Below are 57,671 nucleotides of genomic sequence, written 5' to 3' on the forward strand. Positions count from 1 at the left end.
GACACTCTGTTTCAATTTGCCTTAATGGGCTCAGCTATGACGCGCGTTGTTGAAGGCATTTCGCGCCCTCGCGTCGCTTTGCTTAATATTGGTGAAGAAGAGATCAAAGGCAACGATCAAATTAAACAGACTGCGCAGCTACTTCATAATAGCGGTGATATTAATTACACCGGCTATATCGAGGGAAATGCTTTGTTTACAGGGCAAGCGGATGTTGTTGTTTGTGATGGTTTTGTTGGAAATATTTGTCTTAAAACCTGTGAAGGACTGACAAGCTTATTACTGTCGCGGTTATTTTCAGCGCAACGCACACCAGCATGGAAAAAGTGGTTGATTCGCAAGGTTTTTCCTGAAGTGATTAAACTGAAAGATGCGATGAACCCCGACCAGTACAATGGGGCAAGTTTGTTAGGATTGCGTGGAATTGTGGTCAAGAGCCATGGTAATGCTGACGAAAACGCAATGGCTACAGCGATTGGCGAAGCTGTCATCGAGATCGAACGGCAAGTCCCTGAGCGGATTGCCGACACTCTGGAATCCGCCCTTATGGGCAAATAAAACCGAGTTTTCATGTACGCAAGAATAATTGGAACAGGCAGCTACGCTCCGTCTACGGTTCGTACCAATGCCGACTTAGAAGCAATGGTTGAAACTAGCAATGAATGGATCCTTGAACGGACCGGCATTGCAGAACGACGTATTATTGGTAACGATGAGAGCATTACTGATTTAGCCCGTCACGCATCTGTAAATGCACTTGAAGCGGCTGGTATTGATGCCGATGGTCTAGACATGATCATCGTTGCTACAGCAAGTAATGCACTTGCTTTTCCTAGTGTTGCCTGTCAGTTGCAATCTGCACTAGGCGTAAATTCTATTCCTGCATTTGATGTGGCCGCAGCCTGTTCGGGCTTTGTGTACGCACTGAGTGTTGCGGATCAATATATCAAAACGGGCTTTGCCAAAAGAATCTTGGTCGTCGGCGCAGACACATTGAGCAAAATGTGTGAACCGAATGATCGCACGACTATTATTCTATTTGGAGATGCAGCGGCTGCTGTGGTGCTCGAAGCATCAGAAGAAACTGGCATATTGTCCACCCATTTGCATGCTGATGGTCGTCATACAGACTTATTGAAAGCCTCTGTTCCTGCCCACGGTGAAGTATCGGGGCCAGACGATTACATGTTTATGAAGGGCAATGAGGTCTTTAAAGTGGCCGTTACTAAACTGAGTGAAATTGTCGCAGAGACGCTCAAATCCAATGAGCTAGATAAACAGCAAATCGATTGGTTAGTGCCACACCAAGCGAACTTACGGATTATTGCAGCAACAGCTCGCAAGCTCAGTATGAGCATGGATCACGTTGTTGTGAATTTAGAACGCTACGGCAATACCTCTGCTGCATCAGTGCCCTTGGCTTTAGATGAAGCGGTCAGAGATGGGCGGATTCAACGTGGACAAACACTGTTGTTAGAAGCGTTCGGTAGTGGTTTTACTTGGGGCTCAGCCCTGATCAAATATTGATTCAATACAGGTAATCATAAATGACATCTAAACGTGTATTTTTATTCCCAGGCCAAGGCTCTCAAACGGTAGGCATGCTCGGTGAATGGGCCACACACCCTGTTGTTAAACAGACCTTTGATGAAGCATCAGCCGTACTTGGCTATGATCTGGCTGATCTTATTCAGAACGGCCCAGCAGAAGAACTGAACAAAACATTTGTTGCGCAGCCAGCATTGCTAGCCACAAGCGTTGCTTTGTATCGTGCATACATTGCAGAAGACGGCGATGTACCTGACTATATGGCCGGACACAGTTTGGGCGAATATTCGGCATTAGTCTGCGCTGAAGCGATTCCTTTCGCGCAGGGTATTAAACTGGTAGAACAACGCGGCAAGTTTATGCAAGCCGCTGTTCCTGAGGGAACCGGTGGAATGGCTGCTATCATTGGTTTGCCCGCTGAGAAAGTTGTGGAGTGTTGTGCTGAAGCCGCAGATGGCGAAGTCGTGTCTGCCGTGAATTTTAACTCTCCAATTCAAACGGTGATAGCAGGCCAAGCAGAGGCCGTTGTTCGAGCAAGTGCGGTCTGTAAAGATGCTGGTGCTAAACGCGTGGTGCCGTTGCCAGTAAGTGTGCCATCTCATTGTGCTTTGATGGAACCTGCCGCAGCTCAATTGCAAGTTGCTCTGGGCGATGTTGATGTCAATTTGCCTCAAGTGTCGGTTGTGAATAATGCAGATGTGGCAATCCGAACTGAGCCTGATGCAATCATTGGTGCGCTTGTACGACAATTGTTCAGCCCTGTTCGCTGGTCTGAAACAGTCACTTGGTTGGCTGACGATGGCGTAACAGAGGCATATGAGTTCGGCCCAGGAGCGGTTCTCACAGGATTAATTAAACGCGCCGAAAAGCGTATTGCGATTAAAACAGTAAATACAGCTGAAGCCGCTGTATTGCTCGCGAACGGCGAAGAGTAAGGGAAATTAAATGTCGGATTTAACCGGACAAGTAGTATTAGTAACAGGTGCTAGCCGAGGTATTGGCCGTGCGACAGCAGAATTGTTAGCGGAGCAAGGCGCATTTGTTTTTGGCACTGCGACAAGCGACAATGGTGCGCAAGCGATTAGCGACTACTTAGGTGACCAAGGTCATGGTTTAAAACTTAATGTGACAGATTCAGAGTCAGTTGCAGAAGTTTTTAAGACGATCAAGGAACTTAAAGGTGACATTGATATCTTAGTCAATAATGCCGGTATTACCCGTGACAACATTTTCATGCGCATGAAAGATGACGAATGGGAAGATGTGATTGATACCAATCTCACGTCGCTGTTTCGTCTTTCTAAAGCAGTTGTGCGCGGCATGATGAAAAAGCGTGCGGGCCGAATTATCAACATTGGTTCGGTGGTTGGTACCATGGGTAACGCAGGGCAGGCGAACTATGCTGCTGCTAAAGCGGGTTTGATTGGCTTTACCAAAGCCTTGGGACGAGAGCTTGCTTCTCGCAACATCACAGTCAACGCTGTAGCGCCAGGCTTCATCGAGACAGACATGACCCATGCTCTAGATGATGGACAAAAAGACGCGATTATGGGACAAGTACCTCTGAATCGTTTAGGATCGCCGAAAGAAATTGCTGCAACTGTTGCATTTTTGGCTTCTCCAGTGGCAGGTTACATCACTGGCGAAACCATTCATGTTAACGGTGGCATGTATATGGTTTAATACGCAGCGAAAAAACGCGCATCAGTTCCACAAAAAGCTGAAACTCAGCTATTCTTTTGTATAATTTGTGGTTCGACCAGCGCATCATTGGGTTCAGGATCTTGCATCTTGTAGCCGATTGAATAAACTACACAAAAATTTGCGCGAAGCGCTACTAGAAAGGAAAACAGCTATCATGAGCACTATCGAAGAACGCGTTAAGAAGATCATCATCGAACAACTTGGTGTTAAAGAAGAAGAAGTTAAGTCAGAATCTTCTTTCGTAGATGATTTGGGCGCTGACTCTCTGGATACAGTTGAGCTAGTAATGGCTCTTGAAGAAGAGTTCGATACAGAGATTCCGGATGAAGAAGCCGAGAAGATCACTACTGTTCAAGCAGCCGTAGATTACATCTTGGCTCACCAAGACTAATCCAATAGGTTTCTAATTAAGGCGGCTATTCAGCCGCCTTAATTTTTTATAAGACAGTCAGGAGGGTATGGTGTCCAAACGTCGTATTGTTGTTACTGGTATGGGTGTTTTATCGCCTGTCGGTAATTCCATAAAAGAGGCCTGGCCAAATCTATTGGCAGGTAAGAGTGGCATCACAAACATCGAACATTTCGATGCGGCCCAATTTCCAACACGCTTCGCTGGATTGATTCAAGATTTCAACATTGAAGAGTACATCTCTAAAAAAGATGCTCGTAAAATGGATGACTTTATTCAATATGGCATTGCCGCAGGTATCCAAGCTCTCAAAGACTCGGGTATTGAAGTGACAGAAGACAATGCTCACCGTATTGGTGCAGCAATTGGTTCTGGCATTGGTGGTTTAGGTTTAATTGAACAAAACCACAGCAATTTAGAAGCAAACGGTCCTCGTAAGATTTCTCCATTCTTCGTTCCATCTACCATCATCAATATGGTAGCAGGGCATTTATCGATTATGTATGGCCTGAAAGGTCCAAACATTGCGATTACTACAGCCTGTACTACTGGCGTTCATAACATTGGTCATGCCGCACGCATGATTGCTTATGGTGATGCTGATGTGATGGTTGCAGGTGGATGTGAGAAAGCTTCAACACCTTTGGGAATGGGTGGTTTTGGTGCTGCACGTGCATTATCAACTCGCAATGACGAACCGCAAAAGGCGAGTCGTCCATGGGACAAAGACCGAGATGGTTTTGTCTTGGGTGATGGTGCAGGTGTCATGGTACTCGAAGAGTATGAGCATGCCAAAGCACGTGGCGCTAAGATTTATGCAGAATTAGCTGGTTTTGGCATGAGTGGTGATGCATTTCATATGACCTCTCCACCGGCTGATGGTTCTGGTGCCGCGGCTTCAATGCAAAATGCATTGAACGACGCTGATGTGTCGCCAGAGGTAGTTGGTTATATCAACGCTCATGGCACTTCGACGCCTGCAGGTGATATTGCTGAGACCAACGCCGTTAAATCTGTTTTTGGTCAACATGCGTATGATTTAAAAGTGAGCTCTACTAAATCGATGACAGGACACCTATTAGGTGCTGCGGGTTCAGTGGAAGCTATCTTTACAATTTTAGCGCTGTGTGACCAAGAGATCCCACCTACCATTAATCTGGATAACCCAGATGAAGGTTGTGATTTGGATTACGTACCTCATGTAGCTGCGAAACACACAATGGAATACGCATTGTGCAACTCGTTTGGCTTTGGTGGTACCAATGGAAGCTTATTGTTTAAGCGCGTTTAAATCTCGCTTTAAGCTTTATATCCTGATGAAAGCCTGATAGTTTTTGCTGTCAGGCTTTTTTGTATTTAATGACGTGTGCGAACATTAGCAATGTGGATTAACGGACAACTAAACACCTCGATAGATCCCACTGACCGATCGGTTAGTTTTGGTGATGGTGTGTTTACAACATGTCGCGTTGTTCATGGCAAAATTGAACATCTTGAACTTCATCTTCAACGATTAAAGCGTGGCTGTCATGCGTTAAGTATTAAGAGTGTTGATTGGGCTTTGCTTGAGCATGAAATGCACCAGGCGGCTTCTTCAACCGATACCTATAGCGTATGCAAAGCTATTGTGTCTCGGGGCTGTGGTGGACGTGGTTATAGTCCTGAACAAGTTACTTGCCCAACTCGAATCGTCGGTATATTTGACTTCCCCAGCTTTGTCAGTGAATGGCGCCATCATGGTATTGCATTGGTTCTTGGCTCGCTAAAGCTTGGCGTGCAACCGGCTTTGGCCGGACACAAAACCCTTAATCGACTCGAACAAGTGCTCGGTAAGCAGGAGTTAATTGCGCAAGGAGCGCTTGAAGGCGTTTTCTGTGACAGTAATGGTTACGTGGTGGAATGTAACGCGTCCAATTTGTTTTGGCGCAAGGGAACAGAGATTTTCACGCCTCGTTTAAACCAAGCTGGCGTTGCTGGAATTTGTCGTCAACGCATTTTGCAATATTGCGCTGAACATCACACTGTTGTGAACGAAGTTTCGGTGTATCCAGCACAACTTGAAGATGCCGATGAGATGTTCATCTGCAACGGAGTTATGGGCCCAGTCCCTATTACTCATTTCCAACAACATCAGTTTGTTTCTCACTTCTTCTGTCGTTTGTTGCAAAAGGAATTGGATCCTCTCAATGTCTAAATGGTTACGTTTCATTGGTTTATTCGTTGTGGTTGCAGCGCTTGTCGCCGGTGCAGCTTGGCAATATTATCAATATCAAATGAAGCAATTTTTGCTTCAACCCGTTGTTATTTCTTCACCTCAAGTCATCCAGGTTTTACCGGGCAAGTCGGTGAAGTCATTGATGCGTGACTGGCAGCAAAATGGCTGGATTGAAAACGCTAATTACATGCGGTGGTTGCTAAAACGCCAACCTGAATTTGGCAAAATTCGAGTGGGGACCTATCAAATTGAAACAGATCAGAGCTTGCTTCAAAGCTTAGAACATTTGATTTCTGGGGCTGAGCATCAATATTCAATGACCTTTGTTGAGGGCAGCCGTTGGGCCGATTGGCAAACACAGCTTGCGCAGGCCGACACGCTCAATTCCTCGCCAATATTGAATCAACAGCAAGCCTTGTTGCAACACTTAGGTATTGAGCACCCCCTCATTGAGGGATGGCTTTACCCTGATACATATTTCTATACCCAAGGCACGCCTTCATTAACAATTGTAGAGCGCGCACATGATCGCATGAAGCAAATGCTTAAAGAGGCTTGGGCAAAGCGTCAACAAGAAAGCGATGATCATATCAAGACACCCTATGAAGCGCTGATTTTGGCGTCAATTATTGAAAAAGAAACGGGTCAACCTGACGAGCGGCCCACTATTGCATCAGTGTTTCACAATCGTTTTGATCTGCGAATGCGTTTACAAACCGACCCCACCGTTATTTATGGAATGGGCGACCGGTACGAAGGCAACATTACCAAAGCTGATTTACGTGAGGCCACTGCTTACAACACTTATGTTATTCGGGGGTTACCGCCAACGCCTATTGCAATGCCCGGTATTGAGGCCATAGAAGCGGCCATTAATCCGATTGAAACAGACTATTTATACTTTGTAAGTCAAGGCAATGGGCGCCATGTGTTTTCTAAAACGTTGCAAGAACATAATGCCAATGTTCGTCGCTACATATTGAATCGGGAGTAAGCTTTGAGCGGAAAGTTCATTGTTATTGAAGGCCTTGAAGGCGCAGGTAAATCCACTGCTAGCCACTGTGTCCGAGATATCTTAATGCAGCGAGGCATTACACTAGAGCAATGCAGAGAGCCCGGTGGAACGGGTTTGGGCGAAGCACTACGTGAATTGGTTAAAAGCCCAGATCTTGAAGATAGCCCTTGCGCTAAAGCAGAGTTGTTGCTGATGTACGCGAGCCGCGCTCAATTGGTCGAAACACGGATCAAACCTGCGTTGGGCAAAGGCAGTTGGGTATTAGGTGATCGCCACGATTTATCGTCACAAGCCTACCAGGGGGGAGGGCGCCAACTCTCTCAAGCAATGCTTGCGCAAATGAGAGACTTAGTGTTGGGTGACTTTAGGCCTGATCTAACCATCTACATGGACATTGATCCTGTGATTGGTTTGGAACGAGCCGGTCGACGAGGCGCGCTTGACCGCATAGAACAAGAGTCGCTCGACTTTTTTCATCGCACACGCGCACGATATCTTGAACTCGCTGAGGGGGATGCTTCCATTGTGACCATTGATGCTAGTCAATCTCTGGAAAAAGTAGAGGCTGATATTGCGGATGCTGTGAACGCGCGTATTTCATCTTGGCTCAGCCATGACTGAGTTATTTCCATGGCAAGCGACGAGTCAAAACTATCTATTGCAACTGATTGCATCTGATAGGCTCCCTCATGCAATGTTATTTAGCGGCACTCATGGTATTGGTAAAGGAAGACTCGTTGAGTGGCTGGCTCATCGCTTATTGTGCCATCAGCCAACGTCTCAAGGTGCTTGTGGTGTTTGCCGAAGTTGCTTGCTGCTCAAAGCTGGCAGTCACCCTGATTTAATTCAAATTGAAAGTGACAAAGCCAGCATCGGCGTCGACTTAATTCGACAAGCCATCACCAGCTTGAGTGAAACTGCACATCAGCAAGGAGCGCGAGTGGTGATCATCGAACACGCTCAAAACATGACGGAATCTGCGTCTAACGCATTGCTTAAAACGCTTGAAGAGCCAGGCCGGCAAAGCTTTCTTTTGCTCACTAGCCCAAGCGCGAGTCAGCTGATGGCAACAATCACCAGCCGATGCCAAAACTATGTTGTACCTGTGCCTGATGAAAACATCGCGCTTGAATGGTTGCAGCAACAAGGGAGTGACGCAACCGAAGCACACCTTCGGCTCAATTGTGGTGCTCCATTAGTCACTCAAAAATTTGTGTCTGATGGTAACCATCTTCGGCTCGATGCATTTCTAGTGCGAATGCTGGGTGTGCTGAAAGGCCAAGTTCCTGCTCAAGAGTTGGTTGATGAAGCGGTGGCAGACTCGCCTGAGTCGTTTGCTTGGCTTTGCGCTCTATTGTTAGATGTACAAAAAGTCATGGCGGGTGCCAGCAAAGACTATTTGGTGTTTGCTAATCATTGGACTGAGTTACAAGGTGTCGCCGCTATGTATGATCATCAGTGCCCTGATTGGGCTCCTTGGCTGTCTCGTTGGCAGTTGGCCTTGTCGGGGCGAGGTCTAAATTTAAGTATGCAATGGCAGGCGATGCTATCAGAGTTGTCCTTGCAACTGGGGGCTGAATCGGCTCTAACCTTGAGCGGGAAACTCCCGTAACTTCTTGTTTCAATGGGTACGACAAGTGCCTGCAATGAATGGGTGTGAACACATGTCGGTAATCGTCCCCTTATGGCTACTATGGTTGGTCTTATGGTTTGTATTCACATATATGATTGTTCGCCAATCGAAAAAGCTGATTGCCAACATTCAAGCCCATGATGCGGATTATATTTTTCCGGGGTGGAAGACCTTTCTTTTGCAAATGTGGCAACAGAAATTTGACTACGACCAAGAGTCCGAACTGTATTATTTGTGTGTGGACTACCGAAAATTGTTGAGAGTTTGGGTTTTTATGGCCATCTTAGTTGCAGTGGTTCGATTCATAATCTTGGTGATGAATGTATAAGCCCCTAACCATCGTCTTTGCCATCCTTTTACTCTCAGGGTGTAGCTTTAAAACAACATATGGATGGCTTGATTGGATTGTGCCTTGGTATGTTGATGATTATGTTTCTTTGAATGCGTCGCAAGAAGCGGTGCTTGACCACGAACTGGCGTTAGTACTCGACTGGCATCAACGCGAAGAATTAAAACGATACGCTGCAGAAATCGAAGTGTTTCGTGGCCAAATCGCAACTCAATCATGGACCCCTCGACAGTGGTTGGAGCAACGTAGCCGAATTCAATCTCATCAGCAACGCCTGCTTGCGGTTGTAGCGCCAGGTTTAAAAAAAATAATCACGTCTCTGTCAGAACAACAAATCAATGAGTTGCTTGTAAACGTTGATGAAAGCTTTAATGACTACCTAGATGAGGCAGAAGAACGCTCAGACGAAGAGTGGGCAGAGCATTGGCAAGAGAGAACCGAAGACACAGTAGAAAAATGGCTGGGGCGACTCACCTCTCAACAAAAACAGCTTATTGAGAATTGGTCTGCCGTACGGCCCTATGATTATGAGATCGTACGGCAGCAAGGTTTGCATTGGAGATCTTTGTTGAAGCAGTTACTCAAACCTCGACCTGAGCATCAATCTGAGCTTACTTTCCAGCAAATTTTTATGAACGATCCGGTGACACACACCGATACATTCGCCACTTATTTAAAACAGGTACGGTTGGCTTATGCTCAGCTTTATGCTGACCTTCACCCCTCATTGACTAAAAAGCAACGCCAACATCTCGACCGAGAGCTTGCCGACTGGCAGCAAGATTTCATTGATGTTGCGAATGAATATGAACCCGATACGATCACTAATGACAGTAAGGAATTGACCCATGGGCCCTCTGATGCTCGACCTGAACAGCACGCAGCTGCAGGCGGATGAACATAAATTACTGCAACATCCTGCTGTGGGTGGTGTTATCTTTTTTACCCGAAATTTTGAAAGCCGCTCTCAGCTGATCTCGCTGATTAGCGAAGTGAGAGCCGCAGCCAATAAACCTTTGATATTAGCTGTTGACCACGAAGGGGGACGTGTTCAACGTTTTCGTTCAGGCTTTTCCGCAATTCCAGCAATGGCTGATATTCCAGTGCTCGCCGCTGACTGTGGTTGGAATGAAAAAAGGCTCGCGCGCGAATTAGGTTGGCTTATGGCAGCTGAAGTGTTGGCATGCGATATTGATATTAGTTTTGCGCCTGTATTAGATTTGAATGGGATCAGTGAAGTCATAGGCAATCGCTCGTTTGGTACCACATCAGAGCGTGTCATTGACTTGGCAGATGCATTTATTGAAGGTATGCATGATGCAGGCATGAAATGCACTGGTAAGCATTACCCAGGGCACGGCAGTGTGGCCGCAGACTCACACATTGCTATACCTGTGGACGAGCGTTCCAAAGCCTGTGTGGAAAACGACGAGCAGGTCTTTAGAGAATTGATTGACGCGAATCAAATTGATGCCATTATGCCTGCCCATGTGATTTACCCTGAGTTTGACGATAAACCTGCGGGGTTTTCCAAATTTTGGCTCGATCGGTTACGCCAAGATTTAAGCTTTGAAGGTGTGATATTTTCGGATGATTTAGCTATGAAGGGCGCTGAACCAATGGGCAGTTACCCACAACGGGCTCAAGCTGCATTGAACGCGGGTTGCGATATGGTCTTGCTGTGCAACGATCGTGAAGGCGTGAATGAGCTACTCGCTAATACGGCTTGGCGAAATGGATTTGAAGACTCGCAAAGAATCAAAACTCTGTTAAACTCCACAACAACTGAGTGGGATTATTTGCACTCTTGCGAACGCTATACTCAGTTGCTTTCGGCAATTCCCTCAATCGCCATCAAGGAATAGTGGAGCAGACGTCATGATCATTTATTTACACGGATTCGATTCAACCAGCCCCGGTAATCACGAAAAAATATTACAGCTTAAATTTATTGATCCTGACGTCCGTTTTGTCACATATAGCACGCGTCACCCGAAGCATGATATGAGTCATATTCTCAAAGAAATAAAGCGAGAGTTAGACAACAGCAATGACAAGTCTCCGTTACTGGTTGGAGTCGGGTTAGGTGGTTACTGGAGTGAACGAGTTGCTTTTTTAAGCGGTATTCGCTCGGTGATATTTAATCCAAATTTGCACCCACAAGACAACATGGTTGGCAAAATTGACCGACCTGAAGAATATGCAGACATTGGTACTAAATGTGTCAGTGCATTTCGTGAAAAAAATAAAGAAAAATGCCTCTGTATCCTTTCCACACAAGACGAGACTCTGAATAACAGAGCAAGTGCGGAAGAACTCGAACCCTACTACAAGGTCATATGGGACGATCAGCAAACTCATAAATTCAAATCAATTGCTGCTCATTTACCGGCCATTCAAGAGTTCAAACAACAGGATTTATAATTGATTCCGCGTATTAGCGGTAGGTAGAGGCAAAATGACTATATCTCGCATCGTCATCGTTGGCGGCGGCGCGGGCGGGCTTGAGCTCGCCACTCGACTGGGTAATAAGTTGGGTAAGCGCAATAAAGCAGAAGTCACCCTTGTTGACAAAAATCGTACTCACTTATGGAAACCCTTACTGCATGAAGTTGCCACTGGGGCGCTTGATGACGGTACCGATGCTGTGAGCTATCGTGCGCACGCAGCCAATCATGGTTTCGACTTTCAACTTGGCAGCATGTCGGGTATTGACCGCGATAAAAAGCAGTTGATCATGGCTCCGCTGCTTGGCGAAGATGGTGAGCAAGTTCTTCCTCAGCGTTCGATCGACTATGATTATTTGGTCATAGCCATCGGTAGCGTGTCGAATGATTTCGGAACGCTGGGTGTAAAAGAGCACTGTATCTTTTTGGATAGTCCGGATCAGGCTCATCGTTTTCATCGTAAAATGCTCGACTTATTCTTCCGTCTGCATGTTCAAGGAGCTGAGAGTGACCCGCTACGAATTGCCATTGTTGGCGGTGGAGCAACGGGAGTCGAGTTGTCGGCTGAATTGCATAATGCTGCTCGGCAAATGAAAAGTTATGGCGTACGCCACGTGAGCCAAAGTAATCTTAAAGTCTCCTTAGTTGAGGCTGGAGAGCGAATTTTACCCGCTTTACCTCCTCGTATTTCGGGGGCTGCTCACCAAGAGTTGACCAAGCTTGGAGTGAAGGTGTCTACGGCAACCATGGTGACCGAAGCTACGTCTGAAGGGTTAATGACCAAAGACGGTCACTTGATACAAGCTGACTTAATGGTTTGGGCTGCAGGAATTAAAGGCTCTGATTTTCTAAAAGATATTGCGGACCTTGAAACTAATCGAAACAATCAACTGGTTGTAAAACCGACCTTGCAAACCTCGCGAGACGATTCAATCTACGTGATTGGGGACGCGGCAAGCTGTCCAATGGGTGATGGAAAGTTTGTGCCACCTAGAGCGCAATCAGCGCATCAAATGGCCAGTCATGCTTATAAAAATATTAGAGCTCAACTTAATGGTGAAGCTCAGTCTGATTATGTTTATAAAGATCATGGCTCTCTTGTGTCATTAAGTCGCTTTAGTACCGTGGGTAGTCTCATGGGCAATTTAACCAACGGCTCAATGATGGTCGAAGGGCGTATTGCACGCATGGTTTATATCTCACTATATCGAATGCACCAAGTTGCGTTGCACGGTTATTTTAAAACAGCCATGGTGACGTTTTCAGACAAGATTAGTCGTGTGTTCAAACCTAAGCTTAAACTTCACTAAGGGACCTTAGCGCGACTTTAAACACCGGTAAAGCCAGCTGCGAGGCTGGCTTTTTTATGGACGTTCATTACTCTAAAGCCGCTGATGGATGGTTTATAGTAGCCTAGAATGAATGAGCATACGGACATAAAAAGATACAAAAGATTCGGTGTTTTTGGCTCGCAATGCGGTAAATTAAATACTCCATTAATGAATAGGGGCATCTCATGATTATTGCGACAACCGAGCATATTGGTGGTTATACCATCGTTGAAAATTTAGGCGTGGTGACGGGGAATATCGTTCAGTCTAAACATGTTGGACGCGACATTATGGCTGGGTTGAAAACAATCTTTGGTGGCGAAATTAGAGGGTATACCGAAATGCTATCAGAGGCGCGAGACAACGCGCAGGCTCGCATGCTTGAGCAGGCGCAGACTCTGGGCGCGGATGCCGTAGTAGGGGTTCGATTCACATCCAGTGCGATTATGGATGGTGCCTCTGAACTCATGGTGTTTGGAACGGCAGTTAAGATCCGCCGGTCTTAACAGGAACACTGATGCATCAGATTATTGCGAAGGGGGCTGCGACAATGGCCGTATTGATCAGCCCTGCGTTAACTGCCGTTGAAATCGGACTTCATTGCCGTAACCCGGATTTAGAAATTCGATGCTTTGAAGGAAGCTGCGACAGCTCTGATGATTTCACACCCATGCATGTGGTGATTAATACCGACAACTCGATGAGTATTTGTGCCTATTCGGGATGCTGGGAAGGGCCTTCAGAATACTTTAGCTCTGGCACATTCGAAGCATTCTTTGCACACCAGTTATCGTTTCTTCCTATGAAGTCAGCGAGTATGAACGCTGATTTTGCGGTGGTGTTTGACTATGCTGATGAAATGGCAATTGTGAAAGGTTTCGGTTTTGCAATGCCAATGCAATGTGAACCGTTGTAATATGTAACTCGCGAGGACAATCTTATATAGGCACGGATATGCTGACTCAATTGAATAACTACTGTGAACGGCTTGATTTCAGTTTTTGGTCGGAGCCTGCCAATGCGCTAACCAACATCGGCTTTATATTGGTGGGAATGCTCGCATTGTCATTGCTCAACCGCGGTGATACCAAACCGTTGAGCTTGACCATATTGGCGATGTTCATGGTAATTATTGGGATTGGCAGCTTCCTATTTCATACTTTTGCTACCCGCTGGGCAATGCTCGCAGACATCATTCCTATCTACATTTTCCAAATTATTTTCTTGTTTGCCTACCCTCGACAAGTCCTGAAGCTAAGCTGGGTTCAAACGAGCCTATGTTTTGTCTTATATATTGCAGTGGTGTTGGGGAGCAAGTATCTCCCGTTCAGTTTGAATGGTTCGGAAATGTACCTGCCTACCATTGCGGCGCTGGTGGTGTTCAGTATGGCGCACAAACGTCGCTATCAAACTTACGATAGAGCCCTCATGTTGGGGAGTGTTATCTTTGCAGCATCGCTGTTATTTCGCACGATTGATCAAGCCATATGTTCAACCATACCGCTGGGCACACACTTCTTATGGCACTCTTTGAATTCGTTAGTTTTATTTTTGTGTTGGTTTAGCATTTATCGCTATCACGCCTTACTCGAGACCAAACGAGACGCTGGCTAAATATATACGAGCAATACAAATCAAAAGGATGGTAACATTACGACATTAAAAGTTGTCGATATCGTCAACTATACAGGCGCATAGTCAATTTACTTATCGTGCTTCCATGTTTAACAGCTCAGCATGTTGGGTGAGAGAGCGACTATCATTGTGTCTATCGAGAAAAGAATTGGATTTGGGTAACAGTAAGATGTCGATATCTGTAGTGATTGCTGTGGCAGGGGCGAGCGCTTCTGGCAAGAGCTTAATTGCACGAACTATTCATGATGAAATTCTAGCCGAGCGCGACGTTTGTGATGTAGTGATCATCTCGGAAGACTCGTATTACAAAGATCAGCACCACCTTTCCATGGCGCAACGAGAGCAAACTAATTACGATCACCCCGAAGCATTTGATCATGATTTGTTGTCTGAGCATTTAGCGCAGTTAAAACAAGGCAATGCAGTTAATGTGCCTATGTATAGCTATGAAACCCATACTCGAAGTGATGAAACGACACGTTTAGAACCTGCTCAAGTGGTTATTATCGAAGGTATTCTTTTGCTCAATTCGCCCTTACTTCGGGAGCAATTTGACGTAAGCCTTTATATGGATACGCCGCTTGATATTTGTTTGCTGCGCCGTTTATCACGAGATGTGAAAGAGCGAGGGCGAACGATGGACTCTGTGATCAACCAGTATGTCAGCACGGTTCGTCCGATGTTCCAGCAATTCATTGAACCATCAAAGCAGTATGCCGATTTGATCATTCCACGTGGTGGTAAAAACCGCATTGCGATTGATATTTTGAAGTCACGGATCCATCAGTTACTTGAAGGTCACGCTTAGCCGTTGGAGCCTCGGTTCGAGACTCGTCTAGCCGAGGAAAACGCAACGTTAAAGTGAAATGGCTGCTAGCCAACCTGCCGCCATCAAGGGTAAGTTGTAGTGAACGAACGTAGGTACAACGGTATCCCATATATGATCATGTTGCCCGTCGGCATTCAAGCCTGACGTTGGCCCCAAGGTTGAATCTGAAGCGGGTGAGCCTGCATCACCCAACGCAGCAGCTGTGCCAACAAGTGCTATGGTGGCTGGTACAGAGAACTCCAAGCCAATACATAAAGGCACGTAGAGCGTGGCGATAATTGGAATAGTTGAGAATGATGAACCAATACCCATAGTGATCAATAATCCAACCACTAACATCGCGAATGCCGCTACAGCTTGATTACCCGCAAATTGTTCAGTGAGCCCAGCGACTAATGTATCCACATGGCCAGTGGCTTTAACGACCTCAGCAAAGCCTGATGCGGCAATCATAATGAAGCCGATCATGGCCATTAACTTCAACCCGCCATAAAACACATCATGTGTTTCATTCCATTTAACTAAGCCTGTTAGTGTAAACACTGCTACACCTGCTAATGCACCAAGAATAATGGAGCCTGTGTAAAGCTGAACTACGAGCGTAATCACAATTGAGGCAAGGGCAATCATACGTTGCTTAAAGCTCGGCAGCACCAACTTGTCTTCGTGAATATCTGTAGAGGCATAGACCCTTGGCTTACGGTAGCTAATGAATATTGCAACCAGCAATCCACAAACCATGCCTAACGCGGGCAATGCCATGGCGGGCATCACCATATTGGCATTTGCTTCTAATCCATTGTTAGTTAAATTGGCCAAGAGTATGTCGTTTAAAAATATGGACCCAAAGCCAATAGGGAGCAACATATAAGGGGTGACAAGACCGAACGTAAGCACACAAGCAACAAGTCTTCGGTCGAGCTGAAACGAGCTCATAATGCGTAACAATGGTGGTACTAAAATTGGGATAAAAGCAATGTGCACAGGAATTACGTTTTGTGACATAACAGCCATAATCAGAAGTGCAAACAACATCAGTGCTTCGACGACTGCTGATTGCTTCGCTGTGGGCTCGTGTCCAAGTTTTGAAATAATGCTGTGAGCCAACCAAATGGTGATACCCGAACGGGATAGGGCGACGGCAAAGGCACCTAACATGGCGTACCCAAGCGCAATGGTTGCGCCGCCTCCTAATCCTTTTTCAAACGCTTTGATGGTATCGGGCAGTGGTAGGCCCGCACTCACTCCGGCAACAATCGCACTGACAGTCAGTGCAATCACCACGTTGATTCTGAGCAAACTTAAGCCCAGCATTAAAACAACGGCAATAATGACAGCATTCATAACATTAAATATCGAGATGATTTGTTGCCCAGTTGGGCAACAAGAGATTACTTAAGTTCAACGAATAGACGTTGAGAGAAGCTTTTTTCGCAATAGTGACATTTCAAAGTGACATCGGGCGTATCTTCGGTCACGTAAAAGCGACTATCCACTGGCTCATCGTGGCATATGCAATTGCTATTGGGACAGGTCAACACGCCAATTACAGCTTCAGGTAAGGTCACCTGATATTTTTCAACCACATCATAGTCGTCAATCACATTGATGGTGGCATCTTTCGCAAACAGCGCCAACTGATTGGCCTGTTGGACATCAAAGATGGTGTTTTCGACTTTGATAATATCTTTTTTGCTAGATGAGTGTTTTGAGCGCAGGTTTAAACCTACGGTAATCGCATCTTGCTGCTGAGTGAGTTGAAAGAACTTCAGAATACGAATGCCCATCCCAGCTGGGATGTGGTCAATGACGGTGCCGCGCTCAATGGCTTCAACTTGTAACTTGTGCTCTGCCATCTTAGTTAAACTCCTTTGATAACACTAAAGCGAGCAGCGCTTGGCGCGCGTACACCCCATTTTCTGCCTGTTCAAAATAGTAAGCGTATGGCGTTTGGTCTACGTCTGGCGTAATTTCGTCCACTCTGGGAAGAGGGTGAAGAACTTTGAGGTTGTCCTTCACTTGACTCAACATGTTGGCGCTGAGAACAAAATTGGCTTTCATATGTTGATATTCAGTGGGGTCAAAGCGTTCTTTTTGCACCCGAGTCATGTAAAGAATATCGAGCTTTGGAATAATCTGCTCAAGCTCTTCGACCACTTCAAACTCAACGCCTGATTTATTTAGCTCTTCACATAAATAGTCGGGCATGGCCAATGCTTGCGGTGATACAAAGTAAAATTTACAGCGGAATAATGATAAAGCCTGCGCTAAAGAGTGAACGGTACGGCCATATTTAAGATCCCCAACAAAGGCTACATGCAAGTGCTCAAGGCTGCCTTGAGTTTCATAAATTGAAAATAAATCGAGCAATGTTTGTGTCGGATGTTGGTTGGCGCCATCGCCTCCATTGATCACGGGGACATTGGAGAACTCTGATGCTAAACGCGCAGCACCTTCTTTGGGATGGCGCATGAAAAATGCATCGGTATACGAAGAAATAACTTTCACAGAGTCGGCTAAGGTTTCACCTTTTTGACCCAGCGATGTATTGCCTGCCGAATCAAAGCCTATCACGGTACCGCCAAGCCGTTGGGCTGCGGTTTCAAATGATAAACGTGTTCGAGTTGAGGCTTCAAAAAAGCAACTCGCAATAACTTTATTGCGCAGTAGATCTGGACGAGGCGTCTGCTTCAATTGCTTTGCGGTATTTACAATGAGCTCGAGTTCATCGCGTGATAAATCTGCGATGGAAACAATGTGCTTTTGGTAGAGCGTGTTGGTCATGCTGCATCCCGGGAAACGGCTTAAGCCGATGTGCCTGATGGCCAGGCACAGCCGGAGCAGGATTATATCACCGTGGCTCCAACTGTGGGAGCCACCATTAAAAATTTAGTGATTTAATTGCTGGATGAGCTGGCTTTGAGGGTCATCAACTTCTGTGAGAAATTCGTTTTCTTGCACCGAGGTCACCGTACCTCTGTATCCGCCGCGTTCAACAATCAGTTTGTGCTCACCTGTGGTGAGATCAAACTCATAGATATTTTTGATCTGATTGGCGCGGTTCAAGTAATAGTAAAGTTTACTTTTACTACTGGATACAAACTGGCTGTTGTAAGGCATGTTAGTGACAAAGGTGCGCGTATTGTTCGGCTCAAGTTTGAATAACTTGTTGCTGTTGCGAGCGCTGAAGAATAGTTCGCCATTGATTGTAATTGCATTGCTGTTGGCTGGAATCGAAAGCGCCTTGTTCGAGCCATCAATAATCGAGAACTTATAAAAGGTTCTGGGATCACTATTGCTGTCGCTATAAAACAGGTGTTGGTGATCATTCGATAGCCCGATGACTTCCACAAACAAATTATGGTCCATGACGACTTTGGAGCTATTCACAGCAAATGAATATAGGAGTACTTGCTGACCTCGTTGGATCAGAAGCCACAAGTCGTCTGTCGACCAAAACATTCCATCAATGGTGTGTTCATCATCAAAATTTGTAATCGTGGTTTGTTCGTTACCGTTGGTAGTCACAATTTGCTCGGAGCCGCTGGCATCACTTACAAATGCGAACATATCACTGTTGTGGGCAAAGGTAGGCAAGCGCTCATTGGCATTCGTGCCTGTCACCCGCACTGCTCTGGTGTTGATATTGTGTCGCTTAATATTGCTATCGTTGATGGATTCGATATACAGATATTGCTCGTTCTCGGTGACAGTGAGGTTTTGCAATACACCGTTTGCAGTAAGGATTGGTTCTGCGTGGCGACGATTAAAGTACCAGCGATACAATGTATCGCTCTCACTGAATACAATGCCGGAACCATCTGGCATCAGTTCTAAGTCGGTGATATTGAGCAGCGTCGTTAAGCGCTCTATTAATTCAAATTCTTCGTTGACCACAGTGATGTGATTCTGTCGATAATCGCGTGTTGCGATGGCAATCATGCCATGACCAAACTTGGCTTGATGCGCCTGCTGTTTAAAGTCTGTGGGGTAGAGCGCACCAGACTCTGGCTCCAAACGATATAAGTAGTGTTCCCATTCGTTCAATAACGTGAGGGTAACAAGAATGTGATTGTCATTGTTCCAGCTCATACTCCCCACACGGTTTTTTTGGCTTTCATACACAACTTTGCGTTGTTCAAAAGACAAGCTTTGGGGATCTAATTGATACGTAAATATTTGCGTCATGCGGTTGGCATAGCGACTAAGTGCGAGGGTTTGGCCGTCTTTTGACCAAGCCAGGCGATAATCTGCATAACCTGTGTCAAATGAATCAATGGTTTGAGTCATATCAGGATCTTGATAAATTAATTCGACCCCAGACTTGGTTTGTCTCACAGTCGCGATATGAGATTGGTTGGAGTTAGATGCTAATTGCATGTAGTAGTGCTCGCTGTCATTAATCACAGGGAGATTGAGCACGTTGCTATTCGGTGTATTGTCTGTTGATTCAGCTCCACCGAAGGCAAACCAGAGCGCAATAGCAAGCACCACCACAAGCACTCCGGCCCAAATGAGCGCTGACGTATTGCGTTTCGATGCGGAGGTTTCTGAAACGGGTTCGTCCGTGGGAAGTGGGCTTTCTTCACCCAGGTACGGCGTTGGTTCGATCTCTAATGCATACCCTTTTTTAGGGTAAGTGCGAATGAAAACGTCTGACTTGTCATCTGTCGCCAATAACTTTCGCAGTTTTGAAATACAACGATGCACAGACTGCGGCGACACGACGGTACTTTTCCAAACCTCTTCAATGAGTTCGTCAGTACTGACCACATGCCCATTATTGTGAGCCAAATAGAGTAAGACTTGCATGACTTTTGGCTCTACTTTGAATGTGTCGCCGTTGCATTCAATGCAGTCGAAATTAGGCTTGACTAAAAAGTCGCGTAGAAAAAAGCCTTTAGAAAGATTGGAGTTGATCGACATGAACTTTAACTACACTCGCAATAACAGACATACTCACCGGCACGATAATACGAGATTTACTCGCCAATGAGTATGTAATATTCGTCTATTTCTTCAATCCGTCGTGAATGATTTGATAGTTTGGTCACAGGTTAAGCTTACTTGTAAGCCAGATGTTATCTTGAGCTCTTGGAATTTATGATTTCCAGGCGGTAGAGCTTTTTCTAACACGGGGCTACCCGCTGCATTTTTAACCATGATTTGGCCCTGAAATGGACAGTAGATTTCCAATTTTTCGCGCTTGATATACGCATAACTGAAATTTCGAGCAACCTCGTCAACAGGGAGTGCTCCGGCCTTGGCAGCAATATTTGAACGTTTCAGTAAATCAGCAACAATCTCATTGCCATTGGCTTTGAAGATATCCCGAATCGATTTCTCTTCTGTGGTAGACAATGTTCCGTCGTTTTTAATGGTGTTGAGAGCTGGACCAAATTCAGTGAGTAGCCAAAATGTGGCTCCGTCTGATTGATCGGGCTTTTGGTGGTAAAACTTAGCTGCTGCGAATACCTGTCCTAATGCGCTGTGGTAAAACTGTTTGTATTTAGGAAAGCCCGAAGAGCCGTCAACAATACCGGTTTGACCGGTCGACCCTAGTTCTATGAATTTTACGTTGGTGCGCTCTGCAGCCTGCGTGTGAAGGTAGGTACACGCATTCCAGTCATCACGGCAGTTGGCCACATGGAATGGTTTCTCGGGGCTACCTTGTGCAATTGTTGATGTGGTCCAATGCGATACAAGTGTAAGGTTATTCAAAGCCTTGGTATTACCTGAATCGATCAAGTGTTTGACCAAAATTGCAGACTCGGTGAGTGGTCCCCACGACAACACATACATGGGTTTTTGATTGAGTTGTTCAACAGCCGCGGCGACTGTATTCAACTTGCCTAGATCGCGATAATTGGTGTTTGGCTTAAACTTAATCGGTTGTCCGTCTGCTGTTGCAGCAGAGCTGATACTCGATAGGTGAAAATTAACTGAATCTTGATAACCACCCAATTGAGCATTTAAAAAAGGCACTGCACGTTCGTAAGGTACTTTGAACATTTTGTCAGTGAAAGGAATTGGATTGGCTAAGTTTTTGCGGTTTGTGGAGGCGACAACAATCCCTTCAATATTGAATCGGTTTGCCGACAGCAATAATGCAGCCAACGTCACAATATCGTCGGGATCATTTTGCGGATGGTTATGACTTCTCAAGTCAGTGGGATCAGATAAATCTGAATACACCCAAATAGCCGGCTTTTCGACAGTACTTGAAGCTGCGTGACTTAATGTTGATATTAAACAGCACACGATTGATAGTGCGACTGAAATTAGTTTGGTAGACATGGCTATGAATTTCATCAATGGAACACCTCAAATCACCCAAGGTATAGAGTCAGGCACTACGTCATGTAGCGCCTGTATTTACTGAATTAAAGAACTTTGGGCGAACCTGCGCTGAATTGCATTTTCGAGAGTTTAAGTGAACCTTGGCCCGTGTAGTTGATGTACACATCATGTTTGCCATAGGCTTCGCGGAGGAAGGTCTCGATTTTATCGCGTTTGAGTGTTTCTGGGGTTAGTGCAATGCTGCCTATCAGTGTTCCGTTTGGAGCATCTAATCGCAATTCAATTTTTCCAGACGCATTTTTATTCGCGAGTTGAGCGGAGAAATAGTAGTAGCCGCTGCCGAGTTGGATATCGCTGAACTTGGTGGGCGTTTGGCTCACTTTCGCAGTTCCAAGTGGAATTGAGAAATCTTGCGATACCTTCACTGGCGAAACACCTTCGATGGTTTGTTGGACGGGGATCAGCGTGCCATCTGCGTTGTAATCTATTCTATCGATCGATACCGAACGCTGCGTCCAAGTGCCCATGTTTTCGAACTCATCTTGTCGCCATGAAGACAAAGCAGAGGTGTGGTAAAACAAATAGTCTTGGCCGTGAAACTCAACCACGCCGCCATGGTTCGATTGAGTAAGGCGCCAAGGCACATAGTCTTTGCCTGGGAACTTTGGACCATTGTCTACTTCGTATCCGAGCTCATAATTCATTATGCCGCCATGTTTAAAAGGCCCCATAGGTGATGTGCTATACGAATAATCGAGGTGTGATTTAGCGCGTTTGGGGTCATCCGGGTTGTTGCGGTCAATTTTGTTGCCGTACTTGGTGTGGTAATTGAAGTAATAAACACCTTGACGTTTGTGTACCCATGGCGCTTCCATGAAGTTGTCTGTACCAATGTCTAATTTCACAGGTTCACTTGCGAGTTCGACCATGTTGTCGGCAAGTTTAGCGGCCCATTGACTCCCCCAATACAAATATATTTGATCATCATCATCAATGAAAACAGACGGATCGATACCTTGTGTGCCAGGAATTTTCGGCTGGATAATAGTGAAGGGTTTGTCCATCGAATCACTGACCGCAACGCCAATGTAGCTCGTTACTTTGGGTTTTCCGTTGGGTCTTAAATCTTGGCGATGACGAATATGGATAGGATAGTACATATAGTACTTACCATTGCGGTAAATGACGTCAGGGGCCCACAAGGCCCAATCGTCAACTTTTGGGTCTTCGTTTGGATTGACATCAGTGATATTCAAAACAGGCCCGTGGTCAATCCAATTCACCATGTCTGCTGATGAAAAGTTGTGATACTTGTGCATGGTGCTATACCCACCACTCTTTTCATGGTCGACGGAGGTGACCATCCAAACGCGACCATCAGGCATCACGTGAGGCGACGCATCAGCGGTGTACATGTGTGTAATGACAGGGTTGCCGTAAGGGTAAGGTTTGGTGTTTTTGTTGGGTTTCGCGATGACAGTGCTCGACATAGTTACGGCTGCAACTGCAATGGCTAACGCTGACGCTGAATATAGTTTCATCTTCAAATTCCTCTTGACCGACCCTGGGGCCGAAATAATGTGTCGATCGACTTTCTAAACCATGAATGGATTCAACATACGTTTCACAGGTAAAGCCGCTATAGAGACGAGATAACTTTTTTATGTAGGAAACCTGATGAAGTTAAAAAGTAAAATAAAAACAAATAGTTATCGTCTTTTTTGGAAGTGTGATGAAGATCTCAAACAGCTTTAAATAGCCATTTCTTTCAACCACCTTTGGTATTGCAATACGGCTGAAACTCACTCAAAAGAGTGGGGTGAGTGATAGCGGAAGAAAGTGAGTGGGAGTATTGATAGCCAACAGGGGTTGACTATCAAACTAACACAGTGACGCTCTTATTTAATCTAAGGGGATAGCTGGCAATTCCAAAGCTTCTAACGTGGTCAGCTCCGGTTTTCCACCGCGAGCGCCAGAGCCTAAACCGGTCCAAAGTTTGCCTTGGTGTAAGATCACGCCCGAACCGTGTCGTCCTTCAACCAAATTTGGCCACGAATACCACTGCTCCGTGCGCACGTTGAATGCTTCAACCTCATTATGAGCCGGCGTTGCGCGTTGCGTTTCACCACCCACAACAACGATGTAGGGCTCAACGGTAAGACTCATGCTTCCTGCTCTAGGAGTTGGGATGTTTTGATGACGAGGCAACGTTTTCCAATTGTCGCTTTGAATATCATAAACGTCCACTTCTGGTACTGTCAGACTAAATACTTGGCCTGTAGCTTTAGACGTGCGTCGGCCCCCGAGTGCATAAATTTTTCCATTGATGAAGGCAGCCTGAAAGTGATCTCGGGAGCGTGGAGCATCAGCCAGTACTGTCCATTGGTCACTGACAAAGTCATATCGGTCAAGCCAAGGAACGTGCCCGTCAGTATGACCGTTTTGTATTCCAGACACGAGGTACAATTGGTCGCCTAAAATGACCGCGCCAGCGCCGCCTCGTAATCGATTAGTTGGAATTGCAGGGCCAACTTCCCAGCGGTCTTGAAGGGGGAGGTAATACATTAAGTTCTTGACAGGAGGCTCGGTCGGATATCCGCCCGTCATCGCTCCTGCAAATACAATTTTGTCTTGATAGATCACCGGTTGGACATGATGAATCTGAAAAGGAGGAGGCGTACCTTGGTGCCATTGACTGGTTTGAGGGTCGTAAACATCTACGGACTGTATTCTTCGTCCGCCAAGTGCATAAAATTTTCCCTGATATTCGACAAATGCGGCTTCATGTCGGGGAGATGGTGTGCCTTGGTATTCTAGCGATCGCCATTGTTGGGCGTGTGTTTCAAGCTGAGTTTGATTCTGTTGAAAGTCTGCTGCTGCGGAGCATGATGCTAGTGTCATCATACTCACTAAAACAGTTAATACCGTTACAAGTCGATTCATTCGTAATCTCCGGTTATTCGCTGTTTTAGAGTGACCTCATTGCTAAAGTTAGGCAATTTTCGTTTGCGCTATGAAGGGCGTCTGATCTGGCTTATTTAAAAACTCAAGTATAGTTTGAGCTGAACTAAACCCGCTAAATTATGAAGGGTAGATCACAGCCTTGGATCAGGAACCGGTTCCATAAAAATTTAGTATTTCAAAACTTTGCATAGTGTCAAACTTCCAACCGAATGCTTTTGTTAAAAACTCATCACACTCCGTATAAGGAGCAAGGTGATTAGGCTAGTCACCTTAGGCATATCAATATTAAAACAAACAAGGAAAAGGCTATGTTCAAAGCACTCATTATTGCATCTGTCGCGGCGGCAACACTCGTAACAGGCTGCGCAAGTACCGACAACTCCGCGCCTCGCGAATTGAGCGATTACATGTTCGTTCGTGGTGACTTCAATGGCTGGAATGCTGTTCCTGAGCATAAACTCACAAAAACATCCACAGACCGACTCTATATGACGTCAATTGATGTGACCGCTGACGGCTCTGTCTATGGGTTTAAATTTGCCGATCAGTTGTGGGGCGCAGGCGCTAATTGTGGTTATCAAAACAAAGAAGATGAAACGATTGTCCTTGGTAAACGCGTGCCTGTGAGCTGTTCGTCATCGTATTCAAACTTTGTATTTACGCCAGCTGAGTCGGGAACCTATAACTTTTACATGGACGGTTCGGTCGAACCATTTCAAATTTATGTAGAGAAAGCAGAGTAGTTCGATGTAATAGGTTGAGGGACGCAATTAAAAAAGCCGCTTTAAGCGGCTTTTTTTGATGAGTTGCGAGAATTAAAATTTATAACCCACGCCAACCATATAGACCCAAGGGTCAATATCGATTTCAACTTTTGATTTGGCATCACCAACTTTAAAGTTGGCATCGGTGTTAATATCAATGTAGCGAACTTGGCCATTGATTAACCAGTTGTCGTCGACCATGTAATCCAAGCCAATTTGTGCTGACCAGCCAAATGAACCATCTAGATCGAGAGAGTTAAAGCCTTGTTCTTTGCGCGAGCCCTTAAACGACTCATCGAAAAATACAGTGTAATTAATACCAGCACCTACGTATGGGCGGAGTTGAGTGCTGGAATTTCCAAAGTAATATTGAGCCATGAGTGTGGGCGGCAAATGACTTACTTCACCAAGCGCACCATCACCCAAACCAAGTTCTGACTTTTCGAGGCTTACGTCATGCGTGAATGGCGTAGCAGCCAGAAGCTCAACGCCCCAATTGTCGGTGATCATATAGGCTAGGTTAAGTCCGAGTTGGGTATCTCCGTCAACGGAAACTTCCATTCCTGTTTTACCTAATCCGGTCACTTCAACTTTGCCTGATTCATCATCAGGTTCAACGTGAATAACACCGCCTCGTACAATCCAATCTCCAGCTTCATGTGCAAGTGCTAATGGGCCAAATGTGAGTGTCGATAATGTTATTGACGCTGCTATGAGTGTTTTTTTCATTATTAGATCCATTGTGCTTAGTTATTGACCAGATTGTGCAACTGCGCTAACGAAGGGGAGTTGATCGAAGTCAACGGAATGGAAATAATTGTTAATTAGGTTTTAAAGTCAGGTGAATGGGCGGCGTACACCGCCCATTACTAGGATTATGGTTTGCTTAAAGGGCGGTATTCAAACCAGTTGAAGTAGGCTTTGTTATCACTTATTTTACCGTTGCTGCTGGCGTACATGCCGGTAAATGCGCCCGTAAACCCGCCGGAACGAGTCGATGACAGAATACTGGCGTCTTGCACATCAGCAAAATTCTTCAATGATGTTTTAGACGTACCAATTTTAAATTGAATGTCTAAACCATGAACTTCAAATGCTAATACTTTTTCGCCTTCGTATGGTTTTTGCTTCACAATGACTTCTTGTTTTACTTTGCGATCTTTATGGAACACTTTTATCAGTTGAAGTACTTGTTTTGAATCGGTTTGTTTGATCACCAATCGATATTGAAAACGGTCATTTTGAACTGCTGCAATACCGGCCTCTTCACCATCAACTTTGGGGGTAAAGTCGATTTCAGTGGCCGCGATAAAATCAAAGTGTTGAAAGCGTCTTGCAATCAGAGATGGATTTGTGGGTTGCGTTAAGGTGTTAGGCCGCAACTCAATTTCTAACCAGCCTTTGCGATGAAACAAACTCCACCAGTTAGTTTGTGGTGTTCTCAAGAAGTTCCAGTGCAGCGCAAGTTGGATATGAGCAAAGTTGTCTACGTCGGGTATGGCTCTGATTTTGTTCGTCGGTAATTTGGGCGCTGTGCCTGTGAGCGTAAGTTGCTCTGACTCAGGGTTAAATACAGGGGTACCATGGCGCCATTTCACAGGAGTTAAAAAGGTTTCTCGGCCTAAGTAGTAGTGACCATCAATTTTTCTGACGCCAAGAACAAGCGCCCACCAATCACCAAATTGAGTTTGTACTAAATCAGCATGACCTGTGTGTTGAATGGGGAGCTCCGGTTTGTCGCGGTGCGTGAGCGCTGGATTATTTTCGAGCAGTTTAAAAGGGCCATGGGGAGTTGGGGCTGAATAAACACATACCGCATGGTTGTTCCATGTCATGCCTTCGGCAGTGATTAAGTAGTAGGTGTCATCAATTTTATAATGGTGCGGGCCTTCAGTGGCAACAACACCACAGTCTTTGCCATCTGTTAGATCGTAACGTGGACCAAACAATACGCCTTTGTTTAGGTCGACTTGTTGCGTATAGATAATGTGCTGTGATTTATAGTCAGGTTCTTTTGGAAAACGGTTGGCGCTAAACCAAACTTTACCATCGTCATCAAAAAACAACGAGGGATCAATACCTTTCGGTGTTTTTAAATAAATAGGGTCGGAATAGGGGCCTTCAGGCTGGTCCGATACGACGTAGAAGTTATTACCACATTGTTTACAGGTCACGATCACATAATACTTGCCATTGTGATGCCGAATGGTGGGCGCCCACACTCCCGATGAAGAACGGTTATTGATCATATTTAACTGTGAAGGTCGATTGAGAACGTGCCCAATTTGTTGCCATTTCACCAGATCTGTACTGTGAAAAATAGGGACGCCTGGATACCATTCAAATGACGAATTCACAAGGTAGTAGTCATTACCTACGCGAGTGATGGATGGATCAGGATGGAAGCCAGGTAACACTGGGTTTTGATAGGTTTCGGCAATGGCGTTGTTGATGGAACTAATGCAGAGCATTAGTAACAATATAAGTGTCAATTTCATCTTAAATTGGTAACTTCAAACAGTTAAGAAATGGCATCATCAAGTTTACGTTGATGGCAAATTGTGAGAACGGAACATTTGGCTATCGTTGAGGCTTTAAGTGTTATTGTTTCATTTGCATGATAACGCCCAACAAAATGAGCAGGTTCCATTGCAACGTGATAAATTCTGTGTGTTGCAATCGTTATGTTTTTCTTAGGCTTATATTCAATGAATCAACGACTCCCTGTTGTAGACCTACACCGCCATCTAGACGGCAATATTCGTGTGTCCACTATTGTCGAGCTAGCGGCACAACACGATCTTGTATTGCCTGCACACACCGTTGAAGAGATGGCACCGTATGTGCAGGTTCAAGGTAAAGAAAATGATTTGTTGGGCTTTTTGAAAAAGCTTGACTGGATGGTGGCGGTATTAGCCGATTTGGATGCCGTGAAGCGAGTGGCTTACGAAAATGTTGAAGATGCAGTGAACTCTGGTTTGGACTACACCGAACTCCGCTTTAGTCCATATTACATGGCGATGACACATCAACTTAACCTCAACGATGTCGTTGCTGCGGTGATGAGTGGTGTAGATGCTGGGCGAGCTGATTTTGGCGCTCACGTGAATGTCATTGGGATTATGTCGCGTAGCTTTGGGCAGCAAGCATGTCAGCAGGAACTTGAAGCGATTTTGAATTTTCGAGATGATTTTGTTGCGGTAGATTTAGCGGGCGACGAGCGCGGCTTTCCCAGCTCTCAGTTTGAATCTCACTTCAAACAAGTGCGAGATGCTGGGTTGGGTATAACTGTGCATGCAGGCGAGGCGGCCGGAGCGGAAAGTGTATGGCATGCAGTGCGTTCATTAGGTGCCAGTCGAATAGGGCATGGCGTAAGATCAGTAGAAGATCCTGCATTGATGGAATATCTGGCGCAACATCGAATTGGAATTGAATCTTGCCCAACCAGTAATCTGCATACGTCCACGGTGAGTAGTTATGATACGCATCCACTGCGCCAATTTTTGGAAGCCGATATTTGTATTGGTTTGAATACGGACGACCCGGGTGTGAGCGCAATTGATATTGCTCATGAGTACCGTATTGCCAAGCATGAGTTGGGTCTAACCGATTCGCAAATAACTCAGTTGCAACACAATGGTCTTGAAATGGCTTTTCTATCGAAACAAGAACGCCAGCAACTAATTTCCGCAACACAATCTCGCAATTCGTGATTTAATTCATTGAATTGAATTAAAATTCAATAAACACTAAGCCCGAAAATTATTAAAAGGGATGAAGTGAATGGACTATTTTGTGGATGCATTGCGTAAATTTGCGGTTTTTTCGGGGCGAGAAAGACGTAAATCTTACTGGATGTTCGTACTGTTTTATTTGATTTTTTATATCGTCGCAGCACTCATCGATCAAATGATTGGTGGTATGACAATATCGACGATATTTACACTCTTATTACTCGTACCGTCTATTAGCATTTCAGCCCGACGGCTGCATGATACTGGCCGAACCGGCTGGTGGCAGCTGATCGGTTTGATCCCATTAGTGGGCATGCTTGTTCTCATTTTCTTTTATTGCCAAGACAGTGACGATGGCGCCAATGATTATGGGGCAAATCCTAAGCTCTAGTTGCCTTTGGCCATGCGCTGAAACCTGCGCATGGCAATAAATGCCTATACTGACGCTAATTGAAACCGGAACTCTGTGCCCTGCGTGGGCTTTGAAGACACCTCAATCAAACTGTTATGCAACGCCAATATGCGTTCTGTAATGGCGAGTCCCAAGCCACTATGGACGCGGCCATTGTCGGAGCTATTGCTCGCTCGAAAATGAGGTTCAAAAATTTGTCCTATCTCATCTTCGGGGATGCCGCAGCCGGTATCAGTCACGCGTATTCCTAGCTTTCCATGATTGTCTCTAGCATCAATATGGACCGTAATACTGTCGCCCGATTGGCAGTGGCGAATGGCATTGTCGATAAGGTTGGTGAATACCCGCTCAATACGTTGAATGTCAGCATTGGCCATCAGACTCGGATCTTCTGGGCTCACGGTTAAAGAGACCTGTTTTTCAATGGCGGCGAGCTGTAATTTCTGGATAACGTCTTGCACTAATTCGGCAATGGCGACGGGTTCTGTATTTAAAGTCACGTTGTCACTGTCTAAATGAGCGAGTTCAAATAATTGTTCAACTAATTGACTGGTTCGATGCGCATTGTCCAGTGCAATTTGAATTAAATGCTCACTGTCTTCGGGGGTTAAATGTTCATGCTTGAGTTGCCAAGTTTCTAAGTAGCCTTGCAGCGCAGACAATGGTGTTCTTAAGTCGTGCGAGACATACGAAACGAGTTCACGCCTAAGTTGATCCGTGCTTTGAACTTTTTGATACTGGCGGTTCAGTGTTGCTGCCATATCATTGAAAGCACTGCCTAATTTTTGAATTTCATCATGCGAGTCTTGTCGCCAGTCCGATACGATGGCAATACCTTCATCAAAGCCTTTTTGCTGCAAAGAACTGATATCGTTCGACAAGCGGCGCAGTGGCCGTGTCAGTAGTGCAAAAATGATCAACACAATAAGTGAACTAAACACCAGCGTGAGTAATATGCCCCATACTCCCAGTGTCATAATGTGGCTGTCTCTTAAAATGCTCACCACACTGTCGTAAATCTCTCCACCAATAATGATGTACAAATAGCCTCTGAGTTCGCCGTCTTCTCGGATCTCGGCGGCAGAGAATATCTTTTGTCGGCTCTGACCACGCGGATCATCGCCAATAATGGGGAGGGTTTGCTGACCGGATAAAAACGACTTGAGCGGCGTTAAGCTCACGTATTGTCGCTTAATTTTAGATGGATCGGCGGAGTAGGTGAGTACCTTACCGTCTGGCGCTAAGATATAAAACTCAAAACTTGGTCCCAGAATCATCATCGAATGGAATGCATTTTTAATGGCTGCTTGGTTTAAGTCACCCTGCTGAAACAGTTGATTGTCATACACTAGGTGCTCTGCAAGCTCTAAGTGTAACTTTTGCTCAACTTCTTTTTGGTATTCGCTGGAGACTTGAGTCGCCAGCAACAGGAGCAGAGCGCCAATGAGTACGAAACAGGTCAATACTGCCAGCGCGAGTTTGCTATAAAACGAACTAATAAGCTTACGCATCACTAAATTTGTATCCTACACCCCATACGGTTAGAACGTATTCGGGTTTTGATGGGTCTTGTTCAAGTTTGGTTCGTAACCGATTGATATGGGAGTTCACAGTATGCTCATAGCCACTGTGCTTGTATCCCCAAACTTGATCTAACAATTGCGAGCGGCTAAATACCAGTCCTGGTGCGCGCGCCATATGCAGCAACAGGTCGAATTCTGTGGATGTTAACTCCACAAATTGCTGATGAAGCGTGACGCGACGTCGGGCAACATCAATGCTCAGCGCGCCGTGCTGAATCACAGACTCTTGCGGCTCTGAGCGAGCTTGGGTCATCATTTCCATGCGCCGAAGCATAGCTTTCACTCGGGCTTGTAGTTCTCGAATACTAAATGGCTTGGTGAGGTAATCATCTGCGCCCATTTCAAGGCCAATCACACGGTCGAGTTCAGAGTCGCGGGCTGTCACCATTAAAATTGGAGTTGCGTCTTGTTCGGCTCTTAAACGCCGACAAATTTCCAAACCATCAATTCCCGGAAGCATGAGATCTAACACAATCAGATCATAGGGTTCACAGGTTGCGCGTTGAAGGCCCTGCTCTCCGTGCTCACAAGTGTCGACATGATGTTGCATGTCTGACAGGTTCATGCTGATCAGTTGATTAATATCCTGATCGTCTTCAATGACTAATATTCGCGATGACATGGCCTTGCTCCCGTTGGCTGGTCTCAAAATATGACGCAGTTAGACGGAGCTTGAATCGGTACAAAAATGTACCGATTCAAAAGCGTGTTCACCCATCGCTAATGATCAATTCATGCGCGTTACTGTCAGGGTTGCCACGGATCCAATGACTCGATGTTGTGATAATAAAACCGAATCAGGATCATCCGCCTGAGTAACTAGACCGGGATGACGGGAAATTTTATTCATTACATCGTCACGATTTGCATTAAAACCTTCACCGCTATCAGCAGGGCCAGGGATTGAGCCCGCTAACTCGCTGTTTGCCTCGGTGCCCGCGTCGTATAAATGAAGCGACCACGTCATGCTTTCTCCTGCGGCTAGAGCTGATATGTCTGCACTGTTTACACCTGCAAATGCATCATTGGTATTGACCAACATAGTGGTGGCAGAAAAGTAGATAGGTTCATCGACTTCTGAAGACAACATGACGGTTTCTGACAAACCGGGCATGATAATGCCTGCACCTGAAGCACTGGCGTGCGCACCTTCAAGCATGGCCAATAAGCCCGAGTTATCACCACCTTCTGCCATTTGCTCTAGAGCTTCTGATGATTCTTCCCCAAATGTCCACAGCGATGTTTCCGCATCGTGAAGCCCAATCGTGAGCGGAGAGAAAGGTTGAGCCGCGGTTGCATTGACAATCGTGACTTCAAAATCCGCTGTCTCTGGCTCGTCATTATTGTCATTGTCATTGTCACTACCGCAAGCAGTGAGCAAGGTAGCAAGCGTTAAGCTACTGAGTACTTTGAATGTGTGAGTTGATTTTCTCATGACCTCATCCTTACTTAACTGTTACTACAACTTTGGCTACGGGGTTTAACCAGCGGTGAATGCGGCTGTCTAAATCACTGACTCCGCCATCCGCATCGCTATCGCCGACATTACCTGGGTGAATGTGAATCATGCTGTTCACTTCGGTATTGATTACGCCGGTGGCATTCATGCCGCCGTTCATTCCTGGGTTTGCAGGAATGCCTGGTACGCCAGACATTCCGCCACCGTTGACGATTTCATCATTGGCTTCGGTGCCCGCATCATATCCGTTCAAATAAATGGTGTAGGTGCCAGCTTCGGTTGGAATATCCCATGCGTCTAACCCAACAAACCCATCATTTGTTGGCAGTAACATGGTAGTGATGCTGAGTTGATTGTTAGTGCCTGTGTCCCAATCGGTCATCATGGTGTATTCAGTTGGAGCGAGTAAACCGCCCGCTGGGTTTTGCGCGGACACTGCAGAGATAGAGTCCGCGATACCCACTAAACCCGAAATGTCGCCACCTTCGGCCATCATTTGCAGTTCTGGTGATGCGGCTTGGCCGACTTGAAATAAGTGAGTGTCGCCACTGTGAGCGGTGACTAAGATAGGAGTGAAGTAAATGCCTTGCGTTAAATTAGTAATAGTAACGTCGACTGTAGCCGCTTGAGAAAGAGCAGGAGCTGCCAACATTGGGATTGCGAAGAGTGCGTGTTTGATGTTCATTGTGTCGTCCTAATTATGATTGACTGATTAACTTGCTACTCAGATTAGAAGCAAGCTGTGTCAACCAATTCACGGACTTGTCACAATTTTATCACGACTTGTAAAGCTTGTATGTCAGGCACAAAAAAGCCCAGCATTTCAGTCAGAATGCCGGGCAAAGGTTGGAAGAGCAAACTAAATAATTATTGTTCTGACAGAGTCAAACTCAGGTTCAGGGCATCAAATGTCAGCGTATAATTGCCATCAGTGGGAACATTGAACTGCACATCTCCCTTGTTGAACTCCAAAGTCATAGGGGTATCAACGGTGACCACGCCATCGTCTTGGCCATAGTTCACATCACCCCACGCATCGTCAGCAATTTTGAAGTTAACATCGCCAGCTGTTAGCGCAGCAGTGAGGTTATATATGCCTAATCCTTGATAGGTGAATTTGTAGTCTTCTAATGCCGCCCAGCCACTATCGAAACTGCCACGCATGTACACTGCAGTGTCACCAAATGTAGGAGTATCGGCAGACGCTTCGACGTTCAACTTCAATTGACTGGTATCACTGGCATCTACGTTAAATGTGTACAACCCTGCATTTGCGATGGTGACAAGGATATTTCCATCTTTGTCGCTCAGTGCGAGTGAGTCCGAACCTTGCTCAATGCCACTAAAGTCATAGTTCACATCGCCCCAAGTCGCATCAGCAAACTTAAAGGCATAGTCTCCAGCCTCTAAAGCGATGGTTGATTGATAAATACCGTTGCCGGTAAATGTCGCTTCATTGACAGGATCCCAGCCATTCATATCACCACGAATGTAGACTTTAGTGTCTCCAAATGGAGCTATGTCGCCCATGTCTTTGGCTGACACTGGAATACCTGCACCTTGGACACTATTTTGCGGAACCACAATAACGGCGGTTGTAAATGCTGGAACGGTCGCTTGTCCTGCACTGACATCGATTGTACGAATGTCAGCATCGGCAGACGCTTGTTGAATGGGATGTAATTCAGAGTTGGCAGGCACATCCACGGTGTGCTCTGCGCTATCTAAGTTGTAGATAACAACGATGGCATCGTAGTTTGGATCGAGATCTGCACCGGCGTTAACACCGTCGTCAATGGATTGAACGATCAACCCCGCAATTTGATCGCTACCTGTATTGTGATAGTCAACTCGAGCCATGACCGCTTCGCCTGTGCCTAGCCCGAAGAGCTTGGAACCACTGCGAATGGCGAGATATTCTCGGAACACATCCGTTGTCAGGCCTATTTCAGTGGTGCTGGCAACGGTTGAAGTATCAGCAATAATCGTTTTGATAAGGTCGTAGTTCGAACCGTCTTTATCGTCACGTGGTAAGCCCTTGTCCCAATTGTTGCTCATACCATCAAAGTCAACGGTGTTGAACCAATCGCCAGAGTCGTAGCTATCCCGCTCCATTGATTTTGAACGCAACAAGTCGGCTCCCATATGGATGAATGGAATCCCTTGGCCCAGAAGAGGGAAGCTCAACGATAAGTTCTGCATACGGGCACGATCGAATGCACTCAAACCTGTAGGCAACTTATATTGATTGTTGTCCCACAGTGTTTGGTTATCGTGTTTGGATACGTAACTCTGTACTTCCGTCGGGTTTGCCGTATAGCCGGCAGGTTGGCCATTGTAGTCAACGTCTTTACCGCGCTTGGCAGTGCCGTTGCGATCCACTAAAACAAACTCAGCTAGGTTGCCTGAAAGCTCTACACGTGCGATATCAGCCTGCTTTAACCATTGCGTTTTTTCGGCATCGTCCGCCGTATTTAAGTTGTTGGGTAGTGTATATAAGCCATTGCCCAAACCTTGGCTTTGGCGAATCCCATCGCCGCTGTCGAATGGCCCACCTCCACGAACAGCATCGCGTAATCGGTCTGAGAATGAACCAATACCGGTGCCATTCAGGTTGAGCTGTGTTGCCTGCACGAAGCGAGTGTCGTTTTCAACTTCTCCGTAGTTCCAGCCTTCGCCGTAGAAATAGTTATGAGGGCTCACTTCATGCACAGCTTCAAGTGATTCTTTCATCGCCTCTAATGGCTGGTGGCCCATGAGGTCGAAGCGGAAGCTATCAATTTTGTATTGCTCAGCCCAAATCACAAGCGTGTCGGTCATGAGCTTGGCCATCATGCGATGCTCGGTCGCTGTATTGTCGCAGCATGTTGACTGTTCCACTGAACCGGTATCAACATTTAAACGGTGGTAGTAACCGGGAACGACTTTATCGAGCACAGACTTTTCGTTTATACCTGATGCATTAGTGTGGTTGTAAACAACATCCATGACCACATTGAGATCTTGTTCGTGAAGGCTTTGCACCATTTCACGAAACTCCACAATGCGGGTAGTGCCTTCTGCATCACTGGCGTAGCTACCTTCTGGTGCGCCATAATGGTATGGGTCGTAGCCCCAATTAAAGCTATCGAGTCCACGAATATCATCGACAATGGTTTCTGCACATTGGGTGCTTGAATCACATGCCTCAAGCAAGCTAATGAGTGTGGTGTCGCTGTCTTCAGAACACACGGATGCATTTGAGTTAAGGCCACATAGTTTGCCCACAGTGTCGCTGATATCAACTCGTTGTTCTGGATCTTCATTAATAGTGGCGATATCAAATGCAGGCATTAAATGAAAGTGCGTAAGACCTGCATCTCGAAGTTCTTTGATGTGTTGCATGGAGGTCGAATTGGTTTCAGTAAATGCTAAATATTTACCGCGGTTTTCGGCGCTCACAGTGGCATCGAATGCACTAAAATCTCGAATATGACTTTCATAAATCACAATATCTTGAGGCGCGGTGAGTGGAACAGAGTGATTATCCCAGCCAGCGGGCTTAAGATTTGTATGCTCTAAATCGACAACCTGTGAGTAAACAGAATTCATCGATAAGCTTAATGAATATGGGTCGGTTGTGATGAGTGTTTCCATCTTACCCGTGGTTGGGTGATAAACACTGACTTCATATTGATAATAGCTAAATTCAGGTACGTCTGTGTCTGCGCTCCAAATCCCTGTGTCAGGATCTTCTGTGAGTGCGAATGGTGAACCGCTAAGCGCATTTTTGTCGGCATCAAATGCTAAAACGTTTACTTGAGTTGCGGTCGGAGCCCACACCGAAAATACCGTGCTCGCTGCTGAAATCATTGAGCCGAGTTCAGCTTCGTCTGCGTCATTGTCTCCGGATGTGTAGAGTGCATCCAGCGCCAATGGTATTTGCACTTTTGTGGCGGCTAACAGCTTGTTTTCATCGTTCATCGCAACGACTATTAACTGAGTTTTTAGCGCTGCTTTGAGTTCTTCGTTTGTTGCATTGTGGGTCAATGCAGCAATGTCTTTTAAATGATTTGGGGCGTTGTCCTCTGCCGTGGCTGAACTGAGTTCAATGCTGTTGTAGGTGCCGACGACTTCACCGCCTTCGAGTGCAATGTCGCCTGCTGATGAAGCTAGTAACATAATTTGAGTGGCTGTCTCAGGAGCATTCCAACGAAGCGTATTGGCATCGGTCATGTGCGCAGAAGCACCAGCAATAGCAACTGGAGGGGTCTCTATAGGACTGTAATGAATGTCGCTGAAACCTTGAAATGTGAATACGTGTCCGTCGGCTTGAGCGAGATCAAGAATACCATTTTCTGAGCCAGTACCAGTCTCATTTCCTTTGTGAATAATGAAGTGAGCGCAGCTTGCATCTGGGTTGATGTCGAGTACCCAGTAAGCACCGTACGTTTGGTTGACATCTTGAATGGGGAAAGGGTCGTCCCAGTTGTTCCAATTTGAATCTGCACGGTCGATCATAGCTTGGCTATACCCGTCGGGGCAGTCATCACCATTCCAGATGTGTAGTCCCCATCCGTCATAGTCTGGGGTTTCGGTGTTTTGATTGAAGTAGACTGCAACTTGGTTTTCACCAACTGTCACAAGGTCATCACCGCTCGAAGGATTGTTATTACTACTGCCACCGCAGCCGGATAGAGTGAGTGTTGCAAGTATTGAGGCGCAAACAAGCGCTCCCTGAGTGGGTCTCATTTTCATGTTACCTAGCCTTTTTTAAAATAATTTAAATGAGGAGTTGATCAAACTCCCGTGCTTAGCCTTTGCGGTCGCTTCTGTGGCAACTCGCTAATTTTGTGGGAACCAGACTAGGTGTTGCATCGGTATATAAATGTGATCTGGATTCAGTCTCATACAGGCTGAAGCTAGGCGTGCAACCGGTTTCCAATAAATCATGAGTGTTCGATCACACTTTAAATCTTTGTGATTATTTGTTTTTAAATCGAATTTATTTGTTAAATGCAGTGGCTGATCTCGTCGAGATTTTGAACCTCGGAGCAGTGAGATTGAAGATTTTCTGTCGGGATCGATGTAAACTATTGACTCGTCTTGATTCAATCGAGTGTACACAGCGTCATAGGCGTTATGATGAGCGATGTGCCGAATGAATCGCAAACGATTTATAGACAATTCAATATTAGAGCATTGCGCTCAGCTCTTCATATATAGGAACAATTATTGTGGCTCAAACATTGACGATCACTCGCCCCGACGACTGGCATATTCATTTCCGTGACGGAGCGATGATGGCAACGGCGGTTCCAGCAACTGCAAATGTATTTGGACGCGCAATTGTGATGCCAAATTTACAGCCCCCCGTGGTTGATGCAGAACAAGCGGTGGCTTACTACGATCGGTTAAAAGGCTGTTTAGCTGACAACAGTCAGTTCGAGCCACTCATGACGCTTTACCTAACGGACCAAACCACACCAGAGATGATTAAGGCTGCAGCGGCGTCAGGCGTGGTTAAGGCATGTAAGCTGTATCCTGCCAATGCCACCACAAATTCAGCTCATGGTGTAACCGATGTTGCGGGCCTCAACGACACGTTTGCAGAAATGGAAAAGCAGGGCATTTTGTTGTTGGTTCATGGTGAAGTCACCGATCATGACATTGATGTTTTTGACCGTGAAAAAGAATTTATTGAACGGCATATGGTTCATGTAGTGAAGGCAAATCCAAATCTTAAAATCGTGTTTGAGCACATTACCACCGCCGATGCCGTGGAGTTTGTACTCGAAAGCTCAGTTAATGTTGCTGCAACTATTACACCTCAACATTTAATGTATAACCGCAATGATTTGCTGGTGGGCGGTGTTAAACCTCACAATTATTGTTTGCCTGTACTAAAGCGAAATACACATCAGAAAGCATTACAAAAAGCCGTCGCTTCAGGCTCTTCAAAGTTCTTCTTGGGTACCGATTCAGCTCCTCATTTGAAAAGTGCGAAAGAAAGTAGTTGTGGCTGCGCGGGTTGTTACAGCGCACCTGCTGCACTAGAACTCTATGCACATATCTTCGATCAACTTGGCTGCTTGGATAAGTTAGAGGGCTTCGCAAGCCACTACGGTGCAGATTTTTATGGTTTGCCGCGTAACACCGACACGGTGACTTTGGTGAACGAAGCATGGCCAATGCCAGAGCAAGTGACGGTAGGGGATGAGCCTTTAGTTCCATTTTTTGCGGGCCAAATCATTAATTGGAAAGTTCAATAGCGTTAGAGTTGAGTGCCAATCGTGTGCTTAACTAAGTGTGCGGTTGGCGTATGAGTATTGAGTGCTCTGCGTTTGTTGAGATGCAAAGGAATGGTGCCTATGGCCAGCATGGACTCAATTAACAATAAGCAACTCGTTCGCTCGTTTCTAAAGGTTTTTTTCAAGGATAGTGAACAACTTCGAATGCTTTGCGTGCCATCGGTTAAGCTTCATTTTCGAGGCGGTCTTCTCGCAGATGGGATTGAAGAGCTCGTTAAATTTGGGCAACAGCAGAATAAGTGCTTTCCCGACATAGAATTCAACGTTCAGCATGTGATTGCTGAACGGGATGCCGCAGCAGTGCGGCTTACTCAGTCTGGACATCATCGTCATTTATGGAATGGCATATCAGCTCAAGGTTATGCATTTGAAGTTGATGAGATGGTGTTCTTCGAAATCAAAGATCATCGTATTGTTCAAATATGGCCCATGCTTGATCTTGAACTCAAACGTGCCCAACTCACGTAACTCACACATTAAAAACCGAGACAGGTTTCAATAGACAAAGGAATACATCAATGAGCTATTTTGTGGGCGCTTATGCTTCGTCGCCTAATGTATCCGGTTGGGATGCATCGCTTGAAACAGATTATTACAACGCACTTAAACAATTACCAAACGTGAGAGGGTTAGAGCATCCGTTTGTGGGGACGCTGCACCCCCACGATCCCGATTGGTTTTTGGCCAATGTCGATCCGACATGGGATTTCGTCTTTACTTGCGTACCTGGCATCATGGGCGCAATGGGTCAAAATCCAAACTTTGGTATTGCATCGAACAACGTAGAAGGGCGTCAACAAGCGCTCGAATTTATGCGAAAAGCATGTGCTGCTATTGGTCAATTAACCGCTCATCTCGGACGCCAAGCCGTCACGGCAATTGAGATTCAAACAAGTCCAAATCAAGGTAAATGTGAGGCGTCAGTTGCTTCTTTAGAGGCAAGTTTACGTGAAATGCTGAGTTGGGAATGGCATGGTGCTCAGATCGTGATTGAACATTGCGATACTTATGTTGATGGGCAAACTCCAGCCAAAGGGTTTCTAACCATCGAGCAAGAGATTGAAGCAATTCAAAATGTCAACAGCGCTGTCGGTTCCAATATTGGTCTGGTTGTGAATTGGGGGCGCTCGGTTATTGAAACGCGCTCAGTTGAAGGTGCTGTAAACCATATCAATACTGCAAAAGAAGCTGGAATGCTTACTGGGCTGATGTTCTCGGGCGTTTCTGACCAAGACACAGAATATGGGGCTTGGCAAGATACACATATGCCTGCTGAAAAAGGCCAAGATTCTCAGGTTGGTGCTGCAGGTTCGCTCATGACTGAGTCTGAAATTGCTCGCTGTCTTTCGGCTGCAAATGCAGGTGAGCTGCCCATTGTTGGAGTGAAAATTGGTATTCGCCCTCATTCAACAGCGATGCAAGAGCGTGTTGATTACAATCAGGCCGTACTAAACATGCTTGCTAAGCATTCGAGCTAGTATTCGCAAAATCTTAGGTTTCAGCATTCATACTTGTTTGAGTGTGAGTGCTGAGCCAATTGCATCGGATTTTACCTGTTTCTGATGGTAATCTGAGATTGTAGTCAGAACATCAACTTTGCGTCATGTCTCATTCTGCTTCTAATTAGAATGCTGAAGCTCACACTTTTATCTTTATGAAATTCTGACCACAACTCCCTCGCATTTAACGCTTCTTGTTTAAATAAATTGATATTTATCGCTTCACGTCAACGCTAGTGCCGCTTTTGCTTTTTCTGACCAATGTTCATCCCGTTAAAAGTTATTCTTAGCAGTTATATTTTCCATTTTTTTAGCTGTAATGAGTGCGTTGTTGTTTGTTGAAAATTTGTTTTTAGTAGCAGGGCACTCATGACTGTGAGAGCTCAAATGTATACGCAAGCACACTATATAAAATAAAGATAAGCGAGATTAAATCGTGATAAAGAAGAAACTGATTTTGGCCGGATTAGCGGCTGCTAGTATTGTGACAACCGCACCTGCTTTGGCTGCTGGAACCCTGACAATCTCAAACCAAACCGGAATTATTACCATTAATGATAATAACGACTGGGACGAGATTGTGATCCCCCAAAATAAAACGCTAAAGGCGCGAATTCATATCTTGTCTGGGCGTACAAAAGATGTCGTGATTCGCGGCTTGAACAGAACAACGTCTGTGATTGCTCCCAATGGTCTCTTGGGGGCTTCCAAGCCTGACGAGAAAGGAACAGCTGGCAAAAAGCTCAGCAATATCTATTCGAATTGTAATTGCACGGTTTCAATCTCTAAACTTACGAGTCGAAACCCACAGAAATTCCATATTCTGGGTGATACCGACAAGTCAGTGATGCTCGTTGATAACGTTAATTTACATACACGAATAGCTTCAGGCGGTGATGTACATGACCATCATACTACCGATGGTTTCGGTGGTGGTGTCGGCTCTGTGATCAAGAATACAGAAATTGACACCTTTGATGACAGTATCAAAGTGTACAGAACTCTTATGACAGCAGATAAAGTGACGATTTATCACAATCAGTTTGGCAGCCCATATCAGTTTGGGTGGGGCGGTTTTAATGACGCAAAACTCATTTTAAAAGGCACCAATACTGTGATTGATAATTACAACACCTCGGGTGGTGATTATCGACATGGCGTTTTTGGTTGGGTGAAAACCAATGAATCGGGCTATGTGAGAAAAGTTGATTTCCGCGGGCAATTCAAGCATCAAGTTGCATCGGGCAAGAGCCGATCGCCACTGTACAGTATTGGCCAATTAAACAACACCACTTCAGTGGTGAATGGCGCGACTGTGTCTTTGTTTGGTTCGAATTGTTTAGCCTCTACCGGCTCAAATACCGATATCAGGAATGGCAGTCAAGTGTCCATTCGAAATGGTGCTTATTGCAAATAATTCAATGAACGGTGGGGGCCAAGGTGTCCCTGCCAAATAGGCTCTATCCAATTCATTAAGAGGTCATGAATGTTTACGATAAGTCGGCGTGTTACCTTGTTCTTTGTGATAGCCGCCCTTGCAACTATTGCCGTTGGTATGGGCTGCTCTAGTCATCATGTCGACGGGCAAGTAGCGTTGTTCGAAGATGGCAATAATCCGATTGCACAAACCAATCCGCCTGAGATTATTTCTCCAGAGATTGTCGAAGAAAAGCCGCTGGCTGCAAGTATCAACATGCCTAAGCCTTTGTTGGAATTCAGCCGAAGTGAGTTGTTAGAGTCGCTTAATCAAGATTCCGATTTATTAGTGCAATGGTTGGAAGAGCGGACGTCAATGACAGCGCTAGAATCGCGTTTATTGCTGGATGTCATTTACCAAATGGACGGTGAATCGCGTCAACAATATGCGGAACTGATGTTATATCATCATGACTCTAACTATCGCTCAACTGGCTACCAAATAATGGCGTCCTTGAACGGTGATATGAGTGATCCGAGCCAACTCAATATTCAACAAGTGATCGATGCGAGTTACACCGAATATACCGCCGATAACTTAGTGACGGTACTGACTCTATTGCATGATGAAACTTTGAATGAAGCGGTGCAACAATCTTCCAAAGAACGTGCAACCCGCTTGTTAGCCCATGAAAACATCAGCGTGCAAGCCGAAGCTTTGCGGTTATTATTGAAATATGAACCTGAAAATACTCAGCTTCAACAGCAATTGTCGCACCATTTAACATCAGGTAACGCGGAATTGACTGCGTCAGCATTTTTAACGCTCTATCGTATTCAGCATCCAAATCCTGCCATTGTGCAGGCGTTAAATCTGTTGAGCGAGCAAGTAGAGGCGAATGAAGAAATTTCTCAACAAGCAAAGGCTTTGCTTCAGCGCTGGAATTGATGGGAGGTGCTTTATTCCTAGTGGGTGAGGTGAAGCCCACTTCATATTTTTAGTTTCAGACTGAAAATTTTTCACACGACTTCCGCTCATGTTCTTGAGGGGAAACATCATAGCTATACAAAAATTTACACTCACATCATGTTCTTGATGCATCCCTTATGAAATAATTTTTCATGTGAAATCCATTTATTTTGACGGCTTTCATAGTGTTTTCTTAGGTGTGTAGATTGTCGAACGCAATTCTCATATTTTGATACTTAATTTCTTTTTAACAAAATTAACATCTATGATCATCTGAGAATGAAATGCTCGGTGAAAGTTCTCGGAGTTTGCTTTCTTATTAGCTTACGCCCCTGAAATATTTCTAGTTTTTAATGCTTTTAGCGGCATTTTGAAATTCTCCTTAATTCGTAGGTGATGTACTTAAATATTGATGTATCAACAATCAAACCACTTTACTAGCGTTGAAAATATTTTGATAAGGAAATCAGGTTATTAGCTCTCTCGGAGAGTGGAGATATTGCTCAGCATAAAGAGAAGCGCCGTTCATTAAGCGCCATAAATGGATACAAGTAATGATGACACCAGAAAATGAGAGCCTTACAGGGCCATTTCACCTCAATGATTTCCTAGTGATTCCAGGCAATGATCAAATTGTCTATGACAACAAAACTCATAAACTAGAGCCGAAGGCAATGGCCGTTTTAGTTTACGTTGTGAAACATAAGCATCGCATTGTTAGCATGCAAGAGCTGCTCGATACGGTTTGGGAAGGGACCGTTGTCACCCCGCAAACCGTGCAACGATGCATTTCAATGCTTCGCAAAATATTCAAATTAGCCCATGATCAGCAACCCTATATTCAAACGTTTTCAAAAAAGGGTTACCAGCTCGGTGTAGAGCCTGAGTATGTTGATACCGATTCAAATTTACATTCAGGGCGCGCCAAGCATAACAATAAAACAATTTGGCTTGGCGGTTTGATGTGCTTAGCGATAGTGTTTGGTGTGATTGTGAACTCACTTCTATATAACGAACAGCCTGTTCGTATATTTGAAGACGACTCGCAAATTTTCGCTTTCACCATTCATCCAAGTAAAGACTACGCAGCTTATATTAGTCGAAATGAAGATAACCAAGAAATGGAGGTTTGGATTAGGTCATTTGATGGTGTCGGATTTGCTGTGGCTAAATTAGGTAAAATCTTATCCGATCCGCAAGTATCTTGGTCTGCGGACGGGTCACAGCTGGTTGTATTACGTGAAGGCAAGAGCGATAAGATCGAAGCATTTTCCGTTGATTTAGCCCAACGCACAGCCTCATCGGTTTGGCACTTCGAAGATGCTCAACATTCCTATCAAAATGTGGCCTTGTATGACAACGAGACTTTATATTTTACTCGCACCATTCGTGATGAAATGAATTACGGATTGTATCAAAAGGATATTGTGAGTGGTGACATTACACAGGTTGAAACTGATGGTAACGTCATGTACTTTGATTTGAGTCAGGGACTGTTGGCCTATTCTGCAAGTAACCAGTTTCAACACAACATTCAAGTGAAGCGGATAGCTGATGGCCACACGTTGGTTGAAGTTCCGCACAACCAAAAGGTGTATGAGTTTGATATTTTGTCTGAAAATGGCAAGACCTTGCTTCGCACCATCGATAAAAAATTGTTTTTGCTGACGCCAGATGAAGAGTTAACTGAATTGCGTTTACCCAAAAACGATATCAGTGATATGGAAATGCGCAATGGCCAGTTCTACTACGTGGAAAAGAACAGAAGTAGCTCGATTGAGGTTCGACCCATCCACAAGTGCTGTCAAGAAGAAATAGCCCCCTCTGAGCATCAACAATATGAGCCAACGTGGAATGTTGACGGTAGCAAAGTGGCTTTCGTATCTGAACGTTCTGGATTACCTCAAGTTTGGATTTCTGAAGATGAAGAATTAACGCAACTGAGTCGTTTTGCATCAAATGAGAAACTCCAGAAAATTTTCTGGTCGAGTGATTCGCAATGGATACTCTTTTTGGCAGGTAAGGACATTTACGCATGCTCGGTATTAGTCAAATCATGCGAACCATTTGTTGAGCGCCACTTATTTGTAAGTCCGATGGGCTTTAGTCAAGATAGCCAAGAGTTTTACTATCTCGATGAAAATGGCTTCAGTCTTAAAATCTGGAAAAAATCATTTAGCTCCGATAATAAATCGATGGTCGAGGTCACAGATGAAAGTCAGGTGGTGGTGTTGAATGATGAAATCTATTACCAACCTAGAAACACCACGCACTTATATCAATATTCGGAATCTGGCGCTAAATTGCTTACAGATAAGTTCCCCAAAAACAATAAATTCTTGTTAGCAAAAGAAAACCAGATTTTCTACAACGTGCTTGAGCGCCATAAACGGCAAAATGTTTGGAGTTATAACGTCATGACCAACACGCATACTTTATTGGTGAAACGGCGTTCTTATTCGGGGCGGTTTGTCGATTACGATGGTGCAGAGCGAATCTTGTTAGAAACTCGAAAAGATTTGAACCGGCCAATGTTTTCTGTCAGCCAAGACTATTTATTCAATGCGATGGATTGAATAACTCAATAACATGGGTCTGCAGAGTTGGCAGTTGCGACTGGATGACTTATGATGAGCCGGTTCGATTCGTAACGGACACTAAATTTTGATTAGAGGCCCCTTAGAAAGGGGCTTTTTGTTATTTTATTGCAAGTGGCCCTTGGTATGGGTCACCACTGTGACTAGGAAATGAATATGCCTGTAATTACTCTTCCTGACGGTAGTCAGCGTTCCTTTGAGTCTTCTGTATCCATTATGGATATTGCCATGGACATCGGGCTCGGCCTCGCTAAAGCCTGCATCGCTGGGCGCATCAATGGCGAGCGCGTCGATGCTTGCGATTTGATCAACGAAGACTCAAAAGTCGAAATCATCACCGCCAAAGACGAAGATGGTTTAGAAATCATTCGTCACTCTTGCGCGCATTTATTGGGTCATGCCATCAAACAGCTGTGGCCGGATACCAAAATGGCAATTGGCCCAACCATCGACAAAGGCTTCTATTACGATATTGACCGTGAAGAACCGATTACAGAAGACGATTTGAAAGCGCTTGAAAAGCGCATGCTAGCATTGGCCAAGACCAACTATGAAGTGGTCAAAAAAGTGGGCTCTTGGCAAGACGCCCGAGATACTTTTGAAGCACGTGGTGAGTTCTATAAGGTTCAAATTTTGGATGAGAACATCAGCCAAGACGACAAACCAGCGCTTTATCATCACGAAGAATACGTGGATATGTGTCGGGGCCCTCACGTACCAAACACTAAATTTTGTCACCATTTCAAATTGATGAGTGTGGCTGGCGCGTATTGGCGTGGTAATAGCGACAACAAAATGTTGCAACGCGTATACGGCACCGCTTGGGCTGACAAAAAGCAGCTCAAAGCACATTTAAACCGCTTGGAAGAAGCTGCAAAACGCGATCACCGTAAAATTGGTAAGCAGCTCGACTTGTTCCACATGCAAGAAGACGCTCCGGGAATGGCATTTTGGCATAATGATGGCTGGACTATTTTCCGAGAATTAGAAGGCTTTATCCTCAAAAAGTTACGCGAATATAAGTATGACGAAGTGAAAGGCCCATTGATGATGGATCGTTCATTGTGGGAAAAGTCGGGTCACTGGGATAAATATGCCGACAACATGTTTACGACTCAATCAGAGAACCGTGAGTATGCTGTGAAGCCTATGAACTGCCCAGGCCATGTTCAAATCTTTAATCAAGGTTTGAAGTCTTACCGTGACTTACCACTTCGTATGGCGGAGTTTGGTTGTTGTCATCGTAACGAGCCGAGTGGTTCTTTACATGGTCTAATGCGTGTGCGTGGTTTCACTCAAGATGATGCGCATATTTTTTGTACAGAAAGCCAAGTTCAAGATGAAGTAAGTTCGTGTATTAAAATGGTCTACGACACATACGAAACTTTCGGTTTTCAAGACATCGTAGTGAAGTTATCTACGCGCCCAGAAAAGCGAGTGGGTTCAGATGAGGTTTGGGACAAAGCCGAAGCGGCATTAGAAAATGCACTCAGAGCGAACGATATTAGCTACGAACTGCAACCGGGTGAGGGAGCATTCTACGGACCTAAAATCGAATTTACTTTGCACGATTGTTTGGACCGTGCATGGCAATGCGGCACCATCCAGTTAGATTTCTCGATGCCGGGCCGTTTAGGTGCGTCATATGTAACAGAAGACAATGAACGTGCTGTTCCGGTCATGATTCACCGAGCGATTCTAGGTTCACTTGAGCGATTTATCGCCATTTTGATTGAAGAGTATGCTGGTTTGTTCCCAACTTGGTTATCTCCAAAACAAGTTGTGGTGATGAATATTACCGATAATCAGGCCGATTATGTCGATTCAGTCGTCGAAAAACTCAATTTAGCGGGCTTTAGAGCAATTTCGGACTTGAGAAATGAGAAGATAGGCTTTAAAATCCGCGAGCATACTTTACGTCGTGTTCCATATTTGTTGGTCGTAGGCGATCAAGAGGTCGAGCAAAGTGAAGTGGCAGTCCGAACTCGTCGTGGTAAAGACCTCGGTAAGTTAAAAGTGGACGAATTTATTTCCTTACTGGCAGAAGATGTCGCCGGTAAGTCCCGTGATTCTGTGGAGGAATAACCTATTAAAGGTGGAAGACGTAGCCCGCAAGTGCAGGCACAACATCGTATAAACGAACATATCCGTGCTGTAGAAGTTCGATTGAACGGTGCAGATGGCGAGCAAATTGGCGTTGTTACATTGCAAGAAGCAATTGCAGCTGCTGAAGAAGCAAACATGGACTTGGTTGAAATTAGTCCTAATGCTGAACCGCCAGTCTGCCGAGTCATGGATTACGGTAAGTTCCTCTACGAGAAGAGCAAATCTGCGAAAGAGCAGAAGAAAAAGCAAAAACAGATTCAGGTCAAGGAAGTTAAATTCCGACCTGGAACTGACGAAGGCGATTACCAGGTAAAACTGCGCAACCTGCGTCGCTTTCTTGAAGGGGGTGATAAAGCCAAGGTCACGCTGCGTTTTCGTGGACGTGAAATGGCCCACCAGAATCTAGGCATTGATTTGCTGAATCGCATCAAAACCGATTTAGAAGATCTGGCTCAGTGCGAATCTTTCCCTAACCGGGTAGAGGGTCGCCAGATGATTATGGTACTTGCCCCAACTAAGCGGTAATTAGGGCATTCAAGTAATAGAGCGGCTCGTCTCCGACGAGCCGTTTTTATTCGCCTTAACAGCCATTCTTTAACTTAACAATGCGGAGTTTTTGCAATGCCAAAAATGAAGACTAACCGTGGTGCCGCTAAGCGTTTTAAGCGCACCGGCAATGGCGGTTTCAAACATAAGCAGTCTCACCTTCGTCACATTTTGACTAAAAAGAGCACTAAGCGTAAGCGTCAGCTACGTGGAAAGCATCAAGTTGAGAAATGTGATATCGCATCTGTGCAGCGTATGCTGCCTTACGCATAAGGGGAACTGACTTATGGCACGAGTAAAACGTGGTGTGGTCGCGCGTGCGCGTCACAAAAAAGTACTAAAGCAAGCTAAAGGTTATTACGGCGCTCGTTCACGTGTTTATCGCGTAGCGTTCCAAGCAGTAACTAAAGCTGGTCAATATGCTTATCGCGACCGTCGTCAGCGTAAGCGTCAATTCCGTCAGTTGTGGATTGCACGTATTAACGCTGCGTCACGTCAAAACGGTCTGTCTTACAGCCGTTTCATTGACGGTCTGAAAAAAGCTTCTATCGAAATCGATCGTAAGATCCTTGCCGATATCGCTGTTTTCGACAAAGCGACTTTCACTGCATTAGTAGAGAAAGCAAAAGCAGCGCTGAACTAATATTTGTTAGTGAAGCTAGTGCTTATAAAAAACGGGAGGCTTGCCTCCCGTTTTTTGTGGGTAAAATAAACTAAATATGATCACAGGGGTTTCGAGCTATGTTGGTGGATTCACATTGTCACCTAAACCGATTGAAATTAAACGAGGGCGAAACGCTTGATGATGCGGTGAACTATGCCCGTTCGAGAGACATTGAGCATATGTTATGTGTGAGTGTTAGCCTCGAAGAATTTCCGTCTATGCGCGATGCTGTGGCAAAATTCCCAGATGTTTCTGTGTCATGCGGTGTACATCCGCTCGATTTGGAAACGCCTTATGATCTCGACACTTTACGTCACCTATCAACATCTGACGACGTTGTCGCCATTGGTGAGACCGGCCTCGATTATTACTACTCGAAAGATACCATTGGAGTGCAACAGGCATCGTTTAGAAACCATATTAGAGTTGCGAGAGAGCTGAACAAGCCGTTGATTATCCATACCCGAGATGCGCGAGAAGACACCATCGCTATTCTCAAAGAAGAGAAAGGGCATGAATCGGGTGGCGTCATGCATTGTTTCACTGAATCATTAGAAATGGCTCAGGCTTCAATGGAGTTGGGCTTCATGATTTCATTTAGTGGCATTGTTACCTTTAAAAATGCAGAGGAATTGCGCCAAGTCGCGCTGGCCGTGCCGTTAGAACAAATGCTAGTTGAAACCGATAGCCCATATTTGGCCCCTGTACCTTACCGTGGCAAATCAAATCAACCCGGCTACGTCCGAGAGGTTGCCGAGTATTTAGCGGTGTTAAAAGGCGTCACTTACGAGGAGCTTGCTCGGATCACAACTGAGAACTTCTATCGTCTGTTCCCTTTGACCAAACGCACCTAAATGAGATCACTCCGTTCATAAAGATTGCAAATCTGCTACATTCAAATCATTGAGTTGGGCATTAATCTTTGGAAGTTCAGTTAAATAGACTGATTATTAGCTTCTACAAGGTAGTTCGAGTGTTCGAAGAAACACCGTAATGACGCAATTTTTAGGGGAACGGAGTTATGCCATTTCAAATTCGTCCGGAGCAATCTGGCGACCATAACCAGATCACGCATATCCATCGACAAGCATTCGGCCGAGACAATGAAGGCCGGCTTGTACATCGTTTGCGGCGTGAGTCGGCACTTCAACTTTCTCTTGTGACAGTTCAGGATGACTTAGCAATTGCGCATATCGCGTTTAGCGGAGTGACTCTGTCAGGCGCAAAAAAGGGTAAGCGTGCAGCTTCGCTCGGTTTGGCATTAGGTCCGGTAGGCGTGTTGCCAAATCATCAAGGCGAAGGCTTAGGGTTAGAATTAATCAAAGCGGCTTTGAATGACATGGTGGTTAAATCGTCGCCATTTCAGGTATTAGTTGGAGAGCCTGAACTGTATGGTAGGTTTGGTTTTGTAGCAGCTGAAAGTTTTGGGCTGAGCTGTGAAATTCCCGTCCCGAAAAAATATTTTTTATTAAGAGTTTCACCTGAGCAGCCGGTGGCCGATTTTGAAGACGGCGATGTGTTGCATTATCACAACGCGTTTCACTCAGTTTAGTGACAGCTTTCAGTGTCCGGTTGAACAATCTTCATTTATAAATTTTACACATGAATCGCGTTAAAACGACAGAGAGTTTGATCTAAGATAAGCATCAGCTAAACTGGTGCGGCATAATTGACTGGTACGATGAGTTTAGAGGAGGTTCATATGATTATCATCAGAGATGACATGCCAGAAGGCATTGTTGCAATGGAAGGGGTTGGTGAGATCACTCGTGAAGACTACCAAGATATCATTCGCCCTGAGCTTGAGCGTAGCTTTGCGCATGGCGAAAAAATTCGATTTTTCTATATCTTGGGCTCGCAATTCACAGGATTTGAACCCGGCGCGCTCATAGACGACGCCAAACTTGGTATTAAGCACTTAGGCGACTTTGAACGTATCGCAGTTGTATGCGATGTGAAGTGGGTGAACAAAGCCGTGAAACTTGTAAGTTTTGCAACACCAAGCCCACTTCAAACATTTGCCGTTGAGGAGTTTGATCAAGCACTCGCTTGGCTACAGCAATAATCACCGCAATGGCCGAGGCGCGGTTGTACTCGGCCACATTTCCCGATCCCCAATCACTTTGACCACTATATTCTATACTTGCTTCCTAATAATAATATTTTAAGGCTGTATTTGACGCCTTCATACAAGCGATTTTCTCGAGTGGCTACTTGAATTTATGACGTTAGAGAACTTGGAGTTGCCGAGTACAAACTATTATTAGGAGAACTGTCTTGAATATTAAAACATCTCTTTTGTTGTTAGTGAGCATTATGACCAGCTTTAGTTCAATTGCAACGACACAGCTAATTTACAATCGAGAGAATGCCGAGCAAGACTCGTATATTATGGCTGTGCTTGAGATGGCACTGGAAAAGTCGGGGCAAGAATATGAACTTAAGCCGACACCAGAAACTTATTCTGATTCAAAAGTACGCTCGGACCTTTCCAATGGGAGTCTAGATGTATACTGGACCATGACATCCACAGAGCTCGAGAATTCTTACCTTCCCGTTCGAGTGCCGATATTTAAGGGGCTTTTAGGCAGCCGCATATTCATTATTAACCAAGGCGAACAAGGTAAGTTTGACCATGTTAACAGCTTTGCCGATCTACAAAAATTAACCGCGGGGCAGGGACGTCTCTGGCCCGACACTGAAATATTGTCAGGTGCTGGCATTCCTGTGGCCACAGCTATGAAATACGAGAGTTTGTTTTTCATGCTTGAAGGGGAGCGATTCGACTATTACCCTCGCGGTGTTCATGAGCCTTGGTCTGAAGTAGAACGCTATTCAGCACTTAACTTGGAAGTTGAGAAAGGAATCATGTTGGTATATCGAGCGCCGATGTACTTTTTTGTGAATCAAAACAACCCCCAATTGGCGGCCGATATTGAACGCGGCTTTGAAACTGCAATTGCAGATGGCTCCTTTAACCGCTTGTTCTTTTCTCACCCTGTGATTACCAGTGTGTTAGACAAAGCGAACCTAGAACAGCGGAAGGTATTTGAAATCGAGAATCCGATGCTTTCCGCCCAAACACCAATAGACCGAAAAGAATTGTGGTTAGATGTGGACTCTATTTCATCAAAAGATCGGTAGTTAAGATACAAAAAAGCCCGCTCAAAGCGGGCTTATTAGGTTGATTTTCGAGCTAGAAGTCGGCTGTTTTCGGCGCACGAGGGAATGGAATAACATCACGAATGTTACCCATACCTGTGACATAGCTAACAAGGCGTTCAAAGCCAAGGCCAAAGCCTGAATGAGGCACGGTTCCGTAACGGCGTAAATCACGGTACCAAGAGTAGTCTTCTTTATCGAGCCCCATTTCTTCTAAACGAGCATCAAGCATATCGAGGCGTTCTTCACGCTGGCTGCCACCAATAATTTCACCAATGCCGGGTGCTAATACATCCATTGCTGCAACAGTTTTGCCATCTTCGTTCATACGCATGTAGAAAGCTTTAATGTCTTTAGGGTAGTTTTTCACAATCACAGGTGCATTGAAGTGTTCTTCAGCTAAATAGCGTTCGTGCTCAGATTGTAAGTCGATACCCCATTTAACTTCATATTCAAATTTTCGATCGCAGTTCATCAAAATATCAACTGCATCAGTGTAGTCGATTTGTACGAAGTCACTTTCAACAAAACGCTGGAGGCGATTCAGTGCGTCTTTATCAATACGCTGCGCAAAGAACTCCATGTCGTCAGCTCGTTCTTCGAGTACGGCTTTAAAAGCATACTTGAGCATAGCTTCAGAGAGATTCGCAACATCATCCAGATCCGCAAAAGCGACTTCTGGCTCAACCATCCAAAACTCTGCTAAGTGACGACTAGTGTTTGAGTTTTCTGCACGGAACGTCGGGCCGAAAGTATAAACTTTACCTAACGCACAGGCATAGGTTTCAGCATTTAACTGGCCTGAAACTGTTAAGAAAGCTTCTTTACCGAAAAAGTCTTCGCTGTAATCAATCGCGCCTTTGTCATCGCGTGGCAGGTTTTCAGTATCTAATGTGCTGACACGAAACATTTCGCCAGCACCTTCACAGTCACTTGCGGTGATGATAGGAGTACTTACCCATACATAACCTTGTTCATGAAAGAAGCGGTGAATCGCTTGAGCCAAGCAGTTGCGTACGCGAGTGACCGCACCACCGACGTTGGTACGAGCACGCAAGTGTGCGTGTTCACGTAAGTACTCCATGCTGTGACGTTTAGGAGCCATAGGGTAGGTATCTGGATCTTCAACCCATCCAAGAACTTCTACTGAAGTTGCATGAATTTCATACGCTTGGCCTTTGCCTGGGGATTCAACCACAGTGCCCGTCACAGAAACTGAACAACTTGATGTTAGACGAGTTACTTCATCGTCATAATTACTAAGAGTATTCGGAACAACTGCCTGTATTGGATTAAAAGACGAACCATCGTGAATGGCTAGAAAAGAAATACCGGCTTTGGAATCGCGTCGAGTGCGAATCCAGCCTTTGACAGTGACTTCGGTATCGACCGAGAAGTCGCCAGCCAATACAGCGGCTACAGTTGGTTGGGTCATGAATTAATTACTCCGAAAACCTTATTAAGTGTACTTATATTAAGAACCACATCTTACATGTAAGATGAAGTTAAACAAGAGTGTCGTAAGGATTACAGGCCACATTTAGTCGGTTTTAAATGAAATTTGTTGTCAAGGAGTTTGAATGGTTTGGGATGGCGTCGATAGAAGGCATGGAATTGATTGGCGTATTCGCGCATTGCGCACAGCTGCAGTGGCTTCATGGGTGCTTTTTATTGTCTGTTTGATTCTTTTTCATTTTGCGAGACCTGAGATGAATTCAGGGATTGCACGATATTATGGTGTGACGATTCGTTCAGAGTGGAATTTTGCATACACAGGGCCTTTGTTATACGGAATTTGGTTTTGTGCAGGCTTGAGTTTCTTGAGTTTTCTAGTGGGATTAAAACGCAGTAGACGCGCTGAAGATACTCGAAGATATAATCTGATCTTGCTCACAACGATGACGGTCGCTTGTGGCATACTTCTGACTTACCGTTTGGTTTTCGCAGTCTGAGCTTTGTGTTTAAAATATGAGTATTCACGAAGTTTAAAGGAGAATGTTTTGTCGTTAGAAAACGCATTGATTTTAACGTTTAAGGACAAACTTGCACGTGATGTATTAGTCATTCCGAGCTTACCCGAAGTTGCGATGAGTGTTTGTGATGCCGTAGAAAGTGACGAAATGTCGTTGCGCGATATTGGAGAATTGATCAGTCGTGATGCAGGAATGGCGGCACGCATGATTAAACTTTCCAATTCAGCGTTATTTGGCGCTCAGGTCAAAGCGATTACCATTCAAGATGCAGCAAATCGCATCGGCTTGAAGGCTATTCGAACCATCGCTTTGGCGATGGCGATGGAACAGCTATACGTGAGCCAAAACGAAGTTGTGTTTGAATTGCTAGAAAATAATTGGAAAAGAGCAATGCAGGTTGCTTGCAGCGCTTCGGCATTGTTGTCATTAAATCGGTCTGCAAGCCATATCGATATGGAGGTCATTACACTGGCAGGGGTTGTCCATAACATCGGTGTATTGCCTGTATTATTTGAAATGGAACGCTTACCTAAAGTCAGTAGTGATGTGGACCTTATGGTAAAAGTGGCTCATTCGCTGAAAGCCGAAATAGGTATGCGTTTACTTGAAAAGTGGGATTTTGATCCATCTATATTGTGCGCAGTGAAAGAGCTAACAGTGGGGGTTCCCCCTAAATCAGGCCCTCTGAACGTTGCTGATTTTATTTGTGCAGCAGCGATTGCAACGGGGGCAGTGACTTTTCCTGGGCGTGATCAAGCCTCTGTATTGGCTGCCTACATTGAGCGTGGTGTATTGGCTGATGAAAGTGTTTTGTCCAGCCCTGAATACTTAAATTTGTACCGAGACATGATGAATAGTATGAGTTAGGAATGCTCACCTATCGGCCTCAAATTCGATAAAACTCGACTACACTGAGTGTACAAAAGCATTCAATATCATGTGGTTCAGGGTTATTCATGAATATATGGGGCCTTTATTGTGGAGTTCTTCTTATAACGTTAGCGCTTGTTTTCGGTGTTCAAGCACGTGAAGTGAGCAAGCCGTATGTTCAAGAACTATTAAATAATGCCGAAAGTGCTCCCGAAGAAATAATCTCGCTCTATCACAATATCTTGCAAGAAATTGCCGAACGAGAACACTATGAGATTGCCGCTGCTGGCTATCAGGACGTCATTAATAGTTATTCAAGCCTCGTTCGGGCTTTGAACGTTGAACCTGAATTCGATCAGGCAACTTTCACTCAGCGTTTAGAATCGTCATCCCTCGCCGAAACTGAACAGCTGATCAGTGTGCTTAAAACCAGTCAACTGACCACCAATGCCGACATTCGATTAGGTGAAGAAGACGTCTCAACCATCAGTGACCGTCTGACGATAATCCCCCAAGAGATTGAAGAGGTTGCGCGGCAAATATCAGAGGTTGCCATTTCTCTGCCCCATTCTGAACATAGTGCGTCGAGGATTGAAGCGCAGCAAATGTTAGTCATTGCGCAACGTAATTCGAAAAATGCTCGCAGTAAGATGCTTCGTCTAGAGCAGCTTTCATCTGCAAATCGAATGGAATTGGCACGTTTAAAAGCAGAGCAATCCAAACTCAAACTTTCGGTCATCGATGAAAAGCTTAAACTTGCATCGCAAGCTCTAGCACACCTTAGAAAAGTTGATGCTGAGAAAACTTTGGCGTCTCTCAACGCAGCTTCCAAAAAAGTTACGGAAGGAAGTGTCATTGAGCAGGATATATTTGACACCAACGTGAAACTCTCATCTTCACTGCGTTTGGCACAACATCAGCTTGAAGAATACCAAATCAGATTTCAGGATTTGAGTCGGATCTCTGAACGCATCAACTCATTATTGAGAGAGTTGCAAACAGGTGTTGACCGTTTCGACCCCACTGTGGAATTTTCGGCCGCCATTATTGAGCAACTAGAAACCTTGCAAAGCATTCCCAGCTTACGCGAGGTCAACCGAAAAGCGAATGAAATCAGAGTATCTGGTTTTTCATTTAGAAATCAGTTGAGAAAAAGCAAGTTGCTTGAAAACGATCTTCAAACCTCCGACGAGGTTGAGTTATTGCACTTGCAGCAGCAGTTACTGAACCGAAATATAGATCTCAATGAACAAATTGATGTGTTATTGAGGCAGGCGCAAAGCAACATTGAAGCCTTAACTGCTCAACAACAGAAATTGCATTCTTTGGCATTCTTACACCTCACTTGGATCCCAAATATATATCCTGTGAGTGCAGACGACATTAAAGATATCTGGATTCAAATGGGCAATGTACTGAAAGCGTTGGAAGGTGAGTGGCGAGTGACCATGGATCACTTTGGCGTAAACAGTTTCCCAATTCTGATTTTGTTGCTGTCATACGTGTACTATCGCCGATTTGAGGTTCGATATAACCAATACTTAACGCGAATATCAGATCGAATTGGCAATGTGAAGCGTGATAAAGGTCATTATTCGTGGGTCGCAGTGGCAGGACTTGTGGTGCTGGCACTTGCTTTGCCGACTGTGACTATGCTGGCGGTAACATTTAACAAAGATCAACTGGTCATGTTGCCGCAATTGATAATTATGATCGCCTTGGGTATTTCAATTAATCGCTTTGCCAAGCATTTGATGAATCCTGTGGGCGTGTTCATCCACCATTTTCGCTTAGATGCGAACTCTGTCATTATGGTGGCTCGCCATATCTTCTGGTTTTCACCGTTACTACTCATATCCATTCTGATCTATGAGTGGAGCACTATTTTCAGCGGTGATGATCTGTTTAATAATCCAGTGCGTGTGCTTCTTATGGTCAGCTCTGCACTATTTTCAGTGGCTACCGTATGGCTCTATCGCTTGCTACAAAATAACGCAAAGTCGTCAGGCGGTATGAGAACGCCTATTCGAATGTTGTGGTGGTTTGTTATTTCTATCCCCATCATTAGTTTCGTTATGCTTGCGGCCGGATACATGGTTGCGAGTAGCATGTTTCTTATGGATTATATCTGGACCATTTTGGCCGCTACGATTGTTCATGTCGCTTACCTGTTGAGTCTTCGCGGTATATCCATCATTTATCGAAGAATGGCGTTTGAAAGAGCTTTAGCAAGAAGAGCTGCTGTGTTAGCTCAACGCGATGAAGATGACGAAAATGAAGCGCCTCTTGAAGAGCTCGAAGACCGTTATATCGACTTTAGTGAAGTAGGGGCGCAAGCGTCAAAGTTATTACGCACTGCATTTTTATTGTTGCTTTACTTTGCTTTGTTACCTATCTGGAGCGATGCATTCGACTCGTTTAGCTCTCTAAATGAGTTTACCCTTTGGACCGTGTATAGCGAGGGGGCGGAAGGCAAGGTTGCCACGCCAATTACCTTTAAACTGCTAGTGACTTCCATTGCGACGTGTATTTTTACGATTGTGAGTGTCCGCAATTTACCGGGTATGTTGGAGATCTTAGTGCTTCAGCGGATGCAGCTCTCGCCGGGTACGGGCTTCGCCATTAGTACGATTACCAAGTACTTGATTTTAGTCATCGGCATGATGATCGCGGTTGGCACATTGGGCTTTGAGTGGTCGAGTTTACAATGGTTGGTAGCGGCACTGACTGTGGGGTTGGGGTTTGGCCTGCAAGAAATTTTTGCCAACTTCGTATCGGGCCTCATGTTATTGTTTGAAAAGCCTATTCGAATCGGTGACACCGTGACGATTCGCAATATGACTGGCATCGTAACGCGAATTAATACGCGCGCGACCACCTTGATAGATTGGGATCGAAAAGAAGTGATTATCCCGAATAAAGCCTTCATTACTGAAGACTTTGTGAATTGGTCACTGAGTGACGCTATTACACGAATCGTAATTAAGGTTGGGGTTGCCTACAATTCAGATCCAGATTTGGTGACGCAGCTTATTTCTGATGCCGCCAAAGAGTGTGAGTACACGCTGGAAGACCCAGTACCCGACGTGTTTTTTATCGAGTTCAGCGACAGCTCATTGCTGTTTGAGCTCAGAACATTTACCGCTGAGACCGCTCACCGGTTGCCTGCCACGCATTTTATTCATAATTGTATCTATCAAAAATTCAGTCAGTTTGGCGTTGAAATAGCCTTTCCACAGCTGGATGT

At 45.1% G+C, this 57,671-nt stretch carries 53 protein-coding genes (2 of these 53 running past the window's edge); 38 read left to right on the forward strand and 15 right to left on the reverse strand.

The genetic code is table 11. The features are described from left to right. The 19 genes from plsX to udk form a co-directional block, all read left to right on the forward strand. Positions 1-558: the 3' portion of a phosphate acyltransferase PlsX gene (gene plsX, locus NAF29_RS09270; protein ID WP_251261268.1), read on the forward strand. 465 nt of this gene lie to the left of the window's left edge; only the last 558 of its 1,023 coding nucleotides appear in the window; its start codon lies beyond the left edge, outside the window; it ends in the stop codon at positions 556-558. 12 nt (positions 559-570) lie between these two features. Then, a complete protein-coding gene (locus tag NAF29_RS09275) occupies positions 571-1,527 on the forward strand; it encodes a beta-ketoacyl-ACP synthase III (RefSeq protein ID WP_251261269.1) in 957 nt (318 codons plus the stop codon). A 20-nt stretch (positions 1,528-1,547) separates the two neighbouring features. Further along, positions 1,548-2,483 carry an ACP S-malonyltransferase gene (gene fabD, locus NAF29_RS09280; protein WP_251261270.1) on the forward strand — a complete coding sequence of 312 codons (936 nt, stop codon included), beginning with the start codon at positions 1,548-1,550 and terminating at the stop codon, positions 2,481-2,483. A gap of 10 nt (positions 2,484-2,493) precedes the next feature. After that, a complete protein-coding gene (gene fabG / locus NAF29_RS09285) occupies positions 2,494-3,231 on the forward strand; it encodes a 3-oxoacyl-ACP reductase FabG (protein WP_251261271.1) in 738 nt (245 codons plus the stop codon). Positions 3,232-3,406: 175 nt separating this feature from the next. Continuing rightward, on the forward strand, positions 3,407-3,643 hold the full coding sequence (acpP, locus tag NAF29_RS09290) for an acyl carrier protein (protein ID WP_251261272.1): 237 nt from the start codon (positions 3,407-3,409) through the stop codon (positions 3,641-3,643). 70 nt (positions 3,644-3,713) lie between these two features. Next, complete coding sequence (gene fabF, locus NAF29_RS09295; RefSeq protein WP_251261434.1) at positions 3,714-4,952, forward strand: beta-ketoacyl-ACP synthase II; 1,239 nt, start codon at positions 3,714-3,716, stop codon at positions 4,950-4,952. A gap of 90 nt (positions 4,953-5,042) precedes the next feature. After that, positions 5,043-5,855, forward strand: coding sequence for an aminodeoxychorismate lyase (gene pabC / locus NAF29_RS09300; RefSeq protein ID WP_251261273.1), 813 nt, complete (start codon positions 5,043-5,045; stop codon positions 5,853-5,855). Next, entirely contained in the window at positions 5,848-6,870 is a 1,023-nt protein-coding gene (gene mltG / locus NAF29_RS09305) for an endolytic transglycosylase MltG (protein WP_251261274.1), read from the forward strand. The genes pabC and mltG overlap by 8 nt, the downstream gene beginning before the upstream one ends. Before the next feature lie 3 nt (positions 6,871-6,873). Next, entirely contained in the window at positions 6,874-7,512 is a 639-nt protein-coding gene (gene tmk / locus NAF29_RS09310) for a dTMP kinase (RefSeq protein ID WP_251261275.1), read from the forward strand. Then, positions 7,505-8,503, forward strand: a complete 999-nt coding sequence (gene holB / locus NAF29_RS09315) for a DNA polymerase III subunit delta' (RefSeq protein WP_251261276.1) — start codon at positions 7,505-7,507, stop codon at positions 8,501-8,503. The genes tmk and holB overlap by 8 nt, the downstream gene beginning before the upstream one ends. Before the next feature lie 52 nt (positions 8,504-8,555). Next, a complete protein-coding gene (locus NAF29_RS09320; RefSeq protein WP_251261277.1) occupies positions 8,556-8,852 on the forward strand; it encodes a hypothetical protein in 297 nt (98 codons plus the stop codon). After that, a complete protein-coding gene (locus NAF29_RS09325) occupies positions 8,845-9,771 on the forward strand; it encodes a DUF6279 family lipoprotein (RefSeq protein ID WP_251261278.1) in 927 nt (308 codons plus the stop codon). The genes NAF29_RS09320 and NAF29_RS09325 overlap by 8 nt, the downstream gene beginning before the upstream one ends. Continuing rightward, positions 9,722-10,738 carry a beta-N-acetylhexosaminidase gene (gene nagZ, locus NAF29_RS09330; RefSeq protein ID WP_251261279.1) on the forward strand — a complete coding sequence of 339 codons (1,017 nt, stop codon included), beginning with the start codon at positions 9,722-9,724 and terminating at the stop codon, positions 10,736-10,738. Before NAF29_RS09325 ends, nagZ begins: the two co-directional genes overlap by 50 nt. A gap of 13 nt (positions 10,739-10,751) precedes the next feature. Continuing rightward, positions 10,752-11,297, forward strand: coding sequence for an alpha/beta hydrolase YcfP (gene ycfP, locus NAF29_RS09335; RefSeq protein ID WP_251261280.1), 546 nt, complete (start codon positions 10,752-10,754; stop codon positions 11,295-11,297). A 34-nt stretch (positions 11,298-11,331) separates the two neighbouring features. Next, positions 11,332-12,630, forward strand: a complete 1,299-nt coding sequence (locus NAF29_RS09340) for an NAD(P)/FAD-dependent oxidoreductase (protein WP_285817687.1) — start codon at positions 11,332-11,334, stop codon at positions 12,628-12,630. A 206-nt stretch (positions 12,631-12,836) separates the two neighbouring features. Further along, the gene (locus tag NAF29_RS09345; protein WP_251261281.1) at positions 12,837-13,157 is read left to right on the forward strand and encodes a heavy metal-binding domain-containing protein; all 321 of its coding nucleotides are present in this window, start codon (positions 12,837-12,839) and stop codon (positions 13,155-13,157) included. An 11-nt stretch (positions 13,158-13,168) separates the two neighbouring features. Next, positions 13,169-13,567: a hypothetical protein gene (locus NAF29_RS09350; protein WP_251261282.1), complete on the forward strand. Its 399-nt coding sequence runs from the start codon at positions 13,169-13,171 to the stop codon at positions 13,565-13,567. A 38-nt stretch (positions 13,568-13,605) separates the two neighbouring features. Next, positions 13,606-14,265, forward strand: coding sequence for a ceramidase domain-containing protein (locus tag NAF29_RS09355; protein ID WP_251261283.1), 660 nt, complete (start codon positions 13,606-13,608; stop codon positions 14,263-14,265). Positions 14,266-14,455: 190 nt separating this feature from the next. Then, positions 14,456-15,094, forward strand: coding sequence for a uridine kinase (udk, locus tag NAF29_RS09360; RefSeq protein ID WP_251261284.1), 639 nt, complete (start codon positions 14,456-14,458; stop codon positions 15,092-15,094). Between the two features lie 48 nt (positions 15,095-15,142). Here udk and NAF29_RS09365 read toward each other — a convergent pair whose 3' ends face one another. The 7 genes from NAF29_RS09365 to NAF29_RS09395 form a co-directional block, all read right to left on the reverse strand. Continuing rightward, complete coding sequence (locus NAF29_RS09365; protein WP_251261285.1) at positions 15,143-16,459, reverse strand: Na+/H+ antiporter family protein; 1,317 nt, start codon at positions 16,457-16,459, stop codon at positions 15,143-15,145. 47 nt (positions 16,460-16,506) lie between these two features. Continuing rightward, positions 16,507-16,971, reverse strand: coding sequence for an aspartate carbamoyltransferase regulatory subunit (gene pyrI / locus NAF29_RS09370; RefSeq protein ID WP_251261286.1), 465 nt, complete (start codon positions 16,969-16,971; stop codon positions 16,507-16,509). A gap of 1 nt (position 16,972) precedes the next feature. Next, entirely contained in the window at positions 16,973-17,899 is a 927-nt protein-coding gene (gene pyrB, locus NAF29_RS09375) for an aspartate carbamoyltransferase (protein ID WP_251261287.1), read from the reverse strand. Between the two features lie 105 nt (positions 17,900-18,004). Further along, positions 18,005-20,041 (reverse strand): winged helix-turn-helix domain-containing protein, encoded by a 2,037-nt coding sequence (locus tag NAF29_RS09380; protein WP_251261288.1) that lies wholly within the window; start codon positions 20,039-20,041, stop codon positions 18,005-18,007. A 93-nt stretch (positions 20,042-20,134) separates the two neighbouring features. After that, on the reverse strand, positions 20,135-21,412 hold the full coding sequence (locus NAF29_RS09385; protein WP_251261289.1) for a DUF1593 domain-containing protein: 1,278 nt from the start codon (positions 21,410-21,412) through the stop codon (positions 20,135-20,137). Positions 21,413-21,498: 86 nt separating this feature from the next. Next, entirely contained in the window at positions 21,499-22,956 is a 1,458-nt protein-coding gene (locus NAF29_RS09390; RefSeq protein ID WP_251261290.1) for a family 43 glycosylhydrolase, read from the reverse strand. Positions 22,957-23,317: 361 nt separating this feature from the next. Further along, a complete protein-coding gene (locus tag NAF29_RS09395; protein ID WP_251261291.1) occupies positions 23,318-24,358 on the reverse strand; it encodes a Kelch repeat-containing protein in 1,041 nt (346 codons plus the stop codon). Between the two features lie 329 nt (positions 24,359-24,687). On the opposite strand from NAF29_RS09395, the gene NAF29_RS09400 reads away from it, so the two are divergent. Next, positions 24,688-25,122, forward strand: coding sequence for an early set domain-containing protein (locus NAF29_RS09400; protein WP_251261292.1), 435 nt, complete (start codon positions 24,688-24,690; stop codon positions 25,120-25,122). 72 nt (positions 25,123-25,194) lie between these two features. Here the strand turns inward: NAF29_RS09400 and NAF29_RS09405 are convergent, their stop codons facing one another. Then, positions 25,195-25,872, reverse strand: a complete 678-nt coding sequence (locus NAF29_RS09405) for an OmpW family outer membrane protein (RefSeq protein WP_251261293.1) — start codon at positions 25,870-25,872, stop codon at positions 25,195-25,197. A gap of 146 nt (positions 25,873-26,018) precedes the next feature. Further along, the gene (locus NAF29_RS09410; RefSeq protein WP_251261294.1) at positions 26,019-27,641 is read right to left on the reverse strand and encodes a glycoside hydrolase family 43 protein; all 1,623 of its coding nucleotides are present in this window, start codon (positions 27,639-27,641) and stop codon (positions 26,019-26,021) included. Between the two features lie 210 nt (positions 27,642-27,851). On the opposite strand from NAF29_RS09410, the gene add reads away from it, so the two are divergent. Both add and NAF29_RS09420 read left to right on the forward strand, forming a co-directional pair. Beyond that, positions 27,852-28,856 carry an adenosine deaminase gene (gene add / locus NAF29_RS09415; protein WP_251261295.1) on the forward strand — a complete coding sequence of 335 codons (1,005 nt, stop codon included), beginning with the start codon at positions 27,852-27,854 and terminating at the stop codon, positions 28,854-28,856. Between the two features lie 70 nt (positions 28,857-28,926). Then, on the forward strand, positions 28,927-29,268 hold the full coding sequence (locus NAF29_RS09420; RefSeq protein ID WP_251261296.1) for a DUF805 domain-containing protein: 342 nt from the start codon (positions 28,927-28,929) through the stop codon (positions 29,266-29,268). A gap of 44 nt (positions 29,269-29,312) precedes the next feature. Here the strand turns inward: NAF29_RS09420 and NAF29_RS09425 are convergent, their stop codons facing one another. From NAF29_RS09425 to pulA, 5 genes are all read right to left on the reverse strand, one after another. Beyond that, positions 29,313-30,800 (reverse strand): HAMP domain-containing sensor histidine kinase, encoded by a 1,488-nt coding sequence (locus NAF29_RS09425; protein WP_251261297.1) that lies wholly within the window; start codon positions 30,798-30,800, stop codon positions 29,313-29,315. Next, positions 30,793-31,494, reverse strand: a complete 702-nt coding sequence (locus tag NAF29_RS09430; protein ID WP_251261298.1) for a response regulator transcription factor — start codon at positions 31,492-31,494, stop codon at positions 30,793-30,795. Before NAF29_RS09430 ends, NAF29_RS09425 begins: the two co-directional genes overlap by 8 nt. Positions 31,495-31,599: 105 nt before the next feature. Then, positions 31,600-32,307, reverse strand: coding sequence for a spondin domain-containing protein (locus NAF29_RS09435; RefSeq protein ID WP_251261299.1), 708 nt, complete (start codon positions 32,305-32,307; stop codon positions 31,600-31,602). A 10-nt stretch (positions 32,308-32,317) separates the two neighbouring features. Next, entirely contained in the window at positions 32,318-33,016 is a 699-nt protein-coding gene (locus NAF29_RS09440; protein ID WP_251261300.1) for a spondin domain-containing protein, read from the reverse strand. A 182-nt stretch (positions 33,017-33,198) separates the two neighbouring features. Then, a complete protein-coding gene (gene pulA / locus NAF29_RS09445) occupies positions 33,199-37,068 on the reverse strand; it encodes a pullulanase-type alpha-1,6-glucosidase (RefSeq protein WP_251261301.1) in 3,870 nt (1,289 codons plus the stop codon). A gap of 479 nt (positions 37,069-37,547) precedes the next feature. On the opposite strand from pulA, the gene pyrC reads away from it, so the two are divergent. From pyrC to NAF29_RS09515, 14 genes are all read left to right on the forward strand, one after another. Continuing rightward, complete coding sequence (gene pyrC, locus NAF29_RS09450; protein WP_349665568.1) at positions 37,548-38,582, forward strand: dihydroorotase; 1,035 nt, start codon at positions 37,548-37,550, stop codon at positions 38,580-38,582. Between the two features lie 108 nt (positions 38,583-38,690). Continuing rightward, positions 38,691-39,089 carry an ester cyclase gene (locus tag NAF29_RS09455; RefSeq protein ID WP_251261302.1) on the forward strand — a complete coding sequence of 133 codons (399 nt, stop codon included), beginning with the start codon at positions 38,691-38,693 and terminating at the stop codon, positions 39,087-39,089. 50 nt (positions 39,090-39,139) lie between these two features. Next, on the forward strand, positions 39,140-40,099 hold the full coding sequence (locus NAF29_RS09460) for a DUF4862 family protein (protein WP_251261303.1): 960 nt from the start codon (positions 39,140-39,142) through the stop codon (positions 40,097-40,099). Between the two features lie 457 nt (positions 40,100-40,556). Further along, positions 40,557-41,537 carry a hypothetical protein gene (locus tag NAF29_RS09465; protein ID WP_251261304.1) on the forward strand — a complete coding sequence of 327 codons (981 nt, stop codon included), beginning with the start codon at positions 40,557-40,559 and terminating at the stop codon, positions 41,535-41,537. A 69-nt stretch (positions 41,538-41,606) separates the two neighbouring features. Next, a complete protein-coding gene (locus NAF29_RS09470) occupies positions 41,607-42,485 on the forward strand; it encodes a hypothetical protein (protein ID WP_251261305.1) in 879 nt (292 codons plus the stop codon). Positions 42,486-43,060: 575 nt separating this feature from the next. Further along, positions 43,061-45,082, forward strand: coding sequence for a winged helix-turn-helix domain-containing protein (locus NAF29_RS09475; RefSeq protein ID WP_251261306.1), 2,022 nt, complete (start codon positions 43,061-43,063; stop codon positions 45,080-45,082). 177 nt (positions 45,083-45,259) lie between these two features. Next, positions 45,260-47,188: a threonine--tRNA ligase gene (gene thrS / locus NAF29_RS09480; protein ID WP_251261307.1), complete on the forward strand. Its 1,929-nt coding sequence runs from the start codon at positions 45,260-45,262 to the stop codon at positions 47,186-47,188. 3 nt (positions 47,189-47,191) lie between these two features. Beyond that, positions 47,192-47,734, forward strand: a complete 543-nt coding sequence (infC, locus tag NAF29_RS09485; protein WP_251261437.1) for a translation initiation factor IF-3 — start codon at positions 47,192-47,194, stop codon at positions 47,732-47,734. 96 nt (positions 47,735-47,830) lie between these two features. Then, on the forward strand, positions 47,831-48,028 hold the full coding sequence (gene rpmI / locus NAF29_RS09490; protein ID WP_251261308.1) for a 50S ribosomal protein L35: 198 nt from the start codon (positions 47,831-47,833) through the stop codon (positions 48,026-48,028). Between the two features lie 13 nt (positions 48,029-48,041). Continuing rightward, a complete protein-coding gene (rplT, locus tag NAF29_RS09495) occupies positions 48,042-48,398 on the forward strand; it encodes a 50S ribosomal protein L20 (protein ID WP_251261309.1) in 357 nt (118 codons plus the stop codon). A 98-nt stretch (positions 48,399-48,496) separates the two neighbouring features. After that, positions 48,497-49,273, forward strand: coding sequence for a TatD family hydrolase (locus tag NAF29_RS09500; protein WP_251261310.1), 777 nt, complete (start codon positions 48,497-48,499; stop codon positions 49,271-49,273). Positions 49,274-49,440: 167 nt separating this feature from the next. Continuing rightward, positions 49,441-49,971 carry a GNAT family N-acetyltransferase gene (locus NAF29_RS09505; RefSeq protein WP_251261311.1) on the forward strand — a complete coding sequence of 177 codons (531 nt, stop codon included), beginning with the start codon at positions 49,441-49,443 and terminating at the stop codon, positions 49,969-49,971. A gap of 150 nt (positions 49,972-50,121) precedes the next feature. Beyond that, the gene (locus NAF29_RS09510; protein WP_251261312.1) at positions 50,122-50,484 is read left to right on the forward strand and encodes a SpoIIAA family protein; all 363 of its coding nucleotides are present in this window, start codon (positions 50,122-50,124) and stop codon (positions 50,482-50,484) included. 212 nt (positions 50,485-50,696) lie between these two features. After that, positions 50,697-51,563: a type 2 periplasmic-binding domain-containing protein gene (locus NAF29_RS09515; RefSeq protein ID WP_251261313.1), complete on the forward strand. Its 867-nt coding sequence runs from the start codon at positions 50,697-50,699 to the stop codon at positions 51,561-51,563. A gap of 52 nt (positions 51,564-51,615) precedes the next feature. Here NAF29_RS09515 and asnS read toward each other — a convergent pair whose 3' ends face one another. Continuing rightward, positions 51,616-53,016 (reverse strand): asparagine--tRNA ligase, encoded by a 1,401-nt coding sequence (asnS, locus tag NAF29_RS09520; protein WP_251261314.1) that lies wholly within the window; start codon positions 53,014-53,016, stop codon positions 51,616-51,618. A gap of 565 nt (positions 53,017-53,581) precedes the next feature. Here asnS and NAF29_RS09525 point away from each other — a divergent pair. Both NAF29_RS09525 and NAF29_RS09530 read left to right on the forward strand, forming a co-directional pair. After that, positions 53,582-54,421 (forward strand): HDOD domain-containing protein, encoded by an 840-nt coding sequence (locus NAF29_RS09525; protein ID WP_251261315.1) that lies wholly within the window; start codon positions 53,582-53,584, stop codon positions 54,419-54,421. A gap of 89 nt (positions 54,422-54,510) precedes the next feature. Then, positions 54,511-57,671 carry the 5' portion of a mechanosensitive ion channel domain-containing protein gene (locus NAF29_RS09530; RefSeq protein ID WP_251261316.1) on the forward strand. Its footprint extends 58 nt past the window's final position, so only the first 3,161 of its 3,219 coding nucleotides appear in the window; the start codon lies at positions 54,511-54,513; its stop codon lies off the right edge, out of view.

The organism is Echinimonas agarilytica, assembly GCF_023703465.1.
GTDB lineage: Bacteria > Pseudomonadota > Gammaproteobacteria > Enterobacterales > Neiellaceae > Echinimonas > Echinimonas agarilytica.

Coding starts and splice junctions, on each gene's coding strand:
- thrS (WP_251261307.1), top strand. CDS start 45,260: ATGCCTGTAATTACTCTTCCTGACGGTAGTCAGCGTTCCTTTGAGTCT.
- NAF29_RS09395 (WP_251261291.1), bottom strand. CDS start 24,358: ATGAATCGACTTGTAACGGTATTAACTGTTTTAGTGAGTATGATGACA.
- NAF29_RS09400 (WP_251261292.1), top strand. CDS start 24,688: ATGTTCAAAGCACTCATTATTGCATCTGTCGCGGCGGCAACACTCGTA.
- NAF29_RS09320 (WP_251261277.1), top strand. CDS start 8,556: ATGTCGGTAATCGTCCCCTTATGGCTACTATGGTTGGTCTTATGGTTT.
- NAF29_RS09470 (WP_251261305.1), top strand. CDS start 41,607: ATGTTTACGATAAGTCGGCGTGTTACCTTGTTCTTTGTGATAGCCGCC.
- NAF29_RS09355 (WP_251261283.1), top strand. CDS start 13,606: ATGCTGACTCAATTGAATAACTACTGTGAACGGCTTGATTTCAGTTTT.
- fabD (WP_251261270.1), top strand. CDS start 1,548: ATGACATCTAAACGTGTATTTTTATTCCCAGGCCAAGGCTCTCAAACG.
- NAF29_RS09385 (WP_251261289.1), bottom strand. CDS start 21,412: ATGTCTACCAAACTAATTTCAGTCGCACTATCAATCGTGTGCTGTTTA.
- fabG (WP_251261271.1), top strand. CDS start 2,494: ATGTCGGATTTAACCGGACAAGTAGTATTAGTAACAGGTGCTAGCCGA.
- asnS (WP_251261314.1), bottom strand. CDS start 53,016: ATGACCCAACCAACTGTAGCCGCTGTATTGGCTGGCGACTTCTCGGTC.
- pabC (WP_251261273.1), top strand. CDS start 5,043: ATGTGGATTAACGGACAACTAAACACCTCGATAGATCCCACTGACCGA.
- nagZ (WP_251261279.1), top strand. CDS start 9,722: ATGGGCCCTCTGATGCTCGACCTGAACAGCACGCAGCTGCAGGCGGAT.
- holB (WP_251261276.1), top strand. CDS start 7,505: ATGACTGAGTTATTTCCATGGCAAGCGACGAGTCAAAACTATCTATTG.
- NAF29_RS09365 (WP_251261285.1), bottom strand. CDS start 16,459: ATGAATGCTGTCATTATTGCCGTTGTTTTAATGCTGGGCTTAAGTTTG.
- NAF29_RS09475 (WP_251261306.1), top strand. CDS start 43,061: ATGATGACACCAGAAAATGAGAGCCTTACAGGGCCATTTCACCTCAAT.
- NAF29_RS09505 (WP_251261311.1), top strand. CDS start 49,441: ATGCCATTTCAAATTCGTCCGGAGCAATCTGGCGACCATAACCAGATC.
- NAF29_RS09420 (WP_251261296.1), top strand. CDS start 28,927: ATGGACTATTTTGTGGATGCATTGCGTAAATTTGCGGTTTTTTCGGGG.
- NAF29_RS09345 (WP_251261281.1), top strand. CDS start 12,837: ATGATTATTGCGACAACCGAGCATATTGGTGGTTATACCATCGTTGAA.
- NAF29_RS09275 (WP_251261269.1), top strand. CDS start 571: ATGTACGCAAGAATAATTGGAACAGGCAGCTACGCTCCGTCTACGGTT.
- udk (WP_251261284.1), top strand. CDS start 14,456: ATGTCGATATCTGTAGTGATTGCTGTGGCAGGGGCGAGCGCTTCTGGC.
- NAF29_RS09460 (WP_251261303.1), top strand. CDS start 39,140: ATGAGCTATTTTGTGGGCGCTTATGCTTCGTCGCCTAATGTATCCGGT.
- NAF29_RS09435 (WP_251261299.1), bottom strand. CDS start 32,307: ATGAGAAAATCAACTCACACATTCAAAGTACTCAGTAGCTTAACGCTT.
- pulA (WP_251261301.1), bottom strand. CDS start 37,068: ATGAAAATGAGACCCACTCAGGGAGCGCTTGTTTGCGCCTCAATACTT.
- NAF29_RS09410 (WP_251261294.1), bottom strand. CDS start 27,641: ATGAAATTGACACTTATATTGTTACTAATGCTCTGCATTAGTTCCATC.
- ycfP (WP_251261280.1), top strand. CDS start 10,752: ATGATCATTTATTTACACGGATTCGATTCAACCAGCCCCGGTAATCAC.
- mltG (WP_251261274.1), top strand. CDS start 5,848: ATGTCTAAATGGTTACGTTTCATTGGTTTATTCGTTGTGGTTGCAGCG.
- rpmI (WP_251261308.1), top strand. CDS start 47,831: ATGCCAAAAATGAAGACTAACCGTGGTGCCGCTAAGCGTTTTAAGCGC.
- NAF29_RS09455 (WP_251261302.1), top strand. CDS start 38,691: ATGGACTCAATTAACAATAAGCAACTCGTTCGCTCGTTTCTAAAGGTT.
- NAF29_RS09325 (WP_251261278.1), top strand. CDS start 8,845: ATGTATAAGCCCCTAACCATCGTCTTTGCCATCCTTTTACTCTCAGGG.
- NAF29_RS09500 (WP_251261310.1), top strand. CDS start 48,497: ATGTTGGTGGATTCACATTGTCACCTAAACCGATTGAAATTAAACGAG.
- NAF29_RS09440 (WP_251261300.1), bottom strand. CDS start 33,016: ATGAACATCAAACACGCACTCTTCGCAATCCCAATGTTGGCAGCTCCT.
- acpP (WP_251261272.1), top strand. CDS start 3,407: ATGAGCACTATCGAAGAACGCGTTAAGAAGATCATCATCGAACAACTT.
- NAF29_RS09380 (WP_251261288.1), bottom strand. CDS start 20,041: ATGTCGATCAACTCCAATCTTTCTAAAGGCTTTTTTCTACGCGACTTT.
- NAF29_RS09510 (WP_251261312.1), top strand. CDS start 50,122: ATGATTATCATCAGAGATGACATGCCAGAAGGCATTGTTGCAATGGAA.
- add (WP_251261295.1), top strand. CDS start 27,852: ATGAATCAACGACTCCCTGTTGTAGACCTACACCGCCATCTAGACGGC.
- NAF29_RS09390 (WP_251261290.1), bottom strand. CDS start 22,956: ATGAAACTATATTCAGCGTCAGCGTTAGCCATTGCAGTTGCAGCCGTA.
- NAF29_RS09340 (WP_285817687.1), top strand. CDS start 11,332: ATGACTATATCTCGCATCGTCATCGTTGGCGGCGGCGCGGGCGGGCTT.
- NAF29_RS09430 (WP_251261298.1), bottom strand. CDS start 31,494: ATGTCATCGCGAATATTAGTCATTGAAGACGATCAGGATATTAATCAA.
- NAF29_RS09350 (WP_251261282.1), top strand. CDS start 13,169: ATGCATCAGATTATTGCGAAGGGGGCTGCGACAATGGCCGTATTGATC.
- NAF29_RS09405 (WP_251261293.1), bottom strand. CDS start 25,872: ATGAAAAAAACACTCATAGCAGCGTCAATAACATTATCGACACTCACA.
- pyrB (WP_251261287.1), bottom strand. CDS start 17,899: ATGACCAACACGCTCTACCAAAAGCACATTGTTTCCATCGCAGATTTA.
- pyrI (WP_251261286.1), bottom strand. CDS start 16,971: ATGGCAGAGCACAAGTTACAAGTTGAAGCCATTGAGCGCGGCACCGTC.
- rplT (WP_251261309.1), top strand. CDS start 48,042: ATGGCACGAGTAAAACGTGGTGTGGTCGCGCGTGCGCGTCACAAAAAA.
- NAF29_RS09425 (WP_251261297.1), bottom strand. CDS start 30,800: ATGCGTAAGCTTATTAGTTCGTTTTATAGCAAACTCGCGCTGGCAGTA.